The sequence below is a fragment of the Levilinea saccharolytica genome (assembly GCF_001306035.1).
GTDB classification, from domain to species: domain Bacteria; phylum Chloroflexota; class Anaerolineae; order Anaerolineales; family Anaerolineaceae; genus Levilinea; species Levilinea saccharolytica.
Genome location: NZ_LGCM01000002.1, coordinates 1 through 57,671 on the forward strand (window position 1 = coordinate 1; position 57,671 = coordinate 57,671).

Below are 57,671 nucleotides of genomic sequence, written 5' to 3' on the forward strand. Positions count from 1 at the left end.
AGCCCTGAAAGCAGCTTTGAAGCTCTTCATGTACTGTTTTAATCAACGCCAATTGCATAAGCAACGCTTTCCCAACTACCCTGCTCATGTTTACCAATTTATCTAAGCCCAACTTTTATCCACTCCCTTGAAGCGCAAACCGCGTGAACTGTCCGGCGGTCAGCGCCAGCGTGTGGCTGTGGGCCGCGCCATCGTTCGCGAGCCGAAAGTCTTCCTCTTTGATGAGCCCCTTTCTAACCTGGACGCCAAGCTGAGAGTGCAGACCCGTGCGGAAATCAGCAAACTGCACCAGCGCCTGCAGACCACCTTCATTTACGTGACCCACGATCAGACGGAAGCCATGACCATGGCCACCCGTATCGCGGTCATGAACAAAGGCGTTCTGCAGCAATTAGATACGCCCCAGCAGCTGTACGACCGCCCCAACAACCTGTTCGTGGCGGGCTTCATCGGCTCCCCGGCGATGAACTTCTTCCCGGCGCACATCCGCAAAGACGGCGCTGCGCTGTACGTGGACACCAATGAATTTGCGGTGAAGATCCCCGAAAATCGGGCGGAAGTGTACCAGCATCTGGTGGGCAAAGAAGTCATCTTCGGCCTGCGCCCCGAAGACATCCATACCCCGGAATACGCGCCGCCAGGCATTCACGCTGCGCCGGTGGAAGCCAAGGTGGATGTGACCGAGTTGATGGGTAATGAAATCTTCCTGTACCTGGTGAGCGGCAAGAACAACTTCACGGCTCGCGTGGATCCGCGCACCCGGGTGACGATTGGCTCGCAGACGCAGATGGTCTTCAATATGGACAACCTCCATATCTTCGATCCCAGCCAGGATCGGGACAACCCCACGGCTGTCCGCTAGACCAGATATTTTGTTCGCAGGTTGTAGCGCAAGAGTCTCTCTTGCGCTACAATTTTTAAGGATACCCAGCGCCTGCGGGCGCAGCCAGAAAGGACGGGTGATTCGCTGATGCAGATTGAACAATACGGCTTGAAGGAATGTGAAAAGATCCGCGGCGGGGCGGTGGTGGTGGACGTGATCCGCGCGTTCACCACGGCGGCTTATGCCTTTGCGGCTGGGGCGGAAAAGATTGTGCTGGCGGCCACGGTGGAAGAAGTGTTGGAGATCCAGCGCAGCCTGCCGGGGTCGTTGGCGATGGGAGAGGTGGGGGGCATGCCCGTGGAAGGTTTCGCCTTGTGGAATTCGCCGGTGCAGCTTCAACACATGGATTTGAGCGGCAAGACCCTGGTGCAGCGCACCAGCGCCGGAACCCAGGGGGCCGTGCGCACGCGCAACGCCACGCACATGGCGGTGGGCAGCTTTGTGGTGGCGGCTGCCACCGTCCGGCTGGTGCAGTCGTGGGGGGTGGACAGCCTGGGCTTTGTCATCACCGGCTCTGAGGCCAATTCGGGCGGGTATGAGGACGCCGCTTTTGCAGATTATGCCCAGGCGCTGCTGGAGGGGCAGACACCGGACGCGCAGACGTACCTGCAGCGGGGGCTGCGCTGGCGCGAATCGTATGCACATTTGCAGGATGAATGGACCGAACGGATGCTGGCGGACCTGGCGCTTTGCCTGGAAGCCGACCGTTTTGATTTTGCCATGCCGGTGCAGCGTGAGAACGGCCTGCTGGTGGTGCGGCGTACCCCGCCCGGATGGTGAGTTGAGATGAAAGCGGTGAGCCGATGAGCGAGGTGGTGGTGTATACGGATGGGTGCAGCCTGGGCAACCCTGGGCCGGGGGGGTATGGGGTGGTGATTCAGGCTGAGGGTCAGAAGCGTGAGCTGATGGGCGGCTTTCGGCGCACCACCAACAACCGCATGGAGCTGCGGGCGGTGGTGGAAGGTCTGCGCGCCTTGCCGGAGGGCAGCCGGGTGCGGCTGTATTCCGATTCGCGTTATGTGGTGGATGCGGTTAATTTAAACTGGCTGAAAAGCTGGCAGGCGCGTTCCTGGAAAAAGGCGGACGGCAAGCCGGTGCTGAACGCGGACTTGTGGAAGGCCCTGGTGCAGGAGATGCGGCGGCACGCTCAGGTGAGCTTTGTGTGGGTGGAAGGGCACGCGGGCAACCCCGGCAACGAGCGCTGCGACCGGCTTTCCAACGCAGCTGCGCGCGGAGACCATTTGCAGGTGGACACGGGTTATGAGGGCGCTGAAAAAGAACCGCCCCGGTTGTTCTAGGGGCGGCGGATCAACAGCAGAGCGGTTCTGGCGGGGGTCAGCGCAGTTTGCGCGCGAAAAAGGCCAGAAGCAGCGCGCCCAGCACGGTGAACAGCCCCATCGCAATGAAGGCATCCTGCCAGAAGCGCATGGGGAAGAGGCGGATGAGCGAATCGCTGTAGAGGAACAGCCAGGTGTCGCCGGTGAAAAACAGGCGGTGGAAGAGGGTGAAGAGGGCGTTGAAGGACAGAGCCACCGCCAGCAGGATGGCGCTGACCAGCCCCAGAGTCCAGATTCCCCCGCGGCTGAGGGCACGGCCGTAGCCAGCCAGACGGCGGGCACGCCAGGCCCACACCCCCACGCCCAACAGCACCCCGGTGAGAACCCAGCCGACGGTGAAGGCTTTTTGCACCAGAATTTTTACATCCAGCATGTGGCTCAACTCGCGGGCGTTATAGAGGGGCGTTCCGTCCGCCAGGGGGATTTCTTCCAAAAAGGTCAAATCGGAATCGTTCACCAGATACTCCAGCGAGAGGCTGCCGTAGTGCAGGCGGTCTTGCAGGGTGAAGCCGTAAGGGTCAGCAGGGAAGCCCGGCAGGCGGTATTCCACGTTGAGAAACGCGGGGGTAAACAGCAGGCGGATGGCGGTGAGGATGAGCCAGAAGGGCACAGCCAGGCTGAGCAGGGTTCGCAGGAGGGGGCGCAGAATTTTCATTGGACGGCTTCCGGATTGGCAAAGAGATAGCGGACGATCATATCGTTGGTGATCCACTCGATGGGGGCCAGGTCGTCGGTGAAGACCACGCCGGGTTCGGGGGCGGGCTGCAGGGCGGCCAGGGTCAGGCGGGCGGTTTCGGTGAGCAGGGGGTGGGCCTGGGCGCTGTCTTCCAGATAGACAATGTTGTTGATGAGATTGTCAGGCGTGGTAGGCTGCACCGTGGCGTAGAGGATAGAATTAAAGGTGTTGGGGATATCCATGACGTGGATGGAGGGGAAGATCTCGCCGATGGTGGCGGCCAGGGAGTTGATGAGGCGGCGGTCTTCGGGGGCGCGGCCCACGTTGATGACCAGCACGCCGTCGGCGCTGAGATGATCGTGGGCGGTCTGGAAAAATTCACGGGTGGTGAGGTGGGCGGGGATGTAGGGCGGGCGGTAAGCGTCCACAGAGATGATCTGATAAGTGTGCGGGCTGTGTTCCAGCGCCCAGCGCCCATCCTGCACGATGACGTTGAGGTTGGGCATGGTCATGCCGAAGTACTGCTGCCCGGCGCGCACGATCTCGGGGTCAATTTCGATGCCGTCAATCTGCACCGGCCCAAACACGGCGGTGGCCTGGCGGGCGGTGGTGCCCGCGGCCAGCCCCACGATGGCGATGCGCTTCACATTGGCGGGGTCGTAGGGGGCAGGGTTAAAGAAAGGCCCCACCAGCACCTGTTCCCAGGGGCCAAAGTAGCGCAGGGTGTCGGGGTGGTAAATGGAATGGACGCCCTGTCCTTCGTTGAGGCGCAGGAGGTGGTAGCCGTTTTCTTCCAGCACCTGAATGTAATTGTAAGCAGAATCTTTTTCGAAGATCAGGCCCTGGGTGGTTTTGTCGGTGCCGGGCAGACCGCGCACCAGCAAAAAGATCACCACAACCGGCGCCCACAAGTAAGGCAGCAGCTTGCGCCAGCCGGCCGCGAACCACAGGCCAAACAGAGCGAAGGCCATCAACAGGATGCTGAGCGCCAGGAAGGTGCGGTAGATGCCGATGAGGGGGACGAGCACCAGCACGGGCAGAAAGGTGCCCACGAAGGACCCCAGGGTGGAAACGGCGTAGATGCGCCCGGCCACGCCGCCCGCCTGGACGGTGCCTTGCAGCGCCAGACGCACGGCGAAGGGCGAGGCTGTGCCCAACAGGATGGTGGGCACGCTAAGCAGGATCATCACCGAGGCGAAGGAGCCGAAGAGGATGCCCAACTGGAGCTGGTCAAAGCCGTTGGCGGCCAGGCGCATGACCGGCCGGGCGATGAGGGGGATGACGGCGATGGCGATGGCCGCCCAGGTGAGGATCTGGTAAAAGGTGGTGTAGCGCGGCGAGCGGTCGGCCCAGGGGCCGCCCACAAAGTACCCAACGGCCAGGAAAATGAGGATGAGGCCGATGATGCTGGCCCATACGAGGTTGCTGGTGCCGAAGACATTGCCCATCAGGCGTGAGGCGGCCATTTCGAGCGCCAGAGAGGTGAGGCCGGAGATGAAAACCGTCAGGTAGAGATATTTGCGCATGAAGTCCTCATTTCAGAATAGTGGCTGAATTATACCGTAAGCGCAAGATGTGCACGGTTGCGCGCTATAATAGGGGGTACAGCAGACGGTCTGCAAAAATGCCTGAGGAGGATGGATGATGAAATTGGTGACGGTGGCCGAGATGCGGGCGATGGAAGCGGAGGCAAACGCGCGCGGGGTCAGCTATGAAACGATGATGGAACGAGCCGGTTTGGGGGTGGCGCGTTTTGTAAATGAAAATTTGTACGTGGGCGAGGATGAAAAGATCGCGGTGGGGCTGGTAGGCAGCGGCAACAACGGCGGCGACGCTTTGGTGACGCTGGCGGCCCTGGCGCGCATGGGCTGGACGGTGCGGGCGTATTTGACCAGCGCACCGGACCGCAGCCACCCGCTGATCAAGCGCCTGCTGGATTTTGACGCGGAATTGGTGGAGATGGCGCAGGACGCGGAATTTTCGCGTCTGGACGGCTGGCTGGAATCGGCGGCGGTGATTTTGGACGGGGTGCTGGGCACGGGCATTCATCTGCCGCTGCGCCCAGAGACGGCGCGCCTGTTGGGGCATGTGGCCGAATTTGACCCGCCGGGGACGGTGGTGGCGGTGGACTGCCCTTCGGGGGTGGACTGCGAGAGTGGGGAGATGGCCGAGGAAACTATCCCGGCGGATGTGACCCTGTGCATGGACGCGGTGAAAGTGGGGCTGATGCGCTTCCCGGCTTACGCGGCCATCGGCGATTTGCAGGTGATTGACCTGGAACTGCCGGAAGATTTGCCGACAGAGCAGGGCCTGCGGCGCAGTGTGGCGGATTACGACATGGTGGGCGAGCGCCTGCCGGTACGCGCGCTGGACGCGCACAAGGGCAGTTTTGGCACGGTGATGGCGGCGGTGGGCTCCATCCCCTACACGGGGGCGGCTTACCTGGCGGGCATGGCAGCTTACCGCGTGGGGGCGGGGCTGGTGCGCATGGCCGTGCCGGGGCCGCTGCACGCGGCGCTAGCTGGGAAATTCCCCGAGGCCACCTGGCTGCTGCTGCCGCATGAAATGGGCGTGATCGCCGCGGCGGGGGCCGAGCTGCTGCTGAAGAATCTGGATCGGGTGACGGCCCTGTTGGTGGGGCCGGGGTTGGGGTTGGAAGAGACCACCGGTGAATTTTTGGCCCATTTGCTGACGGGCAAATCCAGCAAGACCGCCCGCCATCCGCTGGGGTTCGGCAGTGCAGCCCAAAACCATGAAACTGCCGAGCATCTGGCGGCGCTGCCGCCGCTGGTGATGGATGCGGACGGGCTGCGGCTGCTGGCGAAGATGGAAAATTGGCCCGCACGGCTGCCGGAAGGCTGCATTTTGACCCCGCACGCGGGGGAGATGGCGGCGCTGACGGGTTTGAGCGTGGAAGAAATTCAGGCGGAGCGCATGGCTGTGGCCGAGAAATACGCCCGCGAATGGGGGCAGGTGGTGATTTTGAAGGGGGCCCTGACAGTTGTGGCCGCGCCGGACGGGCGGGTGACGGTGATCCCCATCGCCACGCCGGCCCTGGCGCGGGCGGGCACGGGGGACGTTTTGGCGGGGGCGGCGGCCGGTTTCCGCGCCCAGGGGCTGGAGGCTTTTGACGCGGCGGTGTGCGCGGCCTTCATCCACGGCGAGGCGGGCCTGGCGGCCAGCCGCACCAGCGCCGAGGCTTCGGTGGTGGCGGGCGATCTGTTGCCGCTGATTCCGGCGGTGATGAGCCTGTTTTAGGTGTAGACAATTGATCACAATTATGTATAATCATTTAAGAAGTGGGATAATAGGATCATGAATAACTCCTAAAATCAGACTTGATCCATAGTGGACAAGAAATTCACATTTTTGTAATTTGTTCGGGGGTTTCCTAAGTCAGTTGTTGTAATAAAGATACTCTACGGTTGCTTGCGGGGGTGATCATTTTGGCTATCTGTATCACGGTTTGGGGATTTAATAAATTAGAAACCGAGCTATTGCTTGCCAATTTCATATAGATTGCTGAAAAATTTTGAGGTTTCAATGGATGAATCTCTCAATCGATACTTGCAGCTTATGCAAGAACGTCCCGACCTATTTCGCAACCTGAATGAGCCAGGTGAAATCAGGATCATTCAAGACGCAGAGAGAATCCGTTTTGAACAAATGCGCCTACAGTCTGAAATGCAAGACAAAGGTCTACCAGAACACTATGTCGAAATCGGCGTCTTGTCTGAAGACCAGTGGTTTTGGGTGGTACGCGACCTGGTGGAATTTCCCGGCGGCAAGGTAGGCGGCTACATCCGTTTCATCAATCGCATGAGCCGCGGAGAAGGTGGTTTTAATGTGGTGATCATGTGTATCCATAATGATCAGGTGTTGATGATACGAAAATTTCGTCATGAAGAACGTGACTGGAGTTGGGAATTTCCGCGAGGTTTTGGAGAACCGGGTTTAAGCGCTGAAGAGAATGCCCAAAAAGAATTAGAAGAGGAGATCGGCGCGAAAGCCTTGCGCTTGACTTTGTTGACTCACGTGAATGAACAAAAAGGAGGGACTGCTGTTTTCCTTGCTGAACTTGATCCCGAACAGGAAATTATTCTAGACGCTGGCGAAGGACTAGCCAGCTACCGATGGGTTTCTCTGGCAGAACTGGAGGACCTGGTGAGACAAGGGAAACTCGCTGATTGGTTTTCGTTGTGGGCTTTTGCCTTGTTGGAATTAAGGATCAACGATAAACATCATTCTATCTAGTAATTTGTTAGGGAGGAAATTATGCCTGGACGGTACTTTGGTGGACAATATGATTCAGTAAAACAAGCAGCATATTTAGATTATGTAATTAATAATAACCCGGGAAAGCTACCTTACCTGGTCATTCTTGATCACTATACCGCAAGGTTACGGCTGGATATTCTTCTAGGAGGAAACATTATACTTACAGATGCGATGTTTTTTGATGGATCGTATTTTCAAACATTGTTTTTACACAATGAAAAACGTGAAGATTTCATGAATTTTATTCGTTTACTTTCAATCGGTGGTGGTGCTCCATTAATTGAAATCCGACAGAGGAAAAGAACGGTAGCCGATACTCTAAAGACAATGATTTATCGAGAAAATAGACCAAATGGATTCCTCTTTAGTTCTCTTAGCTCGGATTACCTTAAAACTAAAGTTGCAGAATCATTATCAAGCGCACAAAATAGCGGAAGGGATTTTGAAAGATGGGATGATTTTTTGCTAAATGCAGTAAATTATGCAGATGAAGAAATTGTTAAGGACGCCATAAAACAAAAAATCGATGTTCTAAGATATATGGAAAATCTACCCCCAAATATTTTCCGCGCTTGGGAAGGGGTTTTTAACTTCCAAGATGTTTTGAGTGATGCGATAAATAAACAAAGGTTTAGAATTATCCGTACCGGAGACCCGGTCTTTGATAGTGTAATCAGTTCGATAGAAAACGAAATTACAAAGCAATATCCTGATCGAAGTAAGTTGCAAAATGAAATCGCTCAAAAAACTAGAATTTTTGCACGAAGACCAACAACTCCTGCTGAGGAAAAACTGGAACTGTTATGGGGACAATTTTTACAAGTCTACAATAGAGCAATAGGAAAACAGCACTATTGTGATTCATTTGATATCGGAGAGATAGCAGTGAGAGGAGATAGAACCGGAACGATAATTGTCGAAGAACTATCACAAGCAACCTTGCAAGCTTTGGCAAAAGATAGTTGGTTTGATTTTGGAAGAAAATATAACAACCTTAGCAAGTACAGGGAAGCATGGATTCGTGAGGTTTGGGATCTGGAACTTGGAAGAAAATCATCTATTACAGATGCTCGGAGAGCACTGGACAATCTATTAACGCAAATTCTTCGAGAGTACAGGATCAGGCCTACTATCGAGGATGTCGTCAAGGTTGTTGGCGGTGGTGCTTCAATTGATTCTGACTTGATGGATCCGGATGGGTTTTCCTTAGCGGTATCGACAAAAATAATAAATATTCCTCTCCAGACTCTAGATTTGGTTAGAAGACAGTGGGTTTACTCTCGGGATAAAGCTAATCTAATTGAATATGGGCAAACATTTGAACAGGGTATTTAGGTAATAATAAAATGGCCTATAATGACACGTTCGATAACTATATTTCCATTTTGGAGCAAGTCCCCTATTTGGGGGAAAATTTCCAAGCACCGATAAAAATCATCAAAGATGAGGCCGCAATTCAAGTTTGGCAAGTCGAACAAAGAACAAAATTGACCCGTTCCGCTAAGGATCCAAAATGGGCGGATATCGGCATCATTTGTAATGACCCTTACGTGGTTATCCTTCGCGATTTAGTTGAATTTCCGGGTGGATTTCGCGGCGGGTATATCCGACTATATAATCGCGCTTATCTTGAGGGTGGAGCAGCAGGCGTGGTGACTCTGCCAGTGAAGGATAATCAAGTTCTATTAATGCACAATTTCCGCCATGCCACTCGCGGATGGCACTGGGAAATTCCACGCGGTTTTGGTGAACCAGGCGTAGCAGCAGAAACTCAGGCCAGTGTTGAAGTCCAGGAAGAAATCGGCGTTGAGGTGGATGAACTGGTCAATCTGGGCTTATATTTCAACAATACTGGCCTGGAAGGCAACCCAATTTGGCTGTTCTTAGCACGAGTTAACCAGGATCCTGTGGTGAATGAAGAGATTGGTGTTGATAAACTTCGCTGGGTGGCGGTTGAGGAATTGGAAAGCATGATCGCAAATGCAGAGATCACGGATGGGTTCACAATCGCTGCATACACACGGGCGAAACTTCGCAGGTTAATCTAGGCAGTAATAAATAGCGAAGGGGCTGTCTGTAAATTCCAGACAGCCCCGATTAATTGTAAGCTTGGAAAGGGGATTTAGGCGGCGGCTTCTTCGGCCGTGTCAGACGCGGCTTTCTTGGCAGCGCCGATGCGCGAGGTAATCTTGGCTTTCTGTTCCTCAAGAACCACAGAGCCCTTCTGGCTCAGTTCCGAGGCGCGGGTCTTCGTGGTCTCGGCCAGCTCTTCAAAGCGGGCGCGGGCTTCGGCGGCGGCGGCTTCGGCGCGGGCATAGGCCTCGTCCACGGTTTCGCCGGTCTTGTCGCGCAGGACAATAGCTTTCTCTTTGATGACCGCACGGGTCTCTTCACCCGACTGGGGGGCCATTAACAGGGCGGCTACGGCGCCGGTGAGGCCGCCGACCACAAAACCGACCAAAAACGCACCAAATTCATCATGATTAGACATCATTCTCTCCTTTTTCTGAGTACTGATCGAAAGTCCGTTGGTTAGCGGCCAGGCCGGAGCAGGTCAAACAGTTTGCGCAGCGCTGCCAGATATTCATTAAGTTTGATCACCGGTTCGGTCAGGTTGTTGCTTAAAAATGCGATCGTGCCGCGCAGGGTGCTCACGGTCTCCTGGGTGGAATCGAGGATCGGTTTGATCTCGGTTTGCAGCAAATTGATGAGGATGGCCAGCTGGATGACCAAAATGACCAGGGCGGCGCCGATGACCAGGGCCTCGAGGGCCATGAAGATGATGAAGATATCGCGCACCTGGCTGGTGACCTGGGGGCCGGAATTGACCAGGGCGACCGTCCCGGCGATGAGGGCGGCCAGGATCAGCACGGCCACCACCCCAATGGTGATCATGCGGCGGCGGTCTTCCGGCGTGATGCTTTCGCTGGGAGGGGGCAGGGGGGTGGGTTCGGTTTCGGTCATTTCAGTCATAATTAACCTCAATTATATCATTTTTAAACATCCGTTTGATTGGAATTATATAAGAATTGTACCCGAGCAGCGATCATTGGTTGGCGTCAATGCAGGCCTGAATTTCGGCGTCGGAGGGGGTGCCGCTGCCGATGCCAAAACAGGTCAGCCAACAGCGCGAGGTGTGCATCAGCGGGCTGCGCAGGGTTTCCACCGTCATGCCCTGGCACACATGGCTGGATTCGGGCGGGGTAGTGGGGTTGTCGGCAGGCGGCGGCTCGGTGGAAAACTCCTCGGGGGGCGGGTAATCGTCCACCACCGGCGGGGGCAGCAGGCTGCCCAGGAAGGTGATCTGCAGGGTGATGTTGGCGGTCTGGTTGGGGTCGCGCAAGCTGGAACGGCTGTTGAAGGGGATCAGCAGCAGTTGGCTGAGGCCGCTGCCGGAGCCGTCGGGGCCGAAATCTTCAATGAACATTTGCGAGCCGGTTTGGCTGGCGGGGTCGCGCGAGGAAAGATAGGCGAAGGGCGCTCCGGCCAGGGGGTAATATAGGCCGGAGGAACTCTCCAGCCCGTAGACCAGCACCCCGGCGTCTGCGGGGGCGTCCACGGCGATGATCACCTGGCTGGGTTGGGTGAAGGCCTCCAGGGTGTCGTCTTTTTCGGAGAAAGATAGGGACAGGGCCGCGGCCGAAAGTCCGCCCAGGCTGAAGCTGGCCTGCAGGGAGGCGGGTTCGCCCGCCAGAAGGGTGCCGGAGGCGGTGGAGGCGGCGGCGTTCAGCTTTTGATTGGGGGTGAAGCTGACGGTGTAGTCGCTGCCGTCAGCGGTGCGGGCGGCCTGGATGGCGGCTGCATGCGAGATGGGCGGACCGCCGAAGTCGGCGGAAAGGATGTAGGGGGTGGTGAAGAAGGTTTCCAAGAAGGGCACCCATTCCAGGCCGGGCGAGGAACCTTGCTGGTCGAGGGCGTTGTAGAGGGCTTCGTTGGCCGTGCCGGAGGGGGTTCCGGCGCGGAGCTGGTTGTAGATCTCCGCTACCCAGCGCTCGCCGTAGCGGGCGGCCAGGGCGCGCAGGAAGAAGCTGGCCCCGTAGCCGTGATTTTGGGCCTGATCCAGCGGGGCACCGAACAAGGGGTTTTCAAAGAAGCGGACGTTCTGCTGGGCGTTGGGGCTGATGTAGTCGGGGTTGCCCACGGCGGCGGCCTCAAACCAGGTGGCGGCGGCCTCATCCAGCCACAGGGTGGGCAGGGGGGAGACGGCTTTGGTGGCGGCCCAGCGCGGGTCGGCGGTGAATTGGGCCAGGTGAAGGAGTTCATGGCCGACGGTGGCCTGCAGCTCGGTGTACTGGTCGGTGAAAAAGCCTTCGTCGTAGAAGAAGCGGTTGGCCAACTGCAGGGTGCAGCTGGATGCGCCCAGGCGGCTGGGGACGAACAGCCCGGCTTTATCTTTGAGGGGCTGCAGGGTGACTTCAGTGACGGTGACGCCAGTAAAAGTGAAGTTGTAGTCTTCGATGAGCTGGCGCTGCTCTTCCAGCAGTTCCACGCCGCGGCGCACCATTTCGGCGTTGACCACGCGGCCGCGGTAGCTGACGCGGAAGTGATCGGAGACGAAGCCGTCGAACACCCAGCCGTTCTCGGCGCGGATGGTGACGGCGGTGGGGGCGGCGGCCTGGGCGGCGGGGCGGCGGGCTTGGGCGGCGAGCACACCCGCGCCGGAGGACATGCCCACGGGGCCGGTGCCAGAGTTCTCCAGCACGGCCAGCAGTTGACCGGCTTCGGCATCCACCTGGGTGGGCAGCACGCGCACGTTGACGGCGGGGCCGCCGCTGGGGGAGAGCACCTCTTCTTCCAGGATCAGGTAAGTGTCGCCGGAGGAGAGGTATTCATCCGGCACGCTCAGGCCAATTTGCAGGGGGCCTTGCAGGCTCTCCAGCGGGCCGGAGAGGATCACCCCGCGGGAGCGGTAATCGGAGCCTTCCACCTCGGCGGGGTCAGAATCCTCGCGGAAGAGCTCCAGTTCCAGGCTTTCGGGGGCGCGCGGCGGCGGGGTTCCAGACCCCATCCTGGGGGGAGATTTGCCCCTGGGCAGCCAGGGACTGCAGCTCGGCCCAGGTGTGCGGGCCGCTCTTGCCTTGCGGTCGGTTGAGGTACCAGCTAGGGTCGTTGGCCATGCGCGCCTCCTGGGGTTGGGTGCGGTGGGGATAGCATGATTATAGCCCCGCGGGCCAGCGCGCGGGGGGATTTTTAAAGGGGAAAGGGCGCGTGGCTACGGAACCCGGAAGACTTTCATGACCTCATCGCCGAGATGGTTGATGACCTTGACGGCGATACGCCCGGAGGCGGGTTTATCAAAGGGGCGCGAGAGGTCGCTGTTGAGGGTGGCCCAGGCTTCCTCATTGATCTCAGCTTTCAGCGAGGTCTTGAGGGCGGAATAGGGGTCGTTGGCCCCCAGGAAGTAGGCCTGGCGCACGAAGAAACTTTCTTCGTTGTAGTCGGTATCAATGAACCAGCAGGCGATGCCCTCGGCGCTGTCGCTGCGCACTGCACCCGTGGAGGGGTCGAACACGTCTACCCCGTTGACTTTGACCTGAATCTGCCCGCTTTCGAGGGTGCGGATATCTATATCCGGTTCGCCGAAGATGACAAACAGGTTGCCTTTGCCGGTGTTCTTGAGATCCTGAGCCATGTGCAAGTCGGCGTTCATGCGCGCTTTGAGCACGGGGATGGCGCCCAGGCGGCTAAAATCGGTGGAGCGGGCGTCATAATTGAAGGCGCAAGCCACCAGTACGTCAAAACCGGCGTCGCCCGCCTCGCGCGCCGCGGCTACCAGATCGGGACGGCTGACGGTGCCGAATTCGGGGCCGATGAAGATGCCTGCCCGCCGCTCGCGCCCGCTGTCTTTGCCGCCTTCAAAGTAACGGCCTTCGGCGCAGATGTAGGTGCCGGGCCAGGGGGTGAGGGAGAAGAAGGTGATGCGGTCTTCTTTGTGGGCCTGCTGCACCCCGGCGGTTTTAAGATTTTCCAGGATCATCTGCTCGAAGCTCTGCCCCGGGGCATAGCCGGCTTTGCCCTCGGCGACGAAATCAATCAGTTCGTCGTTTTCGTCCACGCCCAGCACGCGGTGGGGGGAGAGGCTTTCGACGGTGAAGGGGCCGGCCACGCGCACTTTGCTCTTATCTTCATAGGGCTTGTCGTAGAGATATTCGTATTCGGCTTTGGCGGCGATGGAGGCGTCAATTTCTTTTTGGCGGGCGATGCGCAGACGCCACCATTCGGCCAGCAGGGCCTGGCCACCCTCACCCTGGCCGCCTTCAGCCTGGCCGCCCTCACCCTGGCGACCCTCACCCTTGCCCTCTCCCTCCCAGGGAGAGGGAGGCTGGGAGCGGGGGATTTCCCATTCCTGCCAGTTTTGCTGAAAGTGGGCGTTGATTTGGGCGCGAACTGGCTCCATCTGTTCCTGGTAGGTGTCGTAGATGACGTCAATTTCGGCGTTGTTGGCGATGGTGCTGAGCATGATGTGGGGGACGCGCTCGTAGACGAAGCCCTGGCGGATGTTGCCGTAGGTGGGGTCATTGGACGGGAGGGTGCGGGTGAGCTCGGCTTCTTTTTGCTGGCCGTCGCGGCTGTCTTTGAGCAGGTAAAAGGGGTAGCGCGCACCCATCACCCGCGCCCGCGCCAGGGCCAGGGCCACGCGCGAGGTGTCGATGGTGATCCAGCGGCGGCCCCACTGCTCGGCCACATAGGCGGTCGTGCCAGAGCCGCAGGTGGGATCCAAAACTAAATCCCCTGGATCCGTGGTCATTAATATACATCTCTTTATTGCTTCAGGGTTTGTTTGAACAACATATACCTTAGGTTCATGAAAACTACCTGTAATAGTATCAGTCCAAATGTTATTGGTTATTGAGATTGGAAAATCATCAATGAAACTGCGGAATTGAATCGATGAACGAGTGGATTGAATTCGAGATGCTTTAGCTACTCTTTGCATCCCGTTTAATGTGACTTTCCAATGGCTATTAGCGGGAGGGTAATATATACCACCTTCGAAGATGAATGGCTGTTTTTCTGCGGCCGCACCTTGTGAAATTAAACTTACAAGTCGATATTGATGAAATGAAGTGTCGGTGATCCCATTCTCAATTTCGTCATGGGTTAAATTTATTCTAGTTCTGCCGTCTTCTGACAACGCTTGACGGTATAAATTGAAAGTCTTAATTTCAGATTTTGCTTTATATAAGGGGCGATACTTGACCTGTTCGGACTTAGAATACCAGAGGATATTATCTATTACCGATGCTAAGTAATTAGATGTCTCGTAAGGGGCTGTCTGAAAATTTATGACAGCAATAAACCTGTCTTCTCCAAATATTTCATCCAATAAGGTTCGTACCAAATGGGTGTTTTCATCGCCCATCTGAACGAAAATTGATCCTGTGGGAGAAAGAAGATCACGCGCGGAAATTAAGCGATCACGCAAATACGATAAATATGAATGAATTCCTTCTCGCCACGTATCTCGAAAAGCCTTAACCTGCTCCGGTTCCCTTGTGATTTGATCATAGCTTCCGTCCTTCACATCCCGGCTGGTAGTTGACCATTGGAAATTGGAATTAAATTTAATCCCATAGGGCGGGTCAATGTAAATCATCTGCACCTTGCCGCGCAGGCCCTCGCGCTCGGCCAGCGAGGCCATCACCTGCAGGCTGTCGCCCAGGATCATGCGGTTGGTCCAGTTGGCGTCGTGCTGGTAAAACTCGGTTCGGGCATCGGGGCTTTGGGGCAGGCCGTTGAAGTCGGAGAAGAAGTCCAACTGCTGCGGCTCCAGTTCTTTCTTGCGGGCTTCGGTCTGGCGGCGCAGATCATCCACCAGCACCTTGGGGTGGATTTTTTCCTGGATGTAGATGGGCGGGGCCAGCACCACCAGGTCGGAATCGTCCAGCAGGTCTTTGCCGCGCCAGATGAGCTGGGGGTCGAGGTCGGGGTTGCGGCGCTGGTAGGCCACCTGCACGGGGGTGAGCTGGTCTTCGCTGAGGACGGATTGCAGCTCGGCGGTGGGGATGTGGCGGCGGGAAGCGCTGGTGTGGCGGATGGTTTCGATTGTTTTTTTCTTGTCAGCCATGAGAAAAGTCCTTAGCTAAAGGTAGAACAGAGAAGGCATAGGAACACAGAAGCTCACAGAGGGGCACAGAGACACACAGAGATTTTAAAGAATTTCGTTCACTCATTTTCCCTCTGTGCATCTCGGTGGTTCTCCGTGTATCTCTGTGAAATCGATGTGTAAAAGAGGAACACAGAGGCACACAGAGGGGCACAGAGATTCACAGAGAAACCCATAGGTTTTAGCATATCAGTTTTTTCTCTGTGCATCTCGGTGGTTCTCCGTGTATCTCTGTGAAATCGATGTGTAAAAGAGGAACACAGAGGCTCACAGAGGGGCACAGAGATTCACAGAGAAACCCATAGGTTTTAGCATATCAGTTTTTTCTCTGTGCATCTCGGTGGTTCTCCGTGTATCTCTGTGAAATCGATGTGTAAAAGAGGAACACAGAGGCTCACAGAGGGGCACAGAGACACACAGAGATTTTAAAGAATTTCGTTCACTCATTTTCCCTCTGTGCATCTCGGTGGTTCTCCGTGTATCTCCGTGTAGCTTTGGTGAGGGAGCAGGACACAGAGAACGCAGAGGGGCACGGAGATTCACAGAGAAAAGCGAAGGTATTAGCATATCAGTTCTTCCTCTGTGCATCTCGGTGGTTCTCCGTGTATCTCTGTGAAATCGATGTGTAAAAGAGGAACACAGAGGCACGCAGAGGGGTACAGAGATTCACAGAGAAAAGCGAAGGTATTAGCATATCAGTTCTTCCTCTGTGTATCTCCGTGAAACTACTCTCGAATTAATCACCGCACATACCGGCGAATGCCGTGCTTTAGAATTTTCATATTGAAATTGATCAGCAGGCCAATCTTTCGATCTGCTAATTTCAGATAGGTAAGTATTTGAGCCTCGTGCACCCCGGTCAACTGCTCCACGACTTTGAGTTCAACTAAAACCTGGTTTTCCACCAACAGATCTATGCGGTAGGCAGTCTCAACCGTCAGGTCTTTGTATACGAGGGGCAGCAGCAGTTGTTCGTCCACATGCAGGCCTAAAGACCGTAACTCGTAGGCCAGGCAGCGCTCATAAGCCGTTTCCAGCAAGCCAGGACCCAAATGGCGATGAACCTCAATCGCAGCTCCAATGATTTTTCCGGTGAGTTCGTCCGGTGGGGGCGGAGGCCATGCATTCACCATCATGGAAGAGCTCCTTTCTCACAAGGCAGAGCATTGGCCACTACGCGCGTTTCGATGGCTGCGGCGAATTCATCCTGGATCTGGAATACGTCAGTCAGCTCGATGAAATCCCAGCGCCCGTAGGTTCCCAGGTGGTTCACGCCGGGGATCCACCGGGTTTCCATGGTGGCCTTCTTTTCTTTGGCGTCCTCGCCGCGGAAGCCCTTGATCTCTACAATGAGATTCAGCGGATCCGGGCGCCCATCCTGCACCTGAACGATAAAATCGGGGATGTAGATGCGCTGGGTGGAACCGAACAGGTAGGGGACTTCCAGGCCGAGGCCCTGGTTTTTGACATAAGCGCGCACGCGCGGGTGATCTTCGACCACGCGGCAGAATTCGCCCTCCCAGTCGCTGTCGAGGATGGCCCAGTTGATCTGACATTTGCGCGAATCGGTCTGCCAGCGGCTGGGTTTGGAGGAAAAGAAATTCACAAACAGGCTGGAGCCGGTGGGGTTGTAGGGGTCGAGCACGGCGCGGATGGGGCGGGTGTCTTGAAAATGGCGGCTGATGGCGGTGTGGATGCGGGCGCAGGCCATATCTGCCAGCTCCTGGTAAAGCAGCTGCGCCGGGTAAGTGCCGCCCTTGCAAATCAGGTATTGGTCCAGCCACTGGCGGGTGATGCGTTTGAGCTGCCCAAACAGATGCATTTCCGGTTCTTGATTGGGGTCGCGGAAGTAAGTGTAGAGCAGGCGGCTGGTGAGGTGAAAGAGCAGGGTGGGCTGGCGCACATCGCCCAGGTGTTTTAAGTTCAGGTTGACGGCTTCGCCGATGATGCCTGAATTTTGGGTGATGGAAGGCCCCACCAGGTTGGGGGTGAGCATCAGGGTGGAATCGGGGGTGAAGCGCGCTTCCAGGCGTTCATTGGGCAGCTCAACGCGGTAGCCCATCACCCGCGGGAATTGAATTTCGAGGGAGTCCCGTTCGGGGCGTACGGCGTGGACGTGCACGCTTTCACGCGGGGGCTGCGGCTGTGAAATGACCGGTTTGGCGGTGAAATCGAAGGGGATGCCGAGGACGTCGGCATATTCCACATCGAAAAGACCTTCTTCGTTGAGGTCATAGGATTGACGGCGCAGGGCGCGCCCTACCACCTGCTCACACAGCAGCTGGGTGCCAAAGGCGCGGATGCCCAAAATGTGGGTGACGGTGTTGGCGTCCCAGCCCTCGGTGAGCATGGAGACGGACACCACACAGCGGATGGATTCGCCCATGCGGCCGGCTTTGCCCACGGTGTTCATCACCTCGCGCAGCAAGTCCTGGTCGGTGATGATCTCCGCCGCGCGCTGGTCACCGGTGCGCTGGAGGATATCACGGCGGAAGCGTTCGATTTCATCCGCAGCGAAGGCACGGAAGTTTTTATCCAGGGCTTCCCCCGATTCCAACTGCTGGCTGTCAATTAACAGGGTGTTGGGCCGCGGCAGAGGGCGGCCGAATTCATCAAAATTGCTGAATAAAGGCAAACGGCCGGGCACCACATCGCTGGAGCCGTCTTCTCTTTCACGTTGGAAACCGGAAATGAAGTCGTACACCAGTTTGGAAATGGCCGTGTTTTGGCAGACAATAATGAAACAGGGAGGCGTGCTGATGCCAGCCTGCTGCCAGAGATGAAAGGTCTTTTCGTAATGGCCGTACAGCGCGTCTAAGGCGGTTTGCAGCTCCACCGGCAGGCTGAGCGGATCGAGGTTTCCGGCATTTCCGCGGCCTTTGCGGGGCATTCTGCCGCCCACATGCTCCCAAATGTTGCGGAATTTGGGCGTGTCGCCGCCGGGGATATTATCGGCCACGGGGACGCGGGGCAGCTTGACAATGCCGCATTCGATGGCGTCCATCAGCGAGAAGTCGCTCATCGTCCAGGGGAAAATGGTTCCCTCGACATAGCCGGAACCTTTGAGAAAAAAGGGCGTGGCGGACAGGTCAATCACCTGTTCCAGGCCCAGGTTTCGGGCCACCATCTCCAGGCCGCTGATCCACAGGCGGGCGGCTTCGTTGTTGGCTTCGGCTTCTTCGCGGTCTTCTCCGCTCCAATCCTCACCGTTGTCCTCCTCTGGCTTTTGTCGGTAACAGTGATGGCCTTCGTCGTTGATGGCGAGGATATTTTTAATGCCCATCAGTTCCGGCATGACCCGCTGAAGCATTTGGCCTTCGGTTTCCAGGGTGTTCAGGGCCTCGCCGCGTCCTTGCAGCAGGGCGCGCCCACCTTTAGAAAGCTCCATGCGCTCGCGCAGCTTGAAAGCGTGGTAGTTGGTGATGATGATTTTGGCCTTGCCCAGCTCTGGCAGCAAGTCGTTGGGCACCAGTTCGCGGCTGGCGTAATAGCTATCCGGGTCGTTGGGCAGCAGCACGCGCAGGCGGTCTTTGATGGTGATGCCGGGGGTCACCACCAGAAAGCCGCGGGCGAAGCGTTTGCTGGTGGGGTAGCGCAGGGCGTTGATCGTCTGCCAGGCGATGATCATGGCCATCACCGTGGTTTTTCCCGAGCCGGTCGCCATTTTCAGCGCAATACGGGAAAGCCCAGGGTTGGCCTCCTGGCTGACCTGTTCCAGGCGTTCGAGCAGTTCTTTTTCTCGTTTTCCGCCTTTGGGGGCCACTTCCGTCAGCCAGATGAGGGTCTCGACGGCCTCGACCTGACAGAAGAAAGGCCGGATGCTGGCATAAGGATGGCTGCGCCAGTGCTGCAGCAGGCGGGCGGTTTCGGGAGTCACTTTCCAATCGCTGGGGTCGGCAATTTTGCGCCACTGATCCACATAGGAGCGGACGAGGTTAATCGTTCCAGTTAAATCGTACTGCTGTTGGGGGGTGGAAAGCCCTTTGCCTTCGTCCAGCGCTAAAAGGGCCTGTGTGTAGGGGTCTGGTTTCTTGGATTTTTGTTTCTTGGGCTTGGGGATGGGGGTGATAAATTCGGCAGGACGCCGGCGCTCAAAGATTCGCTGGGTGGGCTGCCCGTCCTTGTCCAGTTCCCAATGGCGGGAAGGGTATTCGTAGGGGGAATTGAGGATCGGGTGGGTAAAGAACTGGTTATCCATGTTTACGCGCCTTTGACGAAATTCAGAATGTCCGTATGGATAGCAAACATCCATGTGCGTTTCAAGAGAAGTGACGGGCCGTCGAATATCAGCAATTTCGGGTTATGCTGCTGCCATTCCCCACCTGGTTGTTGAATCAAGACAAAAGCCACCTCAGTGGAAGCTTACCGTTAATCCTAGGTGAGGAAGGCAAAAATGTCAATACGGCGTTTCCCCCGCAGCTACTTCTTTTCGTGCGCCTTGCGGATGATGGTTTCAAACAGGGCGACTGCTTTATCAATTTCCTCGGTGGGTACCTTTTCCTGCCGCCAGAGGATCTCCAATTGGGTCTCCAGCTCACCCAGCTTCCAGACGGGCACGGCGGGGTCTTCCACCGTGAGTAGGTCATCCTCCCCGGCCCACACTACCACCGGCTGAACCCATCTGACGAGCACGTTGTGATTTTGCAGATAGGTCTGAACCGTCTGGGCGGTTCTGCGCGCCTGCTTTCCAGGGTGTTTGCTGGTGTTGCGCCAGCCGAAGCGCGATTTATACTGCCAGCGGTCGCCGATGTTGCGGGTGCGCGTGCTGTAATTTTTGACTTCCAGGCACCAGATACCCCCTGGCCCAACCAGGATAATATCGGCGTCTCCCCACTTGCGGTTCGGCCATTCCAGGTTATGCACCAGCACCCACGGGCTGGCGAGATAGGCGCGCAGCAGGTCCAGCACGCGGCGTTCCCCCCGGCGGCCGGTTTTGTAATTGACCATTTCATTTGTCGCCCGGTCAGCCAGCCGAAGTAAGATGAATGCAATGACAAAAGCAGCCAGGTTAAGAGGTGTCACCCATCCATTATCTGTCCAATTGAAAAACGAGCTTCCGATCCACAATACCATAGTTAGGATTGCTAAGGCTACCACAAACCCGAGGTAAATACCGGTATTTACACTCGCGACCCGCTCTCGGTATTCCAAATTTTCCCGGCCTTCCAACGCTTTGAGGGGTTTGGGTGGGGCTTTCAAGTCCCCCTGGTGCAGCTGGGTCAGCAAGATGGTGCGGGCAGCTTGCTTAATGAGCCCGTCCTGGACGTTGTCTGCTGCCCATATCAGATCTTGCATGGTGATTTTCTTTTCATCGAGGAGCACCCCGATGGGTGCATTCAGTTTTTTGAAAGGCCAATACACCGACCTGGCCTGCGCTTCCGTCATGCCGGTCAGGCGCAGCAGCTCGAACTGCGGGGCGCGCAGGTCTTTCCCGGCGAATTTCTGTGCCACGCTGGTCACTGCTCGTTGGGCAATCTCGTTGTCTGGTGCGATGATGAAGGCCAATTCTGCGGCGGCGATGGCCTCGCGCGGCTGGTCGGAGGCGCGCGCTAACCACAGTAAGGCGTCAATCATGTCCTCTTTTTCGTGCAGGTAGGAGAGGATCAGTTGGCGGCTCGCTTCGGTTTGGCCTTCCTTCTGCAAACGAATGGCTTCGAGGATTTCAGGGCGGTAGGTTTTCATAGGAGCAGAGGTTCCCATACAAGATGACGGCTGCGGCGGGTGGTGTGCTGCGTTTCCCCGGGCTAGAAGCGATTTATTGAAGTATACATGGATTCATTCAAGGACAGAGCTTGAGGACGCGGGTGATGCGTTCCCAGGAGACCCACCCATCACCCCTCATCGGGGGCGTAGACCGCCAGGGACTGGCGGGCGAAATCCGCCAGACTGCAGCGCAGGGCGAAGGGTGCCAACACTTCCACGGCCCCGCCGTAACCTAAAAGCTGGGTTCGCGCCGTCTCAAAGGAGTCGAAAGTGATGGTCAGCTCTTGCCAGGCGGCGCGCGGGGTGGGGGCGGCGGGAAGGGGCAGGTGCGGGGGCTGCCCGAGGGTTAAGCTATGAACCAGTTCGGGGGCGGCCGCCACCCGCGCCGCAAAGTGGGCGCGCCCGGCCTGCTCATAGGCCGCGCTCCATGCGCTCCAAAAGGCCTGCAGGTCAAAATCTGCGGGGCGCTCAAAACAGCCTGCGCTCATTTCGGCAGTGAGGATGCGCATCACGGGCAGGGCGCGCAGGCGGCCTTCGCTGGCAAACACCAAATACCAGCGGCTGGCTTTGGCCACCAGCCCGTACGGATCTACAAGTTGTTCGATTTGCGCCCCAAATTCCCCACGGATCACCATCCGTACCGGACGGTCCTGCCAGATGGCCTGCTGAAGGCATTCCAGGCAGGGGGTGGGCTCTTCTTGATGAAACCACCCGCGCGCGTCCAGATGAATGCGCTGGCGGAGGCGCTCTTGCTGGCCGCGGGCCGCGGCGGGAACGGCGGCGGACAGCTTGAGCAGGGCAGTTTTCAAGGCGTCACCCACCCCCAGACGAGCGAGTGGCTCTGGGATGGACAGGAGGGAAAGCGCCTGGGCTTCCTCAGGCCGCAGCCCGGTGAGATCGGTGCGGTAGTCTTCCAGCAGGGTGATGCCCCCGCCCGGGCCGCCTTCGGTGTACACGGGGATGCCGGCGGTGGATAGGGCGGTCACATCGCGGTAGATGGTACGTTCAGACACTTCCAACTGGCTGGCAAGCTGGCGGGCGGTGCAGCGCCCGTGGGTTTGCAGGAGCATGAGCATGGAGAGCAGGCGGTCGGCGCGCATGGGTAAGGTTCCTGAGTGTAGGCACATTATAACCTGAATCCCTGACAAGAGATGTCAGGGATGGATGCTAGACTTAAGCTGCACGTGCACAATCCCTCACACTTATGGAGTCAACCTATGAGCAACCTGCAAGTTCGTATTGAAACCCTGCCGAAGATGCGCATGATCAGCGCCTACGGGTTTGGCGCAGCGCCGGAGGAAATAGCCATGAAGAAAATGGCTGCATTTATGGAGGAAAAGGGTTTGCTGGAAGGGTACGGAACCACCTACCCGCACTACGGCTTTAACAACCCCAGTCCGTCGGCGGGCAGCCCCAACTACGGCTATGAAATCTGGGTGGCTGTGCCCGCGGGGGTTCAGCCCTGCGGCGATCTGAAAGAGGTACAGTTTGGCGGGGGCCTATATGCAGTGACGCGGTTTGAGAACCTGGAAGCCATCGGGTCTGTCTGGCAGGCGCTGGTGCAGTGGCGCGAGGCCAGCCCCTACCAGGCCGCCCACCATCAGTGGCTGGAACGGCTGTTCAACCCTCTGGAGCCGGACCTTTCGAAAAGCGTTTTTGAGCTGTACTTGCCCATTCGGGAGTAGGGGAATCGGTTGAAAACGGGGTGGAGGGTCTTGTGCGCTCCTGCCGGACTCTTCACCCCAGCGGGCGGCATTTTGGCTGGGGGAGAATCAGCTTTACCGCATGCGCGGACGCACAAGTTTCTAAGATGGTACTTCCCTTCTGCCAATTAAAATACAGGTTGACTTTACATATTATTTGATATATTATAAATAGGAGTTTACAAAAAGGAGATTTCGGATGCCGGTTTTATTTCAGCGTGATGCCCTGACGGAAATGACCCCCTTCCTGTTCACCGAGGATGTCATCGTCATTCACGGCGCCCGGCAGGTGGGCAAGACCTCCATCCTGATGGTTCTGCAAGAGCAATTGCGTTCTCAAGGCCAGTCGGTGGCTTACCTGGATCTGGAAGACAGCCGCCTTACGAGTGTTCTGAATCGGGGGGTGGACGAATTCTTGATGCTGCTCCGTGAAGACGGCTACGATACCCAGTCCCTTGCGCAAAGCGGGAATAAGCTGTTTGTGATGATTGATGAAATTCAATATCTGGAGAATCCATCCTCTTTTCTGAAGCTGGTGGCCGATCACCACCGTTCCATCAAGTTAATCGTTTCGGGATCCTCCAGCTTTGAAATGAAAAGCAAATTCAAAGACTCGCTGGTGGGGCGAACGGTGAATTTTGAAATTTTCCCGCTTTCCTTTGCCGAATTCCTCGAGTTCAAAGGGATTGCTTTTGCCCCTGCCCCGCATTATACCGAAAAGAAAATTGCCGAGCTGCAGGCCGCCTATCTGGAATTTGCCTTATACGGCGGTTACCCCAAGATCGTGCTCGCCAGCGACCTCGCGGTCAAGGAAAAATACCTGCAGCAGATCATCGACACGTACATTCGAAAAGACATTCGGGATTTGGCTGACATCAAGGATGTGAACAAGTTCAATCAGTTGATTGAAATCCTGGCATCACAGAGCGGCAGCCTGCTGAACATGGCAGAGCTAGCCAATACCTGTAATCTGGCGCGGCAGACCGTGGAGCGGTACCTGCTGATCCTGGAACAAACCTATATTATTCGTCTGGTGCGCCCCTTTAGCCGGAATTTGCGCACCGAACTGACCAAAACGCCCAAGATCTTTTTCTACGACACCGGGTTGATGCAAATGCTGTGGCTCAAGCGGCTGCAGAAAGAAGTGTTAGGGTCGGTTTTTGAAACCAGTGTGTTCGGCGAATTGGTAAAGCGTTTTGGGCGCGATGCGGTGTATTACTGGCGAACCACGGATAAAAAGGAAATTGATTTTATTTTGCGCACACCAGAGAAGCTGTGCCCGATTGAAACAAAACTTCACTTTCCGCGCGGTATCCCGGCGGCGCTGGAAAACTTTGGCGAAAACTACTCCGGGCTGGCCTCGGCAGGCAGGGTGATTGCCTTGCAAGGGACGCCGAATCATCCGCAGATGGTCTATCCATGGCAGGTGTAGAAAAACGAGTTGTGACTGTCTGCACACGCAGCCTAGCCCAGCCGACTCTTCACCCGCGGGGCGGCCCGGCGCATTCGTGGTAAACTAGCAGAGACACCCGAACGCAAGGAGCCGCCATGCCCACCTGTACCGCCGCTGCACATCCCAACATCGCCTTCATCAAATATTGGGGAAACCGCCACGAGGGGCTGCGCCTGCCCGTGAACGGTTCTATCTCTATGAACCTGGCCGGGCTGGAGGCGCGCACCACGGTGCGTTTTGAGGCCGGGCTGCCGCAGGACGCTTTCACCCTCAACGGGGCGGCGCAAAGCGGGGCGGCCTTGGAGCGGGTGAGCCGCTTTTTGGATGTGGTGCGCGGGCTGGCGCACAGCGATCAGCGCGCGGCGGTGGAGAGCCAGAATAACTTCCCCACGGGCGCGGGCATCGCCTCCTCCGCGGCGGCTTTCGCGGCCCTGGCGCTGGCAGCCTCGACGGCCGCGGGGTTGGAGCTGGACGAGGCGGCCCTGTCGCGGTTGGCGCGGCGCGGGTCAGGCTCGGCCTGCCGCTCGGTTCCGGCGGGGTTTGTGGAATGGCACCTGGGCACGGGGGACGGCGACAGCGGGGCGGTTTCGATTGCGCCGCCGGAGCATTGGGCCCTGGCCGACTGCGTGGCCGTGGTGGCGGCGGGGGAAAAGCCGGTGGGTTCCACCGCCGGGCACGCCCTGGCGGGCAGCAGTCCGCTGCAAGGGGCGCGCGTGGCGGATGCGGCGCGGCGGCTGGACTTGTGCCGGCGGGCGGTGTTGGGGCGGGATTTCGCGGCGCTGGCTGAGGTGGTGGAGCTGGACAGCAACATGATGCACGCGGTGATGATGACCTCGCAGCCGGCCCTGTTCTACTGGCAGCCGGCCTCGCTGACGGTGATGCAGGCGGTGGGGGAATGGCGGCGGGCGGGGCTGGGGGTGTGTTACACCCTGGACGCGGGCCCCAACGTGCACGTGCTGTGCGCGGCGGCCGAGGCCCCAGCGGTGAGCGCGCGGCTGGCCGAGCTGCCGGGGGTGCGTCAGGTGCTGACGGCCGGGGTGGGCGGCGCGGCGCGGCGGGTGGCTTAGCCTTTTGCAAAGGGTTTGAAATACGCGCGTGAACCGGATATAATCCAGTCAGGCACAGCTTGTGCCGCCTATTGACTGGATTTGAAGGATTGAGGAATGGACACTCTGATTACCATCGCTGGTTTCGTCCTGTTTTTCGGCTTACTGGTGTTTCTGCACGAATTGGGACACTTCATCATGGCCCGCCTGGCCAAAATTGAGGTGGAAGAATTTGGGTTCGGCTTTCCGCCGCGCCTGGTGAAGCTGTTCACCTGGCGGGGCACGGAATTCACGCTGAACTGGATCCCTTTCGGGGCCTTTGTGCGCCCGCGGGGGGAGAACGATAACGAAGTGGAGGGGGGCATGGCCTCCGCCAGCCCCTGGGCGCGCCTGGGGGTGCTTTTGGGCGGGCCGGTGATGAACCTGCTGACTGGCGTGCTGCTCTTCAGCCTGGTGTTTGTGCAGATCGGCGCGCCGGACACCAGCGTGGTGAAAATTATCGAAATCGCCCCCGATTCGCCCGCCAGCCAGGCGGGTTTGATGGTGGACGATGTGATTGTGCAGGTCAACGAAGTGAAGACCGACAGCATGGACGCGCTTTCGGGCGCCATCCGCTCCAATTTGGGGCAGGAGATCACCCTGCGCTATCAGCGCGGTGAGACGGTGGGCGAGGTGCGCGCGGTGCCGCGGGTGAACCCGCCGGAGGGGCAGGGGGCGCTGGGGATTGTGATGGGCAACCCGGTGCTGCCCATTTCCTGGCTGGATTCGCTGCCCTATGCGCTGCGCACCACGGGCGAGCAAATTCGCCAGCTGATCGCCCTGCCGGGCCGGCTGATCGCCGGGCAGGTGGCCCCCAGCGAGGCGCGCGTGGTGGGGCCGGTGGGCATTTATTCCATCTACGCCCAGGCGCGCGAGGCCGATCAGGTGACGCAGGCACAGCCGGTGACGCAACAGCCGCGCGGGGTGAACACCCTGGCGCTGATGGCCACCCTCTCGGTGGCGTTGGGCTTCACCAATCTGCTGCCCATCCCCGCCCTGGACGGCGGTCGCATCATCTTTGTGCTGCCTGAGCTGCTCTTCCGGCGGCGTATCCCGCAGCGCTACGAAAATGTGGTGCACATGGTGGGCTTTTTGGCTCTGCTGGCGCTGATGGTGATCATCACCGCGCAGGATATTTTTAACCCGATCGTGATCCCCTAGCGTCTGGGGAGAAAGGTGGTTTTGAGGATGGTGGAACAGAATCAACCAACGTTTGAGATGGTGGTAGAGGCGCTGCTGGATGCATCTCAGCCTTTTCCGCCGCGCTTGCTGCACCGCCTTTCTGACCTGACCCCCGACGAACTGGCGCGCCTGCGTGAGATTTGGCCGCAGGTGGGCACAGAGCGGCGCGTCAGCTTGATGGAAGACCTGGAAGACCTGACAGACGTGGATACCCTGGTGTTCTTTGACGATATCGCCCGTTTTGCCCTGGAAGATGAGGAACCGCGCGTGCGCGCCAGCGCCATCCGCCTGCTGTTCACCGCTGACGATCCCAAGCTGGCTCTCAGCTTTGTGCGCATGATGCGCAAAGACCCCGATGTGCACGTGCGTGCGGCGGCGGCCAACGCCCTGGGAAATTTCGTGTATTACGGCGAGCTGGAAGAAATTCCCGCGGAAACGTTGGAAGTGGTGGAGAACGCCCTGATCGCGGTGATGGGCATGGAAGAGGACTCCCAGGTGAAGCGCTGGGCGCTGGAATCGCTGGGTTATTCCAGCCGTCCTGAGGTCCCCCCGCTGATCCGGCTGGCGTTTGCCCGCGCGGATTTGGAATGGAAAGCCAGCGCGCTGTGCGCCATGGGGCGTTCGGCGGATAAGGTCTGGGCCGAGACGGTTTTGGCGCATGTGGACAGCAGCCTGCCTGAACTGCAATTTGAGGCGGTGCGGGCGGCAGGTCAGTTGGAATTGGCCGGGGCGCGCCGGCCGCTGCTGGATTTATTGGAGGAGCCGCTGGAACTGGATGAGGATGTGTATTTGGCGGCGGTGTGGTCCCTTTCGCAGATCGGCGGCCAGGGCGTGCGCGAACGGCTGGATGATCTGTTGGAAGACAGCGATGATGAAGAAGTCAGCCAGCTGATTCAAGACGCGCTGGACAATCTGGAATTCACCGAGGGCCTGTCCCTGTTTGATATGATGGATGTGGAGCCTGAGGAAGAGGAAGAATTGAGCCGGGTGATTGACCTGGAGGAAGATGGCGCGGATCTTGCAGGGGAAGATGAAGGGTTTGACGAGGCTGAGGATGACGAAGAGCCGCGCAAACCGACACCGCGTAAACGACACCGACACCAATAGGCTGCTATGACTTGGATGGGACGTTGGGTGCTGCTGGTCAGTTGGCTGGGGGGATGGCTGCTTTCCGCTCCGGTGGGGGATGTGCGCCCCGCGCCGGTGATTGAGAATCCCAGCGTCAGCTTTCAATTTGGAGAACAGGCTGTGTTTGAGGCCGAAATCCGCCCTGCGGAAGGGTTGGATTCGGTCTTTTTGTTTATCCAGCCCGAAGGGTCGGCGGCGCGCAGCGAACGCGTTCCCGTGGTCAAGGGGGCGGCGCGGATGGAGTACGATCTGCGCGAACATCCTCTGCGGCCCTTTGTGCGCATCACCTACTGGTTTGAGGGGCAGAGCGCGGACGGCGCACGAGTGGAAAGCCCGCGCAAGGTGTTTGATTACGTAGATAACCGCTTCACCTGGCAGTCGCGTTCGCAGGGGGTGTTTGAGGCCCTGTGGATCGAAGGGGACGTGGACTACGGGCAGACCATTCTGGATGTGGCCGCCGCGGGCGAAGAAGCCCTGCGCACGCGCATCCCCGGGGTCAGCCTGCCGGCGCCCGTGCGCATTTTTGTGTACACGGAGGCCAGCGAGCTGCAAAACGCGCTGCGCCTGAGCCAGCAGTCCTGGGTGGCGGGGCACGCCAGCGCGGATCTGGGCGTGATCCTGATCTCCTCGCCCAGCGGGCCGCAGCAGCGCCTGGAGCTGGAACGCCAGATTCCGCATGAGCTGGCGCATATTCTGGAATATGCCCGCCTGGGCGATGCCTATAACCGCACGCCGGTGTGGCTGCTGGAGGGCATCGCCTCGGTGGCCGAGACCTATCCCAACGCGGAATATGCGCGCGTGCTGGAAGACGCCGCCCGCAGCGGAAAACTGCTGCCGCTGCGCGGGCTGTGCAGCGCCTTCCCGCGCGAGGCTTCGCGGGCCTTTTTGGCCTATGCCCAGTCGGAATCCTTCACGCGCTACCTGTATCAGAAATACGGCGTGACGCGCGTCAACGGCCTGTTGGGGGCCTATCGCGACGGCGTGGGCTGTGAGGAAGGCTTTTTGAGCACGATGGGCGTGACCCTGCAGCAGGCCGAGGCGCGCTGGCAGGAAGAAAGCCTGGGGGTCAACGCCGGGCGGGTGGCGCTGCGCAATTTGTCCCCCTATCTGCTGGTGCTGGCCTTCATTTTGGTGCCTCCGGCGGCGGTGGGGCTGAGCGCACTGCGAAAGTCGAGGAAACGCGCATGAACGCCGACCGGAGCGCGCTGCATTGCACCGTGGATGGGCATGTGCAGGGGGTGGGGTTCCGCATGTTCGTATCCCAAAGCGCCGAACGGCTGGGGCTGGTGGGCTGGGTGCGCAACACCTGGGACGGTCAGGTGGAGGTGTGGGCCGAGGGGCCGCGCGCTGATTTGGAAGAGCTGCTGACGGCGCTGCGGCGCGGGCCGCGCTCGGCCTTTGTGACCGAGGTGAAGACGGGCTGGGAGGATGCCAAAGGCAGCTACACCCGTTTTTCGATCGCGCCCACCGTCTAGGGGCAAAAAAAGGCGCCCACCCCAAAGCGGATGGACGCCGTGTGTTTTAAATCCCCATTCTCATCATTCTTTGAGTTTTACCGAAATGACCGAGTTGCCGTCAGCGGTCTTCAGTTCGCGCACGGTAAAGATCTTGGGGTAAGCGCGGATGAGCGAAGACAGCTGCTTGTAGCCGTAGGTGCGCGAATCGAAGCCGGGGTCCAGCTGGCGCACATGGTGGCCGAGGGTGCCCAGGAAAGCCCAGCCATCATCCGAAGCGGCGATGTCGAAGGCATTGCGCAGCAGCGGCAGCGGGTCGGGGGCGGCGGCTTCGGGCGGCTCGACGGGTTCGGGGGCCTGGTTGTTGTTGGCAGCCGCGGCCGAGGTGGTTTTAGGTTTGGAGGGCGCGGGCTTGGGTGGTTCCTGGGGGACCAGATTCTGCGTGTAGACGAACACATCGCAGGCGTTAACGAAGGCGCGCGGGGTGGTCTTCTTGCCGATTCCCATCACGAAAAAGCCCTTTTCGCGGATGCGGGTGGCCAGGCGGGTGTAATCGCTGTCGGAGGACACCAGGCAAAAAGCGTCGACTCCGCCGCCGTAGAGAATATCCATGGCGTCAATGATCATGGCTGAGTCGGTGGCGTTTTTGCCGATGGTGTAGCGGAACTGCTGGATGGGCTGGATGGCGTAGGTTTGCAGCATTTCTTTCCAGCCGCCCATATTCGAGGCGGTCCAATCGCCGTAGATGCGGCGGATGGTGATGAGGCCGTATTTGCTGGTTTCGGCCAGCATTTTTTCAATGAGCGAGGGTTGGGCGTTGTCGCCGTCAATCAGCATGGCCATGCGGCGGTTGCCTGGGGTCCCAATGGGTGTCATAGGCATCATAAGTTCAAAATCTCCAAAAAAAGAGTGAAAACAAGGGCGCTCAGTGGACGGGCGCCGGTTGAGACGAAGATGGCTGATTACTTTCGATTATAGCAGAAAGCACATCCAAAAGCCGCTGGGGCCAATCCCCATTCAAGCCTGCCAGGGGCATCCAATAGGCGTTTTTACCAGCGCGCGCCTGGGGGCCGATGAAGGGCAGGCTGCGCGTGCCCACGGATTCGGGCAGGGGCGGGTAACGCAGCACAATTTGTCCGCTTTCCACCGTCACCGAAGCCAGACCAGCGGCTTCGGCGCGCAGCTTAATGCGCATTTGGGTGAGTAGATTGAGCACATCTTCGGGCGGCGGGCCAAAACGGTCTGCCAATTCATCCTGCATGGCCTGCACTTGCTCTTCGGTGTCCAGGCTGGCCAGGCGGCGGTAGAGGCGTAGGCGCAGGTTTTGATCGGTGACGTAATCGCCGGGGATGCCCACGGACATGGGCAGATCCACGCTGACCGGCAGGCGCACCGCCCGGAAAGCCCCGTTGGGGCCTTCGCCCAGGGCTGATTCGGGGGCGGGCAGTCCGCCAATGCGGCGCATTTCGCGCACGGCCTCGGCCAGCAGGCGGGTGTAAAGATGGAAGCCGACGGTGGCGATGTAGCCGGATTGGCGCGTACCCAGCAGTTCGCCCGCGCCGCGCATTTCCAGGTCGCGCATGGCGATGGTGTAGCCTGCGCCCAACTGGGTGTTCTCGGCGATGACCTCCAGGCGTTCCAGCCCTTCGGGGGTGGGCGGTTTCTTGCGGTGGCGGAAGAAATAGGCGTAGGCGCGCACGGCTCCGCGGCCCACCCGTCCGCGCAGTTGGTAGAGCTGGGCCAGGCCGAATGTGTCGCCGCGATCCACGATGAGGGTGTTGGCGTTGGGGATGTCCAGGCCGGATTCGATGATGGAGGTGCACAGCAGCACGTCAATCTCGCCGCGGGTGAACTGGTTCATCACCGCCGAAAGCTCGCCCTCGTGCATTTGCCCGTGCCCCACGCCCACACGCGCCTCCGGCACGAGCTTGTTCAGGTGGCGTTCCATGGCGCGAATGGTCTGCACGCGGTTGTGGACGAAGAACACCTGCCCGCCGCGTTCGATTTCACGCAGGACGGCCTGACGCACCAGCCGGGGGGAATAGGGGCCGATGTGGGTGATGATGGGCAGGCGCTCTTCCGGCGGGGTGTTGATGGTGGAAATGTCGCGCACGCCGGTGAGGGCCATATAGAGAGTGCGGGGGATGGGGGTGGCTGTGAGGGTGAGCACATCCACCTCGGTGCGCAGCTTTTTGAGGAACTCTTTGTGGGTCACCCCGAAGCGCTGCTCTTCGTCAATGATCACCAGGCCGAGATCCTTAAAGCGCACATCGCCCTGTACCAGGCGGTGGGTGCCGATGACGATATCCACCGAGCCGTTGGCCAGCTTGCGCAGGATGGCGTTTTGTTCGCGGGCGGTGCGGAAGCGCGAGAGCATCTCCACTTCCACCGGGAAGGCGGCCAGGCGCTGGCGGAAGGTTTCGTAATGCTGCTGGGCCAGAACGGTGGTGGGCACGAGCACGCCCACCTGCTTGCCGTCCATAACGGCCTTAAAGGCGGCGCGCAAAGCTACTTCGGTTTTTCCGTAGCCCACATCCCCACACAAGAGGCGGTCCATGGGGCGGGGGCTGTGCATATCGTGCTTGACCTCGGCGATGGCGCGCAGCTGGTCTTCGGTTTCCACGTAGGGGAAGCTGGCTTCCAGTTCGCGCTGCCAGGGGGTGTCATTGCGGAAGGCGTAGCCTTTGGCCACCTGCCGCTGGGCGTAAAGTTCCAGCAGCTCCTGGGCCACTTCCACCACGGCTTCACGCACGCGTTGCTTGGCGTTGGCCCATTCGGCGGTGCCCAGCCGCGTGGGGGTGGGAGCATCCGAGTCGGGACCGATGTAGCGGCTGAGGCGGTCGGCCTGATGCACGGGGACGTAAAGCTGGTCGCCGCCGTCGTATTCCACCAGGAGGAAATCGCGCTCGGCGGAGTCGATTGTGCGGCGCACGAGGCCAGCGTAGCGCCCGATGCCGTAATCCACATGCACCACCCAATCCCCGGGGCGCAGATCGGCATACAGAGATTCGGGGGCTTCGGCCTGCGGGCGGCGGCGCTGACGGGGTTTGGGACGCTCCCAGCCGAAAATTTCGCTGTCGGTGAGCAGGTGAAAATGATGACCGCTGGGCAGGTTGAGCACCCAGCCTTCGGTGAGGGAACTTTCCATGAAGGTGGGCGGCTGGGCCGTCAGGTTTGCGTCGCCGCGCTCGGCCCACAGCTCCTGCAGGCGGGTGGACTGGCGCGAGACGATGATGAGGGCTTCGTCGCGGGCGGCCAGAGGCGCCAGCTCATCCATCATCACTTTGAGCCGCCCGCCAAAACGCGGCCCCGGCTGGAAATGCTGGGCGAGGGGCGGAAGGTCTTCGGCGGTGGAACGGCCCAGTTCGACCCAGGCGTGAGCGGAGAGGGCGTCCTGCAGCTCCGACCAGGACAGGTAGGGAACGGGGTAATCCTCCGGCAGGGTGCCTTCCTGGATGCTGTCGCGGCGCATCTTGACGGCGGCCTCTTCGATCTCGCTGGCCACCACCTGAATCTGGTCGAGGTCGTCCACCAGCACCACAGCCTCACGGGGGAGATAATCCAGCAGGCTGGCGGGGGCGGGGTGCACCAGGGGCAGGTAATATTCGTCCACTTCCTCCATTTCGGGCAGATGCAGCCCGGCGGCCTTGCCCGGCAGCACCTCGCGGGCGGGGGTGATGAAGACCTGCTCTACCTGACGGGTAGTGCGCTGGGTGGCGGGGTCGAAGCTGCGGATGGTTTCGATCTCATCCCCAAAGAAATCCAGGCGCAGGGGGCTTTCCTCGGCGGGTGGCCAAACGTCCAGCAGGCCGCCGCGGCGGGAAAACTGCCCGGGTTCTATGACGATTTCATTGGCTTTGTAGCCGATCTCCACCCAGGCGCGCTGCAGGGCTTCGGGCTGAATCTGTTGGCCGCGCTTGATCCAGCGGGAGGCTTTGAGGAAATCGCGGCGCGGCAGGGTGCGGGCCATGAGGGCGCGCACGGGGGCGATCACGAAGGGCGGCTGGGCGGGACGGGGCGCACCGGGCATGTGATAGACGGCCAGGTTGGTGACGGCGTGCAGCCGGTCGCGGCGGGTGAGCGTGCCCCAGGCGGCCGGCTCGTAAAACATGGGATTGGGCTCGGGGAAAAGCAGGCGTAGGGCGTCAGAGGCCCAAAAGCCCAACTCATCCAAGGCGGTCAGGGCGTGGTCGGCGCGGCCGGTGAGATAGAGCACAGGCCGGTTCAGCTGCCGGTAGAGAGCGGCGGCCACCGGCAGGCGGGCAGCCGAGATCAGCCCAGCCCCGGGCTGGGTTTGACCCGCCGCCAGGCGTTCGCGAAGCAGTTGGTAGGCTTCGAGGGTTTCAATATGAGACAGAAGGGTATCAATCAACGGAAAGGTTTCCATTAAACTGATTCATAGCGGTTTGCAGGCCCGCGCGCACGTAGGTGAGGGCGGCCTGGACGGCGCGCTCCAGAATGAACTGAAGAGTATCCTGCTCCGCCGGGCTGAAACCGCGCAGGACATAATCAGCGGCGGTCTTTTGGCCGGGGGGGCGGCCCACACCCATGCGCAGGCGGGGAAAATCCTGGCTGCCGAGCTGGGCGATGATGGAAGCGATCCCTTTTTGCCCGGCGCTGCCCCCGCCAGGGCGCATGCGCAGCGTGCCGAAGGGTAGATCGATGTCGTCGTGGGCGACGAGCAGATCCGCGTTTTCGATGCGGTAAAAGCGCATGAGGGCGGCCACCGACTGGCCGGACAGGTTCATATAGGTCTGCGGCTTGGCCAGGATGATCTTATGCGGCCCATAGGGAACCTGCACGATCAAGGCTTTGGATTGGACGCGGGTCATGCGCACATCCAGTTGTCGGCAGAGGGCGTCCACGACCATGAAGCCGATATTGTGGCGGGTGTCGCGGTATTCGCGCCCGGGGTTGCCCAGGCCCGCCAACAAAACTGTGCGCGGGGAGGGTTGGGCGGGGGAGGGGGCTGCGGGTTGAGAGAGGATGGGTTCTTCCACGGGACGGCTAAACCTCAGAGGGGCTAAGAAGGTTAACGGCGGCGCAGAGCGGTGATGAAGGCATACACCCCCAAAGCGGCCAGGGCCAGCACGGCCAGCGCAGCGCCTTGCAGGGCGCTGAAGGTCAGCGCACCGCTGGTAACTTCGGCCGGGTTGGCGGGCAGCGGGCTGGGGGTGGGGGGCTGCACCCGCCCAGGGGTGGGCGAGGCAGTGGGCTGCCCAGAGTCAGCTAGGGTGGGGCGGGCGGCAGGCTGGGTTTCGATGGGGGTGTAATTGCGCACGCGCAGGCCGTCCACCTGGGTCTCCACGCGGCTGCCGTCCTGCAAAGTGACCTGAAGACGCAACGTATATAGCCCGTCGGTGATGGTGGTGGTGTCCCATTGAGCCAGGGGGCCTTCGCGCACCGCTTCTTGACTGCGCTGGATGGGAAACCAGTTGGGACTGCCCTCCTGGTCGTAGGCAAAGGACACTTCGGCGGATTTAAAATTTTCCACCTGGGTGCTGCCGGTGATGGTGACCACGCCCTGGAGGGCGTCCCCAGGCTGCGGGGAGGTGATGCGCGGCTGACCCGCCAGGAGCGGGCCAGGGTGGAGAATCGAAAAAGCCAGCCAAAGGCTGAACCAGAGTCGCATCATAACAGCTTAGTTTAACACAGGCGGGGCAATCTTGCAAATTTTCAAGCTGCCGCGCCGCGAAAGTGCCCGGCGTGGAAAGGCCCTTTTTGAGAATATTTGTATAATTAATGGAAGCGGCTGCTGGCTGATACGTTTTTGGGAGCCCTCACGGGTGAGGAAGCGCCGAGCAGTCGGGCAGCCGTTGCGACGGCCCAACCGAAACAGCCGTCCGACAGAGTCATGCGGGCGCACACAGGAGCGAAGGGATGAAGACGATCTTAATCACAGGGGTGGGCGGGCCAGCCGGGGCGAATTTGGCCGCGATGCTGGTGGAACGCGGCTGCCATGTGGTGGGGGTGGATTTGCGCGAAGTGCCGTTCACGGAAGGACTGTTCCTTCAGGCCCCGCCGGTGTTGGAACCGCAGTATCTGCCCTTCCTGCAGGAGATCGTACGGCGCGAGGGCGTGGATCTGGTCATCCCCACGCTGACCGAGGAACTGCCCTTGATGGCCGGGGCGTGGAGCCAGTTAGAAGATACGCCGGTGGTAATCTCCTCTGAACAGGCGGTGGCGGTCGCCCAGGATAAATACTGGACGGCCAAAGAGCTGGCGCGGCGTGAGGTTCCGGTTCCCAAATTCGGCCTGCCCTCCGATTTTGCGGATGCCCAGGTGGTGGCCGAGCGTTTGGGTTGGCCGTGCGTGGTGAAGCCGCGGCGCGGGCGGGGCGGGCGCGGTGTGCGGCTCTTGCAGGCGGGGGAATGGGAGCAGAACGCCTGGCCGGATGAGGATTGGATTGTGCAGGAGTTTGTGCCGGGGATTGATTACGCGCCTAATGTGTTTGTGGGCGAGGCCGAATCCTTTGCGGTGGTGCTGGAAAAAACCGTGCTGCGCGAAGGGATCACCGGCAATGCGCTGAGCGTGGAACGGGTGGAGGCGGCAGACGTGGCCCGCACGGCGATTTTGGCGGCGCAGGCGGTGGGGCTGACCGGCCCCCTGGATGTGGACATCCGGCGGCGAGCCAACGGCCAGCCAGTGGTGCTGGAAATTAATGCGCGCTTCGGGGCCAATATCCGCTGCGCCCCTGAGGTGTTAGACGCGATGCTGAAAGTGTATTTCCCGCGCTGAGCGGGCAGGAGGCTGACATGAAAGTTTTGTTCATCGGCGGGACGGGGATCATCAGTTCGGGCTGTGCGCCGCTGGCTGTAGAACGCGGCATGGAGCTGTATTTAATGAACCGCGGGCAGTCCTTCCGCCCTCCGGCGGCAGGGACGCACCTGTTGGTTGGAGACATCCGCGAGCGTGAATCGGCCCTGCGCGCGCTGGGGGATCATACTTTCGATGCGGTGGTGAACTGGGTGGCCTACCTGCCGGAACAGGTGGAGATGGATTTGGAATTGTTCCGCGGACGCACGGATCAATATGTGTTCATCAGTTCGGCTTCAGCGTACCAAACTCCGCCGCGGCGGCTGCCGGTGACGGAAGCGACCGTGCTGGACAACCCATTCTGGCAGTACTCGCGCAACAAAATTGCCTGCGAAGAGCGCCTGCTGCGGGCTTACCGCGAAGAAAAATTCCCTGTGACCGTGGTGCGCCCGTCGCACACCTATGCCCCTTCGTATTTACCGGTGGAGGGCGGTTATTCCGTGCTGGACCGCATGCTGCGGGGAGAGCCGGTAATCGTGCACGGGGACGGCACTTCTCTGTGGACGCTGACCCACCATACCGATTTCGCGCGCGGGTTCCTGGGTCTGCTGGGCAACAGCCACGCGCTGGGCGAGACCTACCATATCACCTCAGACGAGTGGCTGACCTGGGATCAGATTCATGCGATGATCGCGCAGGCGGCGGGGACGCGGGCGAAGATTGTGCATGTGCCTTCGGAGGTCATTGCGGCCTTTGACGCGGAATGGGGGGCCAGTCTGCTGGGGGATAAGGCCCACAGTCGGGTGTTTGACAACCAAAAAATCAAACGGGCCGTGCCGGATTTTCGTGCAGTGATCCCGTTTTCACAGGGGGTGAAGGAGATCGTCGCCTGGCACCAGGCGCACCCGCAGGACTGCAAAGTGGATGCGGCATATAACCGCACCACAGAACGCATCCTGGCGGCCATGCGCGGGGTGCGGCCTGGGGAGAGCTGAAAGCCGCGGGGGAGAAGCAGCAGGGGCCTGATGAGACCCTACAATATTGCAAGCTGCCATTTTTTGTCGGACGAATTGGGCGGTTATCTTGTATATTTAAGATGCCAATCAAATCGCACGATGTCGAATTGGCTGCGTTTCAACACTTAATCAATCACCTTTGAGTTTGGTGTGGATGTAGGTCTGACGGCTCCTATCCTTAAGTCTTTGTAGAATTATTGCTCTTTGCAGGTGAGACCGTGGGTATTTTTCAATTTGGCCTGTTAACCCTGATGGTTGTGCGCATCATTGCAGTTGTGGTCACGCTGGATCTGGCAGCGCGATTGAAGGATATCCGCTATCGGTGGATTTCTCTGGGCTGGGGCATTTACGTGCTGTCGGCAGTGGCGGGATTTTTATCACCGTACGGACTGGTATGGGAATTCCTGTATCCATTCTTAGCGGCGGCGGCGCTGCTGGTGGCGGTGATGGGCACCCTGGGTCTGTTCTATGAAGTGAAGCCGATCGCGATGTTGGCATGCGTTGGGGGGGCCTTGGCTGTGGGCGGGGTTATCCGTCTGTTCGTGTCCATGCAGGCTGCGGCAATTTTCTTTATGGCCGTGCAATTTTTAACTCTGTTCTGCGGCGCGGTGGTTTTGTTCCGTTCCTATCAGGTTTTTCGAAAAATTGCGGGCAGCAGCCTGAAATGGTTGATGCTTGTTTTCTTATTAGGCGCGTCGCAGGTTTTGGTGACATTTTGGCACGTTAACCCGGTGCAGTCCCCGGTTTCGATGATCGGCACGATTGCCATCTCAATAGCGATGCTGATTTTCTTCATCTATTTAGAACAGACTCTTCTGCAGGCCCGCTTTCAGCACGGAGAAGAACGCTACCGGCGCATTGTGCAGAATGCGCAGGAGGGCATTTGGGAGACAGACAGCGAAGGGCGCACGGTGTTTACCAACGAAGCCCTGCAAAAACTGCTGGGATATTCTGCTGAGGAACTGCGCAACCATCCGGTGGAAGATTTTGTGTACGCTTACGATCAGGAGATGGTGCAGGAGGCCCGCGCCCAACTGCGTCAGGGGGAGCGTATTCAATATGAAGTGCGGCTGCTGCGGCGGGACGGCGATCTGATCACCGCCCTGGTCAGCTCCAGCCCAATTCAGAACGCAGAAAAGGTGTATCAGGGGGCGGTGGATACCGTTCTGGACATGAGTGAGCAGTATCAGCGCCAGCAGGAACTGACGGTGATCGCAAACGTGTCTTCGGCGCTGCGCCTGGCCCCTACCCGCAAAGAGATGGGCCCCATTTTGGTGGATCAGGCGGCGCAGCTGCTGCATGCGGCCGCAGCAGCTCTGGTGATTCGCATGGGGGAATACGATGAGGTGTTCGTGGAGGAGGCGGGGGGAGCCTGGGCGTCGCTGCGCGGGCTGCGCTGCAAGAGCGTGGAATTGACGGAGCGGCTGTCGGAAGTGACCCCGGATTACTATGTGGCCTGCGGGATTGTGGCGGCGCGGGAACAGCAGATTGGCGCGGTGTGGGTGGGGCGGGAACGGGTGTTTGAGGTGGGCGAACAGCATTTGCTGTATTCGATCAGCGACATCACCGCCAACGCCATTCAGCGAGCCGCTCTGCACGAAGCCACCGAGCACCGTGCCCGCCAACTGGCGATTGCTAACCGCATGGGGCAGGAACTGGTCGGCAGCCGGGATCTGTATAGTGTGTATCAAACGGCTTGCAAATATGTGCGCCAGTTGATCAACGCCGATAACTTTGGCATTTCGCTGTATGACGCCGAAAAGAGCGAGCTCACCGCGGCGTTTATGATGAACGGATCGGAAGAAATTGATCCCAGCGAGTTCCCGCCGCTGCACTACACGCCTGCAGATGCCAATTACGGGCGGGCGAAGGCCATCTACAGCGCCCGGCCGGTGGTGTGCGATGAATTGGGCGCGCGTGCACGGGCCGGGAGAGGCCATTTTATGGGGCAGGGGGAACTGCCGGAAACCGGTATGTACGTGCCCTTATTGGTCGAAGGACGTGTGATTGGCCTGATGGAGCTGCAAAGCTATCAGGTCAATATCTACAATCAAAATGAAGCCGATTTTCTCAGCATGCTCGCCAACCAGGTCGGTCTGGCCATCATGAACGCGCGCCTGTTTGATGAAACTCAGCGGCAGCTGCGCCAATTGACCTCGCTGCGGGCGATTGACCAGACCATCATTCACAATATGGATCTGTCATCCACGCTAAAGGCCATCTGCGAGCAGGCTGCTGTGCAGCTCAATGTGGAAGGGGTGGCGGTGCATCTGGCGCGCGGCAAATCGGGCATATTGGCCTTGATGGCTTGCTGCAGCCCCAATGGAAAATTGGAATTTCGCAATAAGGTGGGTCACGCGCTGGCGGCCTGGGTGGCGGAGAAGCGCACCATCCTGATGATTGACGACCTTGCCAACCCGCCGGAAGAATTCTGGGGGGATGAATCTATTCAGGCGGTGCATGAAGCCGGAATCCAGAAGTATGTGGGCATACCGCTGGAATCCAAGAACACGTTTGAAGGCGTGCTGGAAGTATACGGCAGCGACGCCGGGCGCATGGATGAGGAATGGCTGGAATTTCTGATCACGATTGCTGGCCAGCTTTCCATTGCTGTGGAAAATGCAATTCTGTTCAGCGATTTGCAGCAAAGCAACCGCGAACTGGCTGAGGCCTACGACGCCACCATTGAGGGGTGGTCGCGGGCTTTGGATTTACGCGATAAAGAAACCGAAGGCCACACGCGCCGGGTAACGGAAATGACCCTGAGGTTGGCTGAGGCGATGGGCGTTTCGGGGGAGGAACGGGTGTATTACCGGCGGGGGGCGCTGCTGCACGACATCGGCAAGATGGGCATCCCCGACAGCATCCTCTTGAAACCTGGTTCGCTGACCACCGAAGAATGGGCCATCATGCGGCGGCATCCTTCCTATGCCCAGGCCATGCTTTCCCCGATTCCCTATTTGTGGCAGTCGCTGGACATCCCCTACAGCCACCATGAACGCTGGGACGGCAGCGGCTACCCACGCGGGCTGAAAGGGGAGCTGATCCCCTTGGCGGCGCGCATTTTTGCGGTGGTGGATGTTTGGGACGCGCTGACCTCGAACCGGCCTTACCGCCCGGCCTGGGGCGAAGAGGAAGCCCTGGCCTACATCCGCGACCAGGCGGGGAAACATTTTGACCCGGCGGTGGTGAATATCTTTTTAGAGAATTATCCGGAATGGACCAAGACCTAGAAAAACCGAGATGAACACCCGCCAGCCGCACGGAACACCACCGGGCGGCTGTTTTTTTGGCGGTTGTGGCTGGACTTTGCCATACAAAGCGGGTGATTTTCATCCTTTTTAGGGGAGGACTGCCTGAGAGTGGCGCAAGATGCAGTATAATCAAATGAAGCGATACAAATATACTGTATTTCTCAGGAGATGATTATGCGTTCACTCACTCAAATGCGCCCGTGGATGGCGCTGATGTTGGCCTTTGCTTTGGTTTTGGCGGCGTGCACCCCCGCGGCGCCCGCAGCCCCGACGGCTGTTCCAGCCCCAGTGGATGTTCCAGCCCCAACGGATGTTCCGGCGGAACCCGCGGCCCCCACCGCAGAAGCCCCGGCGGCCCCTGCTGCACCGGCGGTCACGGAACTGATTCTGGCGACCACCACCAGCACGCGTGATTCGGGCCTGTTAGACGTGCTGCTGCCCGTATTTCAGGAGAAAAGCGGCTACCAGGTGAAGATGGTGGCGGTGGGCAGCGGTCAGGCTTTGAAAATGGGCGAAGAAGGCAACGCGGATGTGCTGCTGGTGCATGCGCCCGCCGCGGAAAAAGAGCTGATGGACCAGGGCTTTGGCAAGGAGCGCTTGCTGGTGATGCACAACGACTTCATCTTTGTCGGGCCCAAGGAAGATCCGGCGGGGGTGAAGGGTGTGAAAGCTCCGGCGGACGTGCTCAAGAAAATTGCGGAAAGCAAGGCGGTGTTTGTTTCCCGCGGCGACGATTCGGGCACGCACAAGATGGAGCTTAATTTGTGGAAGGCTGCCGGGATCACCCCTGAGGGCGATTGGTATTTGCAGTCGGGGCAGGGCATGGGCGAAACCCTGCGCATCGCTTCGGAAAAGGCCGGGTACACCCTGACCGATCGGGCGACCTACCTGGCGCAGAAAGATACGCTGGAATTGGAAATTCTGGTGGAAGGCGACGCTTCGCTGCTGAACATCTACCATGTGATCACCGTGAACCCGGAGAAATGGCCCAAGGTGAATGTGGAAGGGGCCAAGGCTTTCGCTGATTTCTTGGTGGCGGCGGACACGCAGAAAATGATTTCTGAATTTGGCGTGGAAAAATACGGCCAGCCACTGTTCTTTGCAGACGCGGGTAAAGCTGAAGACGCCGTCGGGAAGTAAACCGGGCGGTTAAGCAAGCGTGCGGGCTGGGCAAACTCATTTTGCTCAGCCCGTTTTATTATGTCTGGGGTGGGTCCGCGAGGTGAATCTGACCGGTTTCCTGGTTTTCATAGCCGGGGAAACGGGAGATGAAATCTTTGCCAGCGGGGGAAGCCAGCCAGTCAGCCAGGGCGTTCAGAGGCGGCTGGGCCAGGGCCTCGGCGGGCGCGACCAGATCGTAGCGTTCGCGGGTGAGGAAGATGAAATCCAGGCCGTAGGCCAGGGCCGCGGATTCGAGGCCCAGACCGGTGGAAGCGGCGCCTTCGGCCACTGCGCGAGCCACGTCGGAATGGGTCAGGCGCTCGTCGCTGTAGCCCTGGATGTTTTGGGGGGCTATGCCCGCCTGTTCCAACATGGCATCCAGCCAGACGCGGGTTCCCGAGCCGGGCTGGCGGTTGACAAAGCGAACGCGCGGCTGAGCCAGATCCAAAAGGCCGCTTAGTTTCAGCGGGTTGCCGGGGGGGATGATGAGACCCAGGCGGCGGTGAGCCAGGGTGAGCAGGGCCATTTTTCGGCCGGGGAGGGCCTTTTGCACGGCGGTGCGGTTGTAGCCGCCGCTGTGCGGGTCCCACAGATGGCAGCCCGCCAGATCGGCGCGGCCTTCGGCCAGAGCCTGCAAGCCGCCCTGACTGCCGGCGTAGGCAATTTGCAGGGCGCAGCCGGGCACAATCTCGCTGAATTGGGCCGCCAGGGCGTTGAGCAGGGGGTCATGGCTGCCTACAAAGCGCAGGACGCGCCGCAGGGGGATGTGCTGCTGGTGTTCCAGAGTGCGCCAGCGGTCCATGGCTAACTGCAAAGCGGACTGCACCTCTTCCAGGGTGTGGCCGGCGGTCAGCGTTTCCAGCAGGAAAGCTTCGGCGCGGTGCACCAGGCTGGCCTGACGGATGACGGTCTGGGTCTGAGCCTGGGCGGGGGGGATGGCCTCGCCCACCTGGGTTCCCTGTCCAGCGCGGCTGACCAGCAGCCCCTGGCGGGAAAGCTCGTTGTAGGCGCGCTGCACCGTACCGGGGGTGCAGTTCCAACGGGCGCACATCTGGCGCACAGCGGGCAGACGGTCCCCCGGCTGCAGGCGGCCGCTGAGGATCTCCTGGCGGATGGATTCGGCGATCTGTTGATACAAATAGGTTTCGTCCATGTGCGCACCTTCATCGTAGCGGCTGCGGGTGAACCCCTTGTGTTGAGTATATCGTTTGCGGGTGAAAATGACAACGGTAGGGCATGCGCTGAAGACTGCTCCCCTGGGAAGATTGACAAGCGGGGTAGGAACGATTAGACTTAGCAACGGATAATTGTATAGATACAAATATACTTTATTCGCCCTTTCGTTTTTGAAGACCCAAACATCTATTTCTGAGGAGAAACCCATGCGTAAACACACTTTGCTTGCGTTCATTCTGGCGCTGAGCCTGATCTTAGCGGGCTGCCAACCCGCGGCTGCGCCCGAACCGACGGCTGCGCCCACCGCTGTGCCCACGGCGGCCGAGGTGCTGGCCCCTGAGCTGCCCGCGTTGACCGTTTTGAGCGGGGAGAAGAGCCTTGAATTGACCCTGGAAGAAGTTCTCAAGATGCCGGCGGTGGAAGGCTATGCAGGTATCAAATCGAGCACGGGGAAAATCACCCCGCCGGCCCTGTTCAAGGGCGTTTTGATCACCGATTTGCTGAAGGATATGGGCGGCCTGACCCCTGAGTTGGGCGTTCAGCTTGAAGCTGAAGACGGCTACGCCATCACCTATTCGGCGGACCAGATCACAGAGGGCGATTTCATCACCTATGACCCGGTGACCGGAGATGAAATCGAGGTTTCAGGACCGCTGCAGGTGATCCTGGCGTATGAGATGGACGGCCAACCTTTGGATGCCAAACGGGACGGCCAACTGCGCGTGGCGGTGATCAGCGCGGAGAAAAACCAGGTGGTGGACGGCCACTGGGCGGTAAAGTGGGTGAGCAAACTCACCGTAAAGGATATGGGCGAGGAATGGACGCTGGTTCTGGACGGCGCCATCACCCAAGAAATTGACCGCGGGACGTTTGAATCGGGCGCGGCGGAAAACTGCCATAAGGCCACCTGGACGGACGATAAAGCCCAGGAGTGGACGGGGATTCCCCTGTGGCTGCTGGTGGGCTATGTGGATGATGAGATCAAGCACAACGGCCCGGCCTTCAACGACGCTCTGGCGGACGCGGGCTACACCGTGGAAGTGGTGGCCAAGGACGGCTATTCGGTGACGTTCGACAGTGCGAAGGTAAAACGCAACGACAACATGATCGTGGCCTACCTGATGAACGGCAATCCGCTGACCGAGAAGGACTTCCCGCTGCATCTGGTGGGCAGTGACGCGACCAAGAAAGACAGCATTGGCTCCATCGCCCAGATCATTGTGCATCTGGACGCCAAGCCTGCCGCTGAATCCGCCTCCACCGAAGAAGTCAAGCCGACCGAAGCGGCCCCTGCGCCGGCGGCCGAGGTGAGCGGCGATTTCGTCATCACGGGTATGGTGGAAACGCCCACCGGCTGGACGATGGACGATCTGAAGAAATTGGAAGTGGTCAAATTGAATGTGGAACACCCCAAGAAGGGCAAGATGGATGTGGAGGGTGTGCTCCTGAAGACTTTGTTCGACGTGGTTAAGGTGAAGGTGGAAGCTGCCACGCTGGTGCTGACGGCCTCGGATGGGTACACCGCGGAAGCCAAGATGGCGGATGTGCTGGCCTGCAAAGACTGCCTGGTGCAGTTCACCGAGGACGGCAAGCTGAACGCGGTCATGCCCGGGCTGGAAAGCAGCACCTGGGTGAAAGAGATCGTCAAGTTCGAAATCAAGTAAATCCGATTTCAGACCGGGCTGACCTGCACAAGGCCAGCCCGGATTCTTTATTGTGAGTGTGCCATGACAAAATGCCTGCGGTGGCTGCTGACGGCAGCGATGATTCTAATTACGGCGGCGGGCTGCGCCTCAACCCCGAAAGAAAAAACGCCCCTGGTGGTTTTTGCGGCGGGCAGCCTGATTCAGCCTTTTGACGCGCTGGAAGCGGCCTTTGAAAAAGCCCATCCGGATGTGGATGTGCTGAACGAATATCACGGCAGCATTCAGGTGATGCGCCACGCCACGGAGCTGCACGAAGAGATTGACGTGGTGGCGACCGCCGATGATGCCCTGATTCCCCTGCTGATGTACGACCGCAGCGATCCGGCCACCGGTAAGCCCTACGCCGCCTGGGCTTTGCGCTTTGCCACCAACCGCCTGGGGATCGCCTACACCGAGCGCAGCCGGTACGCGGATGAGGTCACCTCTGAGAACATCTGGGAAATTTTGACTCGCCCGGATGTGCGCGTAGGTATTGCTGATCCGCGCTTTGACGCTTCGGGCTACCGGGCGATGATGGTCTTTACGCTGGCGCAGGGCAAACAGGCCCCCGCGGATCTTTTTGACCAGATGTTCATGGGCCAGTTCCGCTATCCGGTCATGCTGGTGGGGGACGGCAGCGGCGGGACGCTGATTCACATCCCTGAGATTTTGGAGACGAAGAAGGACGCGCATGTGGTCATTCGCGGGGCCAGCATTCAGCTCATCGCCTTGCTGGAATCAGGCGATCTGGATTACGCTTTTGAATATGAGAGTGTGATCGAGCAGCACGGACTTAAGCTGGCCGCCCTGCCGCCGGAGCTGAACCTGGGAGAAGCCGGTATGGACGATGTGTACGGCCAGGCCACGGTGAAGCTGGATTTTCAACGTTTTGCCAGCGTTAAGCCCGAATTTCGCGGGGAACAGATTGGGTACGGTATCACCGTTCCGGCCAATGCCCCGCATCCAGAAGCCGCTGTGGAGTTTATCGCCTTTTTATTGGGGCCGGAGGGACGCCAGATTATGGAATCTTACTCCCATCCCATCTTTGAACAGGTGACCGCGGACCACTGGGATCAGGTTCCCGCCAAACTTCAGCCTCTGGTGACGGCCGCACCGTGAAGTTTTCGCCTTTCTGGGTGTTCTCCTGGATGGCGGGCGGGCTGGTTTTGCTGTTCATTGGCCTGCCGCTGGCCAACACGCTGCTCAGCACCCCGCTGGAAAATTTGGCGGCGACTCTGAGCGATGCAGAAGTGGGGCGCTCTATGCTGTACACCTTTGGCGGGGCGGGCCTGGCCACCCTGCTGGCGGTGGTAGGCGGGGTTCCGCTGGCCTATCTGCTGGCGCGCACCGAATTTCCCGGCAAGCGCGTGGTGGAAGCTGTGGTAGATCTGCCGGTGGTCATCCCGCACACGGCGGCGGGCGTGGCGCTGCTGCTGGTGTTTGGGCGGCAGGGAACCTTGGGGAAGCTGTTTCAGCCCCTGGGCATCCATTTCACGGACGACCTGAACGGCATTGTGGTGGCGATGATGTTTGTGAGCATCCCCTATCTGGTGAACGCCAGCCGCGAATCTTTTCGGATGGTGGACGCCGAGATGGAACGCGTGGCCATGATTGACGGGGCTTCACCCTGGCAGGCCTTTTGGCTGGTGACTCTTCCGCAGGCCTGGCGCGGGGTGTTGGGGGGTATGCTGATGATGTGGGCGCGCGGAATCAGTGAATTTGGGGCGGTGGTGATTTTGGCCTACCATCCTAAAGTGGTTCCGGTGCTGATTTTCGAACGTTTTCAGGGATATGGGCTTGACTCAGCCCAGCCAGTAGCGGTAATCTTAATCGTAGTGGTCCTGGTGGTGTTCAGCCTGCTGCGCACGGTGCTGCTGCGGCCTGAAAAGCCATAAGACTTTTTCAGATAACCCCAAAGGAGGACGGTATGAAAATCAGTGCGCGCAATGTGTTAAAAGGTAAGGTAAAGCAGATCACCCCCGGTGCGGTGAATTCGGAGGTGGTGATTGAACTGCCCGGCGGGACCGAGGTGGTTTCGGTGATCACCAAAAGCTCGGTAGAAACCTTGAAGCTGGAAGTTGGCAAAGAGGTGTACGCGGTGATTAAGGCCTCCAACGTGCTGGTGGCCATCGAGTAGACGTGCGGTGAGTCTATGTCAGGCGGTGGGGGCGGTATGTTTGCGAACGAATTGCAGGCACAGCTCCGCTGCCGCGGGAAAATCCGGGTCGAGCAGAATGCAGTGCCCGGATTGATCCATCCAATGCAGGCTCTTGTCCTGGGAGGCGATGCCTTCCAGGACTTTTTCTGCGCTGACGGGATCAATGGTCTGGTCGTGGTGGCTTTGGAAGATGACCGCGGGCTGGGTGATCTGCGGCAGCAGGGCGCGCACCACACCTTGAAAGCGGTAGAGCTGGGCAGCGGCGCGCAGGGGTTTGGCGGCGTACCCCTGCCAGGGGGTGACCTCATCCAATGGGCTGGGGCGGGTGTGGCGCATGAAGGGGGCCAGCCATTCCGCCATCCACAAATTGGGAGATTGGAGGGCGGGAGCAAACAGCATCAGCCCGCGGATATGAGGCGTGCGGGCGGCCAGGTACAGGCTGATTAAACCGCCCATTGATTCCCCGCCCACAAACACCTGTTCGCAGGTGTGCAGAAGCTGGTGCAGCTGGTCTTCAGCTGCATTGGTCCAGTTCTGCCATTTTTTGGCGTTGAGATCGTCCAGGGTGGTGAAATGACCCGGAAGCAGCGGGGCGGCGACGGTGTAGCCGTGATCGCGGAAGAATTCACCCAGCGGGCGCACCTCCACGGTGGTGGCGGTGAAGCCGTGGATCAGCAGAATGCCCACCGGGCCTCCGGGGAAGAAGAAGGACGATCCGTCCATGTGGGGGTTGATGAACAGTTTTTCCATAGGATCCTCCGGTGCGTTTGCGGATTAGGAATGGGATTTGTGCGGTACGCGGGCGCGGGTGAGGTGCACGGGCAGCCCGCCGTTGACGAAGGGGATGCCTTTTTCGTAAGCCAGACGCGTCTGGTGGACGAGAGTTTCGCTGTTACACAGGATGGCGGCCTGCCAGCCGGGACACTGCTCGCGCAGGACCTGCCCAAAGCGGGCGTATAGGTTGCGCAGATCAGCAGAAGAAGATATGCGCTGCCCGTAGGGCGGATTGGTGACCACCCAGCCGGGGCCGGCGGGGGCGTTGAGGGCGGAAACGGCCAGGCAGCTCAACTGCAGGTCTTCGGCCACACCGGCGCGCTCGGCGTTGGCCTGGGCGCTTTGGACGGCGCCTGCGTCGCGGTCGGAGCCTTGCAGCAGGGCTGGGCAGGGGATTTCCTGGGCGTTGGCCTCATCCAACAGGCTTTTCCACAGGCGCGCATCATCATTAACCCAGTTTTGAAAGGCAAAACGGCGGTGCTTGCCAGGGGCCATGCGGCGGGCCAGCAGGGCGGCCTCGATGAGGATGGTTCCGGAGCCGCAGAAGGGATCCAGCAAGGGAGAGCGGCCGTCCCAGCCGGAGGCCAAAAGCACGGCGGCGGCCAGGGTTTCGCGCAGGGGGGCCTTGGCGGTGGCCAGGCGGTATCCGCGGCGGTGCAGGTGCGCACCGGAGGAATCCAGGCTGAGGGTGACTTGATCGTTGACCAGACGGGCGATGATCAGCTGGGGCGGCTCGGGGGCGTCTTCATCGGCGCGCGCCCAGAGGGACGGGCGACCTAAAGCATCTGAGATTGCCCCGGCCACACGTTCTGCCACGGCGTCGGAATGGTACAGGCGGGAATGGTGACAGGTGGCGCGCACAGCCAGGGGCACGCCAGGGCGCAGGAATTGGCCCCAAGGCAGGCGGCTGGCTTTCTTGCGCAGCTCGGAAAAGGCGGTGGCGTGAAATTCACCCATGCGCACCAAAACGCGGCTGGCGGTGCGCAGGTGCAAATTGGCGCGGTAGATGGCGGCTAAATCACCCAGCAGGGTAATGCCGCCCGTTTCTTCGCCCCCTTGCGCGGCGGGTTGGGCAGAGCCGGGCTGTACCGCCAGTCCGCAGGCGGCCAACTCCTGAGCGGTGAATGCCTCTACCCCTGGGGCGGTGACGATAAACAAGCGCAAGGGATCCATCCATACCTCTTTCACAGCAAGATGATTCGATTATACGCTTGAACAATGGACTTGATGTGGAAAAAAGTGATCTATAAGCGGTTGATCTCTCGAGAGGAGCTTTTTGGAAGTTTCAGATGGGGGCTGAACTGGACGCGGATCCTGGGCAGACAGTAGGCCCAGGTACGGTGATTATTTACGACCGGAACCCCTAGCCGCTGACGGCTTGCGGGCAGGCGGAAGGGGCGCTTTTTCAAGCACTATCTGTTTCTGGCGCTCCTTCCGCTGCGGATCTTTTTCCACAAACAGCGGCTGGCGGGTGAAGGGATCCATCTCGGTGTAATACATCAGGCTGGCGTAGGTGGAGGGGGTGGGGGTGAAGATTTGCACCTGCTCCGGATGGGTTTGCAACTGCTGGCTGGTGAACTGGCGCAGGGCGAGCATATCGGCTTCGCTGCAGCCGGGGTAGGCGGCGATGAGATAGTAGGTGAGATACTGCTCTTTTTTCACCTCACGGCTGAGAGCATCAAACTGGGCTTTGAAATCCAGCAGGCTCTGGGGGCCGGGTTTGCCCATTTTTTGCAGGACATGAGCCTGGGTGTGTTCGGGGGCCACCTTCATTTGGCCGGAGACGTGGTGTTCGACGATCTCTTTTAAGTAAGCACGGCCGAATTGGCGGTCTTTGAGGATCAGATCATAGCGGATGCCGGAGGCCACAAACACCTTGCGGACGCCGGGAAGCTCGCGTAGCCGCCGCAGCAGGCGGGTTTGCTTGCTGTGGTTGGGGCGCAGGGCCGAACACACCACCGGGTAAAGGCAGCGGCGGTCGGGACAGGGGCCTTTGGTGACCTTCTTATCACATTCAAAGCCGTACATGTTGGCGGTGGGGCCGCCGACATCCTGCAGGATGCCTTTGAAACCCGGCAGGGCGGTGAGGGCAGCGGCTTCGGCCAGGATGGAATCTTCACTGCGCCAGTGCACGGTGCGGCCCTCGTGGACGGCAATGGCGCAGAAATTACATTCGCCGTAGCATCCGCGGTGGGTGGAGATGGAAAAGCGGATGGTTTCCAGGGCGCGAACGGGGCCTTGGGCCTGGTAATGGGGGTGCTGGCCGCGCTGGAAGGGCAAAGCAAACACCGCATCCATCTGCGGCTGCGTCAGGTAAGGCGCGGGGGGGTTGTGCACCAGCCAACGGTTGCCGTGGCGCTGGGCCAGGCGGCGGGCGGTGATGGGGTCGTTGTTTTGATAAAAGCTGTGGAACATTTCGATGAAGGCCAGCTTATCCGTGCTGACCTGTTCGAAAGAGGGCAGTTCCAGGGCGCCTTCAGGCTTTTGGGCGGCGATGTAGCACAGCCCGCGCACTGCGCTGGGATCCGCACCGGAGCGCAGATGGGCGGCCAGCTCCAGCACAGAGCTTTCGGCCAGACCGTAGAGCAGATAATCGGCTTTGGCGTCAAATAGCAGCGAGCGGCGCAAAGTGTTGTCCCAATAATCGTAATGGGCCACACGGCGCAGGCTGGCTTCGATGCCGCCCAGGACGATGGGACGGGTGTTCTTGAAGGCACGCCGAATCCAGTTGGCATACACGATGGAGGCACGGTCGGGACGGCGGTTGTTTTGGCCACCGGGGGTGTAATCATCGTCGCGGCGTTTCTTTTTGTTGGCGGTGTAATTGGCCACCAGCGAATCCACGCTGCCGGCGGTGACCCCCCAGAACAGGGCTGGCTCGCCCAGGCGGGCGATATCCTGCGGGTTAGCGGGGTCGGGCTGAGCCACAATGCCCACGCGGTACCCGGCCGCCTCCAGCACGCGGCCGATGACGGCAGCGCCGATGAAGGGGCTGTCGATGTAGCTGTCGCCGGTGACCAGGATGACATCCAACTGATCCCAGCCGCGCGCGGTCAGCTCATGGGGGGTGGTGGGCAGGTAGGCGGTTTCAGACATGGTTCAACGTATTGTATCATCATCGCTTATAATAAACGACCGGGAAACAAGCATGGCTCTGATTGAACTGGATCATGTGACCTATCGCTATGAAAGCGCCAGCGGGGCGGTGGTGACCGCGCTGGACGATCTTTCGCTGCGGATTGAGGAGGGGGAATTTGTGGCGTTGGTGGGGGCCAACGGCTCCGGCAAAACCACCCTGGCGCGGCATTTAAACGCTTTGTTCATCCCCTCCAGCGGCACGGTGCGCGTGGCGGGTATGGATACGCGCGAGGTCCAGCAGCACGCGGCCATCCGCGCGATGGTGGGCATGGTCTTTCAAAATCCAGAAGATCAACTGGTGGCGGGGGTGGTGGAAGAGGACGTAGCTTTTGGCATGGAAAACCTGGGCCGCCCCGCGGAGGAAATTCGCCAGCGGGTAAGCGAGATGCTGGTGGAATTTGACTTGTGGGAAGCGCGCCAACGGCCTCCGCACCTGCTTTCTGCTGGACAGATGCAGCGGTTGGCGCTGGCGGGGGTGTTGGTGATGCGCCCGCGGGTGCTGGTTTTTGACGAAACCACGGCCATGTTAGACCCGGCGGGGCGGCGCAAGGTGATGGAGATCGTTCGGCAGCTGCACGCCGAAGGGGTAACGGTGGTGTATGTGACCCATTTGATGCGCGAGGCGGTGCAGGCCCAGCGTATGGTGGTGCTTTCTCATGGGCGGGTAGCCGCGGACGGCACCCCGGAAGAAATCTTCGCGCGGCGGGGAGAGCTGCGTGCCTGGGGGCTGCGGCCTCCGCTGGCGGCCTTGCTGGCTGAGCGACTGCGGAAACGACTGCCGGAGCTGCCGGAAGGCATTTTGACCGGCGGGCGTCTGATGGATGCGCTGCCTGTGTATGGGGGGATAATGGCTCTGCCCGCGGGTGAAGACGAGCCTTTTTTTCCAGCGGCGCGCGAGGCAGCCGTGCGGGTGGAAGAGCTGGGGCACATTTACCTGCGCGGAACCCCCCTGGCGCACCGCGCGCTGAGCGGGGTGAGCCTGGAAATTGGCGAAGGGCAGTCCTACGGCCTGGCAGGCGGCACCGGTTCGGGCAAATCTACCCTGCTGCAGCACATGAACGGTCTGCTGCGCCCGCAGGAGGGGCGGGTGTGGGTGGGGCCGCACGCCTTGCACGGCAGCCAGCCCGATCTGCAAGCGGTCCGGCGGCGGGCGGGGCTGGTGTTTCAAAGCCCGGAGTACCAGTTGTTTGAAACCTATGTGGGGGATGAAATCGCCTTCGGGCCGCGCCAACTGGGCTGGGATCGCGCCCGGGTGCGCGAAAGCGTGGCCTGGGCGATGGAGATGGTGGGACTGAGCTTCGCGGCTTATAAAGACCGGCTGACATTTGGACTGAGTGGGGGCGAGCGCAAGAAGGTGACTCTGGCCTCTCTGCTGGCCATGCGCCCAGCCGTGCTGCTGCTGGATGAACCGGTGGCCGGGTTAGACCCTTTGGCGCGGGCGGACCTTTTGGGGCGGCTGCGCCAGCTGCGCGGCGAGGGAGTGACCCTGGTGATGACCTCGCACCAGATGGAAGACCTGGGCGAACTGGTGGAAGGGCTGAGCGTGCTGAAAAAGGGGCGCGACGCCCTGCGCGGCCCGGCGCGCTGGGTGTTGGCGCAGGATGCCGACCTGCGGGAGGCGGGGTTGGAAGCCCCGCTGCCCTGTCAGGTGGCGGCGCGGCTGCGGGAACGCGGCTGGCCGTTGGGCGAGGGGCTGATGAGCGAGGATGAATTGGTGGCGGCGGTGGATGCAGCCCTGGCAGGTGGGGTATGAGCGAATTTGAGTTCCTGCGCAACCTGCCGCTGGGGCAATCCGTCCCCGGTGATTCTTTTCTGCACCGGCTGGATCCGCGTGTGCGCATTGTGATGCTGTTGGGGCTGCTGGCAGGGTTGGTGTTCAGCCGCAGCCTGGCCGGGCTGGGGGTGGGGTTGGGCCTGGTGCTGGTGGGGCTGGTGGTGGGGCGCTTTTCGGTGAGGTTCGCCCTGCGCGGGCTGATCACCCCGCTGCCTTTTTTACTGATTCTGGCCGTATTGCAAGTATTCTTGAACGCGGTTCCAGATGAGGGCCGGGCGTTGTTCACTGTGCTGGGGGAACGCGTGACCTGGGGGGATGTGTGGGTGGGGGGGATGCTGCTGCTGCGCTTTGCCGGACTGGTGTTGGGGTTGAGCCTGGCGACTCTGAGCCTGACGACCTCAGAATTGACTCATGGGCTGGAAAAGCTGCTGCAGCCGCTGGCGGCGCTGCGGCTGCCGGTGCGCGATTGGGTGGTGGTGGTGCAGGTGACGCTGCGCTTTTTGCCCTTTTTGGCGCAGGCGGCGGAGCGGATTGCCAAGGCGCAGGCTTCGCGCGGGGCAGGGATTGGCGGCGGGGGCAGCCTGTGGCGCCGGGCACGTCAGGCGCTGCCGCTGGTGATCCCTTTGTTTCTGACCAGTTTGCGGCGCGCGGAAAACATGGCTTTGGCGATGGAGGCGCGCGGATACAGCAGCGGACAAGCGCACACCAGCATGACCGAATTTAACATGCACCCCCGGGATGCGGGAGTGCTGGGGTTGGTTTTGTTGGTGGAAAGCGCGATGTTCTGGCTTTAACCCGTGAGGGGGTTACAGGTCGGCGCCCTGCTTGCGCCCGACAGGAATTTGACGCCAGGCGGCGACCACCGCCAGCACAATCACCGCTGAGATGAGCACTTCGGGCAGGCCGTTAGACACCAGCACGCCGCCGATGACCGGCCAGGGGTAGGCCCCGGTGAGGCCGATCATGCCCAGAACCAGCACGGTGTTGGTGAGGCTGCCCACCGCGCCTGCGGCCAACAGCCCCGGAACCGGCCAACGCTTCAGCCCGGTCCACACCAGCCAGGCCAGAGGGCCGATGAACAGGCGGGGGAGGACGGAGATGAGGGGGTTGGTGAAGATCACATCGCCAGGGCCGTTGGGGGCCACACCTGCCTGAATCATGCTGAACAGGCCGAAAATCAGACCTATTCCCAGCCCCACCACGGGGCCTTCCAGAACCGCGCCGATGATGACCGGCACGTGCATGATGGTGAGCGAGACGCCCCCAAACCAGGGGATGAACCCCCAGCGGGTGATGCCCAACATGACGGCCACGGCGGCCAGAACGCCCGTCATGACAATTTTACGAGTGCGGGAAGCAGGCATGGATTTCGATTCCTCCTGAATTGAAGATGATCAGGCCGATGGGTAAGAATCGCCCAGGCAGGTGCCCACACGGCGGGCGCTGTCGAGGCGGGGGTCATCCAGGGGGACGGTTTTGCAGCCGCCCGCCACCTTTTCCAAGGGGACGGGGGTGGCCACACCCTGGCGGATGCCCACCATGAGACCAAAGCAGTTTTCGTGCACCAGGGCCGCACAGGCGGTTCCCAGGCGGGTGGCTAGAATGCGGTCGGTGGCCGAGGGGGTGCCGCCGCGCAGCAAGTAGCCCAGGATGGTGGTGCGCGTTTCGAGCTGGGTGAAGGATTCCAGGCGGTTGGCCAGCAGCAGGGTGTTGCCGCGGGTGGCCTGACGCTCAATTTCGTGCAGTTGGGCGGCCACGCGGTCGCGGTCGTCACCCTGGCGTAAGGATTGGTTGGCTTTGCGGGAGCGTTCAAAGAATTGGATCTGCTCGTAAGGCATGGCGCCTTCGGCTACGGCGATAATGCTGAAGCGTTTTCCGGCCTGGCGGCGTTCCAAAATGGCGTCAGCCACTTTGCGAATGTGGTAAGGGACTTCCGGAATGAGAATGACATCCGCGCCGCCTGCCAGACCTGCGCCCAGGGTGAGCCAGCCGGAATACTGCCCAACGATTTCCACAATGAGGATGCGGTGGTGCGAGGATGCGGTGGAATGTACGCGGTCAATGGCCTCCACGGCAGCTCCCAGGGCGGTATCGCAGCCGATGGACAGATCCGTTTCGGGCAGGTCGTTGTCAATGCCGCGCGGCAGGGTGAGGATGTTCAGCCCCTGGCGGGCCAGAAAGAGGGCGCTGGCCTGGGTTTCGCGCCCGCCCAGGCAGATGAGGGCGTCCAGCTGGCGGCGGCGGTAGGTTTCCAGGATGGAGGCGGTCAGTTCAGGGTGGCTGCCTTCCAGGGGGTGGTCGGGGCTGGTTCCCAAGAGGGTGCCGCCCTGGGTGAGGATGCCGGAGAGCAGGTCGCCTTCCAGGGGGATGGCGCGGTCTTCGGCCATGCCCTGAAAGCCGTCTTGAAAGCCGATCAGGTGCATGCCAAATTCCGAGCGGGCGGTTTTGCCAAAGGCGCGGATGGCGGCGTTGAGACCGGGACTGTCGTTTCCAGCGGTGAGAATGCCAATTTGTGAGCTCATGCGGAGCCTCCTGGTGGGCGTGATGTGTGCGTCAGGGGATGAACGTACTCGGTAACAGGTTGGTTGGCGAGCAGGTGTTCATAGAAGATGCGCTCAGCGGCGGCGAGATCGACGCGGTGATACCAGACGCGGTCCGGATGGACGATGAGGGTGGGCCCGTTGACGCAGATATTCAGACATCCGGCCAGTTTGCATTTCAGGGAAGTGGGGCTTTCAAAGTCGTTGAGATGGTGCTCTTCGGTCAGCTGCACCAGGCGGTCGTAGACCGATTGGGCCAATTCACGGCTGGCGCAGTTGCCGTTGAAGCAGATGTAAACCCGGCGGTCGTGCGTGGGTGAGGTCATGGCGGCGCTTTCCTGAACGCGGTGAATTTTATCCATTATACCCGCACTCGCCCGGGATGGAACCGCAAACCTTCGGGCGGGAGGGGTTTGGGAGTATAATCGCAGCAGTCCAAGGATTGACCATCTGGATTGGGGGCCAAGGCCAGCCGCTGGACATCTGATTTCATCTTGGCGTGTCTGGGAGGGTTGGATGACAGAGCGAACGGTGGAGCAGGCGGCGAAGCGCCCCGCGGATGAGGGCCTGCGCAGTTTACCGCGCAACGTTTGGGCAGTTAGCGCAACCAGTTTTTTCATGGACATCTCCAGCGAGATGGTGATCAACATCCTGCCGTTGTTTTTGAGCAACGCGCTGGGGGTCAAGACCAATCTGATCGGTTTAATTGAAGGTGTGGCCGAGTCGACTTCCAGCCTGCTGAAACTGTTCTCCGGCTGGCTTTCGGACCGGCTGGGGGGGCGCAAGTGGATCGCGGTGGCGGGCTACAGCATTTCGATGCTGGCCAAGCCCTTTTTCTATTTTGCCAATACCTGGGGCATGGTGGCAGGGGTGCGCTGGGCGGACCGGGTGGGCAAAGGCATCCGCACGGCCCCGCGCGACGCCCTGGTGGCGGATTCGGTGGAAGAGTCCAGGCGAGGGGCGGCCTTTGGTTTTCAGCGCGCGGCCGACACAGCGGGGGCCATGCTGGGCCTGCTGATTGCTCTGCTGGTGGTGTGGATGGCACAGTCGAACAGTGTGTCTTTGGGGGCGTCCACCTTCCGCACGGTGGTGCTGATCTCCATCATTCCGGCAGTGTTGGCGGTGGCCGCCTTGGCCTTTGGCGCCAGGGATGTGCCGCGCCAGGGACAGCGGGCCATGCCCAAGTTCGCGTTCCGGGCTTTGGGCAAGCGCTTTATGGTCTTTATGCTGATCGTGAGCATTTTTGACCTGGGCAACTCCTCTGACGCGTTTTTGGTGCTGCGCGCCCAGGAACGCGGGCTGAGCGTGACGGGCATTCTGGCCATGCTGGTGGTGTTTAACCTGATCTACACCCTGGTATCCGCACCGGCGGGCAAATTATCCGACCGGATCGGGCGGCGGCGGCTGATCATTTACGGGTGGGTGGTGTATGCCCTGATTTATCTGGGCTTTTCGGCGGCGCAAAGCGGCTGGCAGATTTTTGGTCTGTATGTGATGTACGGGCTGTATTACGGCCTGGCCTACGGCTCCAGCAAGGCGATTGTGGCCGATTTGGTTCCGGCGGAACTGCGCGGCACGGCCTACGGCACCTACAACGCCGTGCTGGGCATCCTGGACCTTCCGGCTTCGCTGATCGCGGGGATTTTGTGGCAGGGATTGGGCAGCTGGGCGGGGTTTGGCCCGTCAGCCCCATTCTTGTTTGGGGGCGTCTTGGCGCTGGTCGCCGCGGTGATGATGGCCGTGTGGAAGCCGGAGGCTCAAAAGAGCCTGTCCGCCTGAGCGGCACGGTGGCTTGTCTATGGGTGGCTGTTTGGGAAACCAGACAGCCACTTTTTTTGGCAGGCGCGGGTTGCATTTTTTTGTGCGGCCGGTATAATCAGGGACGAGCAATTGGGACTGATCTTATCTGGTTTGGAGGCGCGCATGACAGCAAAACCCTGGCTGAAGCAGTACGATGCAGGCGTACCGGCGGCAATGAACTACCCGGCTGTGCCTGTGACGGCTTTTCTGGAGGAGGCAGCGCGCACCTACGGCGAACGCGATGCGCTGGTGTACCGCGACCAGGCGGTGATCTTTCACACCCTGGAGCAGTTGACTGAACGCCTGGCATGCGGGTTGGTGCGCTGGGGACTGCGCAAAGGGGATGTGGTGGGACTGCTGATGCCCAACTGGCCGCAGTTTGTGATCTCTTTTTTTGCGGTGCTGCGTGCGGGTGGGGTGGCGGCAGCCATTAACCCAGCCTACAAGGCGCGCGAGCTGGAATTTCAGCTCAAAGACAGCGGGGCGGTGATGGTGATTGCCCAAATGGAAGCCTACGAGCTGCTGCAAAGCGTGCGTGACAAAACCCAAGTGCGCACGATCGCCCTGACCGGCGGGGAGGACGGCGTGCGGCTGGGAGAATGGCTGCGCGGAAGAGCGCAGCCCCCCGCGGAACTGCCCGCTTTGCAGACGGGGGATGTGTGGTTGGGGGCGTGGGCGGCGGAAGGGGTGCCGGTGTCTTTACCCGCCGTGGGGCCAGAGGACGCGGCCATTTTTCAATACAGCGGCGGAACCACGGGCGTGCCCAAGGCGGCTATCGGGCTGCACCGCAATTTGGCAGCCAACACGCTGCAGTTCCGCGCCTGGCTTTCGGGCTTGAAGGATGGGCAAGAGACAGCCCTGCTGGCGATTCCGCTGTACCACGTGTACGGCATGGTGGTGGGCATGTGCGTGAGCCTGCGGCTGGGGGCGCGCATGGTGCTTCAGCCCGACCCGCGCGATTTAAACGAGATTCTGCGCCTGATCCAGACCTACCAACCGGCGTTTTACCCCGGCGTTCCGGCTATGTACGCGGCTTTGAACCAGCACCCGGATGTCATATCGGGGAAGGTGGGGCTGCGTTCCATCCGTGCCTGCATTTCTGGCTCGGCGCCGCTGCTGCGCGAGGTGCAGGAGCGCTTTGAGGCGCTGAGCGGGGCCAAGCTGATGGAGGGCTATGGGCTTTCAGAAGCGCCGACGGCCACGCATTGCAACCCCATGTTTGGCGAAAAACGCCCCGGCTCCATCGGCCTGCCGCTGCCGGATGTGGACTGCCGCCTGGTGAGCCTGGAGGACAGCACGCGCGAGGTGGGGGCGGGTGAAATCGGCGAACTGACCCTGCGCGGCCCGCAGGTGATGGCGGGATACCACGGCATGGCAGAAGAGACCGCTTTGGTTCTGCGGGATGGGTGGCTGTTCACAGGTGATATCGCCCGCATGGATGGGGACGGTT

At 60.0% G+C, this 57,671-nt stretch carries 48 protein-coding genes (1 of these 48 running past the window's edge); 26 read left to right on the top strand and 22 right to left on the bottom strand.

From position 1 onward, the window contains the following. The first annotated feature begins 127 nt into the window (after positions 1-127). The 3 genes from ADN01_RS20245 (at position 128) to rnhA (ending at position 2,181) form a co-directional block, all read left to right on the top strand. Positions 128-862, top strand: a complete 735-nt coding sequence (locus ADN01_RS20245; RefSeq protein ID WP_082142727.1) for an ABC transporter ATP-binding protein — start codon at positions 128-130, stop codon at positions 860-862. A 108-nt stretch (positions 863-970) separates the two neighbouring features. Further along, complete coding sequence (locus ADN01_RS00075) at positions 971-1,663, top strand: 2-phosphosulfolactate phosphatase (RefSeq protein WP_062417939.1); 693 nt, start codon at positions 971-973, stop codon at positions 1,661-1,663. A gap of 23 nt (positions 1,664-1,686) precedes the next feature. Beyond that, positions 1,687-2,181 (top strand): ribonuclease HI, encoded by a 495-nt coding sequence (gene rnhA / locus ADN01_RS00080; protein ID WP_062417940.1) that lies wholly within the window; start codon positions 1,687-1,689, stop codon positions 2,179-2,181. A gap of 37 nt (positions 2,182-2,218) precedes the next feature. On the opposite strand, the gene ADN01_RS00085 is transcribed toward rnhA, so the two are convergent. Together ADN01_RS00085 and ADN01_RS00090 are read right to left on the bottom strand one after the other, a co-directional pair. After that, on the bottom strand, positions 2,219-2,875 hold the full coding sequence (locus tag ADN01_RS00085) for a TIGR01906 family membrane protein (protein ID WP_062417941.1): 657 nt from the start codon (positions 2,873-2,875) through the stop codon (positions 2,219-2,221). Beyond that, positions 2,872-4,422 carry a spermidine synthase gene (locus tag ADN01_RS00090; protein WP_062417942.1) on the bottom strand — a complete coding sequence of 517 codons (1,551 nt, stop codon included), beginning with the start codon at positions 4,420-4,422 and terminating at the stop codon, positions 2,872-2,874. Before ADN01_RS00090 ends, ADN01_RS00085 begins: the two co-directional genes overlap by 4 nt. Positions 4,423-4,537: 115 nt before the next feature. Between ADN01_RS00090 and ADN01_RS00095 the strand changes: the two genes are divergently transcribed. The 4 genes from ADN01_RS00095 (at position 4,538) to ADN01_RS00105 (ending at position 9,222) form a co-directional block, all read left to right on the top strand. Next, positions 4,538-6,154, top strand: coding sequence for a bifunctional ADP-dependent NAD(P)H-hydrate dehydratase/NAD(P)H-hydrate epimerase (locus ADN01_RS00095; protein ID WP_062417943.1), 1,617 nt, complete (start codon positions 4,538-4,540; stop codon positions 6,152-6,154). A gap of 285 nt (positions 6,155-6,439) precedes the next feature. Continuing rightward, positions 6,440-7,150, top strand: coding sequence for an NUDIX hydrolase (locus ADN01_RS00100; protein ID WP_062417944.1), 711 nt, complete (start codon positions 6,440-6,442; stop codon positions 7,148-7,150). 21 nt (positions 7,151-7,171) lie between these two features. After that, on the top strand, positions 7,172-8,509 hold the full coding sequence (locus ADN01_RS18965) for a hypothetical protein (RefSeq protein ID WP_147239020.1): 1,338 nt from the start codon (positions 7,172-7,174) through the stop codon (positions 8,507-8,509). 11 nt (positions 8,510-8,520) lie between these two features. After that, complete coding sequence (locus tag ADN01_RS00105) at positions 8,521-9,222, top strand: NUDIX hydrolase (protein WP_062417945.1); 702 nt, start codon at positions 8,521-8,523, stop codon at positions 9,220-9,222. A gap of 74 nt (positions 9,223-9,296) precedes the next feature. Here the strand turns inward: ADN01_RS00105 and ADN01_RS00110 are convergent, their stop codons facing one another. The 9 genes from ADN01_RS00110 to ADN01_RS00150 all read right to left on the bottom strand — a co-directional run bounded on the left by ADN01_RS00110 (position 9,297) and on the right by ADN01_RS00150 (position 22,084). Continuing rightward, positions 9,297-9,665, bottom strand: a complete 369-nt coding sequence (locus ADN01_RS00110) for a YtxH domain-containing protein (RefSeq protein ID WP_062417946.1) — start codon at positions 9,663-9,665, stop codon at positions 9,297-9,299. Between the two features lie 41 nt (positions 9,666-9,706). Next, a complete protein-coding gene (locus ADN01_RS00115) occupies positions 9,707-10,147 on the bottom strand; it encodes a hypothetical protein (RefSeq protein WP_062417947.1) in 441 nt (146 codons plus the stop codon). 73 nt (positions 10,148-10,220) lie between these two features. Continuing rightward, the gene (locus ADN01_RS00120) at positions 10,221-12,182 is read right to left on the bottom strand and encodes a hypothetical protein (protein ID WP_082389692.1); all 1,962 of its coding nucleotides are present in this window, start codon (positions 12,180-12,182) and stop codon (positions 10,221-10,223) included. Continuing rightward, entirely contained in the window at positions 12,112-12,291 is a 180-nt protein-coding gene (locus ADN01_RS18970; protein ID WP_075070819.1) for a GYF domain-containing protein, read from the bottom strand. The genes ADN01_RS00120 and ADN01_RS18970 overlap by 71 nt, the downstream gene beginning before the upstream one ends. Positions 12,292-12,386: 95 nt before the next feature. Further along, positions 12,387-15,242 carry a site-specific DNA-methyltransferase gene (locus tag ADN01_RS00130; RefSeq protein ID WP_075070820.1) on the bottom strand — a complete coding sequence of 952 codons (2,856 nt, stop codon included), beginning with the start codon at positions 15,240-15,242 and terminating at the stop codon, positions 12,387-12,389. Positions 15,243-16,021: 779 nt separating this feature from the next. Continuing rightward, positions 16,022-16,417 carry a GxxExxY protein gene (locus ADN01_RS00135; RefSeq protein ID WP_236690943.1) on the bottom strand — a complete coding sequence of 132 codons (396 nt, stop codon included), beginning with the start codon at positions 16,415-16,417 and terminating at the stop codon, positions 16,022-16,024. Continuing rightward, a complete protein-coding gene (locus ADN01_RS00140) occupies positions 16,414-19,479 on the bottom strand; it encodes a BPTD_3080 family restriction endonuclease (RefSeq protein WP_062417949.1) in 3,066 nt (1,021 codons plus the stop codon). The genes ADN01_RS00135 and ADN01_RS00140 overlap by 4 nt, the downstream gene beginning before the upstream one ends. A gap of 221 nt (positions 19,480-19,700) precedes the next feature. After that, positions 19,701-20,963 (bottom strand): nuclease-related domain-containing protein, encoded by a 1,263-nt coding sequence (locus tag ADN01_RS00145; protein ID WP_062417950.1) that lies wholly within the window; start codon positions 20,961-20,963, stop codon positions 19,701-19,703. 149 nt (positions 20,964-21,112) lie between these two features. Beyond that, positions 21,113-22,084, bottom strand: a complete 972-nt coding sequence (locus tag ADN01_RS00150; protein ID WP_075070821.1) for a helix-turn-helix transcriptional regulator — start codon at positions 22,082-22,084, stop codon at positions 21,113-21,115. A 117-nt stretch (positions 22,085-22,201) separates the two neighbouring features. Here ADN01_RS00150 and ADN01_RS00155 point away from each other — a divergent pair, with 117 nt between their 5' ends. From ADN01_RS00155 to ADN01_RS00185, 7 genes are all read left to right on the top strand, one after another. Then, a complete protein-coding gene (locus tag ADN01_RS00155) occupies positions 22,202-22,669 on the top strand; it encodes a GyrI-like domain-containing protein (RefSeq protein WP_062417953.1) in 468 nt (155 codons plus the stop codon). 328 nt (positions 22,670-22,997) lie between these two features. Beyond that, a complete protein-coding gene (locus ADN01_RS00160; RefSeq protein WP_236690947.1) occupies positions 22,998-24,119 on the top strand; it encodes an ATP-binding protein in 1,122 nt (373 codons plus the stop codon). Between the two features lie 116 nt (positions 24,120-24,235). After that, positions 24,236-25,207: a diphosphomevalonate decarboxylase gene (mvaD, locus tag ADN01_RS00165; protein WP_075070822.1), complete on the top strand. Its 972-nt coding sequence runs from the start codon at positions 24,236-24,238 to the stop codon at positions 25,205-25,207. A gap of 96 nt (positions 25,208-25,303) precedes the next feature. Next, the gene (locus ADN01_RS00170; RefSeq protein ID WP_062417956.1) at positions 25,304-26,386 is read left to right on the top strand and encodes a M50 family metallopeptidase; all 1,083 of its coding nucleotides are present in this window, start codon (positions 25,304-25,306) and stop codon (positions 26,384-26,386) included. 27 nt (positions 26,387-26,413) lie between these two features. Next, positions 26,414-27,514, top strand: a complete 1,101-nt coding sequence (locus ADN01_RS00175) for a HEAT repeat domain-containing protein (RefSeq protein WP_062417957.1) — start codon at positions 26,414-26,416, stop codon at positions 27,512-27,514. A 6-nt stretch (positions 27,515-27,520) separates the two neighbouring features. Then, complete coding sequence (locus ADN01_RS00180; protein ID WP_082142731.1) at positions 27,521-28,723, top strand: peptidase MA family metallohydrolase; 1,203 nt, start codon at positions 27,521-27,523, stop codon at positions 28,721-28,723. Further along, positions 28,720-29,010 (top strand): acylphosphatase, encoded by a 291-nt coding sequence (locus tag ADN01_RS00185; RefSeq protein WP_062417959.1) that lies wholly within the window; start codon positions 28,720-28,722, stop codon positions 29,008-29,010. The genes ADN01_RS00180 and ADN01_RS00185 overlap by 4 nt, the downstream gene beginning before the upstream one ends. A gap of 63 nt (positions 29,011-29,073) precedes the next feature. Here the strand turns inward: ADN01_RS00185 and ADN01_RS00190 are convergent, their stop codons facing one another. The 4 genes from ADN01_RS00190 to ADN01_RS00205 are packed head-to-tail and all read right to left on the bottom strand — an operon-like array spanning position 29,074 to position 34,624. Continuing rightward, positions 29,074-29,865: an NYN domain-containing protein gene (locus tag ADN01_RS00190; protein WP_062417962.1), complete on the bottom strand. Its 792-nt coding sequence runs from the start codon at positions 29,863-29,865 to the stop codon at positions 29,074-29,076. Positions 29,866-29,914: 49 nt separating this feature from the next. Beyond that, entirely contained in the window at positions 29,915-33,376 is a 3,462-nt protein-coding gene (mfd, locus tag ADN01_RS00195; RefSeq protein WP_062417960.1) for a transcription-repair coupling factor, read from the bottom strand. Beyond that, complete coding sequence (pth, locus tag ADN01_RS00200) at positions 33,354-33,989, bottom strand: aminoacyl-tRNA hydrolase (protein WP_236690944.1); 636 nt, start codon at positions 33,987-33,989, stop codon at positions 33,354-33,356. The genes mfd and pth overlap by 23 nt, the downstream gene beginning before the upstream one ends. 32 nt (positions 33,990-34,021) lie before the next feature. Continuing rightward, positions 34,022-34,624 (bottom strand): hypothetical protein, encoded by a 603-nt coding sequence (locus ADN01_RS00205; RefSeq protein WP_075070823.1) that lies wholly within the window; start codon positions 34,622-34,624, stop codon positions 34,022-34,024. Between the two features lie 245 nt (positions 34,625-34,869). Between ADN01_RS00205 and ADN01_RS00210 the strand changes: the two genes are divergently transcribed. The 4 genes from ADN01_RS00210 to ADN01_RS00225 all read left to right on the top strand — a co-directional run bounded on the left by ADN01_RS00210 (position 34,870) and on the right by ADN01_RS00225 (position 41,155). Further along, a complete protein-coding gene (locus tag ADN01_RS00210; RefSeq protein ID WP_062417963.1) occupies positions 34,870-35,727 on the top strand; it encodes an ATP-grasp domain-containing protein in 858 nt (285 codons plus the stop codon). 17 nt (positions 35,728-35,744) lie between these two features. Then, entirely contained in the window at positions 35,745-36,740 is a 996-nt protein-coding gene (locus ADN01_RS00215) for an SDR family oxidoreductase (protein WP_062417964.1), read from the top strand. Positions 36,741-36,979: 239 nt separating this feature from the next. Continuing rightward, complete coding sequence (locus tag ADN01_RS00220) at positions 36,980-39,994, top strand: HD domain-containing phosphohydrolase (protein WP_075070824.1); 3,015 nt, start codon at positions 36,980-36,982, stop codon at positions 39,992-39,994. Positions 39,995-40,189: 195 nt separating this feature from the next. Next, on the top strand, positions 40,190-41,155 hold the full coding sequence (locus ADN01_RS00225) for a substrate-binding domain-containing protein (protein ID WP_113918851.1): 966 nt from the start codon (positions 40,190-40,192) through the stop codon (positions 41,153-41,155). 58 nt (positions 41,156-41,213) lie between these two features. Here ADN01_RS00225 and ADN01_RS00230 read toward each other — a convergent pair whose 3' ends face one another. Beyond that, on the bottom strand, positions 41,214-42,329 hold the full coding sequence (locus tag ADN01_RS00230) for a substrate-binding domain-containing protein (protein ID WP_062417966.1): 1,116 nt from the start codon (positions 42,327-42,329) through the stop codon (positions 41,214-41,216). 229 nt (positions 42,330-42,558) lie between these two features. On the opposite strand from ADN01_RS00230, the gene ADN01_RS00235 reads away from it, so the two are divergent. The 4 genes from ADN01_RS00235 to ADN01_RS00250 all read left to right on the top strand — a co-directional run bounded on the left by ADN01_RS00235 (position 42,559) and on the right by ADN01_RS00250 (position 46,174). Next, positions 42,559-44,016 (top strand): molybdopterin-dependent oxidoreductase, encoded by a 1,458-nt coding sequence (locus tag ADN01_RS00235; protein ID WP_062417967.1) that lies wholly within the window; start codon positions 42,559-42,561, stop codon positions 44,014-44,016. A gap of 63 nt (positions 44,017-44,079) precedes the next feature. After that, a complete protein-coding gene (gene wtpA / locus ADN01_RS00240) occupies positions 44,080-45,156 on the top strand; it encodes a tungstate ABC transporter substrate-binding protein WtpA (RefSeq protein ID WP_062417968.1) in 1,077 nt (358 codons plus the stop codon). Then, the gene (locus ADN01_RS00245) at positions 45,153-45,932 is read left to right on the top strand and encodes an ABC transporter permease (protein WP_201778600.1); all 780 of its coding nucleotides are present in this window, start codon (positions 45,153-45,155) and stop codon (positions 45,930-45,932) included. The genes wtpA and ADN01_RS00245 overlap by 4 nt, the downstream gene beginning before the upstream one ends. A gap of 32 nt (positions 45,933-45,964) precedes the next feature. After that, complete coding sequence (locus ADN01_RS00250; protein WP_062417969.1) at positions 45,965-46,174, top strand: TOBE domain-containing protein; 210 nt, start codon at positions 45,965-45,967, stop codon at positions 46,172-46,174. An 18-nt stretch (positions 46,175-46,192) separates the two neighbouring features. Here ADN01_RS00250 and ADN01_RS00255 read toward each other — a convergent pair whose 3' ends face one another. The 3 genes from ADN01_RS00255 to ADN01_RS00265 all read right to left on the bottom strand — a co-directional run bounded on the left by ADN01_RS00255 (position 46,193) and on the right by ADN01_RS00265 (position 50,065). Next, positions 46,193-46,945: an alpha/beta hydrolase gene (locus ADN01_RS00255; RefSeq protein WP_062417970.1), complete on the bottom strand. Its 753-nt coding sequence runs from the start codon at positions 46,943-46,945 to the stop codon at positions 46,193-46,195. A gap of 24 nt (positions 46,946-46,969) precedes the next feature. Beyond that, entirely contained in the window at positions 46,970-48,142 is a 1,173-nt protein-coding gene (locus tag ADN01_RS00260; RefSeq protein ID WP_062417971.1) for a THUMP domain-containing class I SAM-dependent RNA methyltransferase, read from the bottom strand. Positions 48,143-48,313: 171 nt separating this feature from the next. Further along, positions 48,314-50,065, bottom strand: coding sequence for a YgiQ family radical SAM protein (locus tag ADN01_RS00265; RefSeq protein ID WP_062417972.1), 1,752 nt, complete (start codon positions 50,063-50,065; stop codon positions 48,314-48,316). A 52-nt stretch (positions 50,066-50,117) separates the two neighbouring features. Here ADN01_RS00265 and ADN01_RS00270 point away from each other — a divergent pair, with 52 nt between their 5' ends. Then, positions 50,118-51,860, top strand: coding sequence for an energy-coupling factor transporter ATPase (locus ADN01_RS00270; protein ID WP_062417973.1), 1,743 nt, complete (start codon positions 50,118-50,120; stop codon positions 51,858-51,860). Then, complete coding sequence (locus ADN01_RS00275; protein ID WP_075070826.1) at positions 51,857-52,675, top strand: energy-coupling factor transporter transmembrane component T family protein; 819 nt, start codon at positions 51,857-51,859, stop codon at positions 52,673-52,675. Before ADN01_RS00270 ends, ADN01_RS00275 begins: the two co-directional genes overlap by 4 nt. Positions 52,676-52,687: 12 nt before the next feature. On the opposite strand, the gene ADN01_RS00280 is transcribed toward ADN01_RS00275, so the two are convergent. From ADN01_RS00280 to ADN01_RS00290, 3 genes are read right to left on the bottom strand one after another with little or no spacing between them, the layout of a single operon-like run. Further along, entirely contained in the window at positions 52,688-53,245 is a 558-nt protein-coding gene (locus tag ADN01_RS00280) for an ECF transporter S component (protein WP_062417977.1), read from the bottom strand. Positions 53,246-53,275: 30 nt separating this feature from the next. Beyond that, the gene (locus ADN01_RS00285; protein ID WP_062417978.1) at positions 53,276-54,403 is read right to left on the bottom strand and encodes a 6-phosphofructokinase; all 1,128 of its coding nucleotides are present in this window, start codon (positions 54,401-54,403) and stop codon (positions 53,276-53,278) included. Next, positions 54,400-54,783 (bottom strand): (2Fe-2S) ferredoxin domain-containing protein, encoded by a 384-nt coding sequence (locus tag ADN01_RS00290; RefSeq protein WP_062417979.1) that lies wholly within the window; start codon positions 54,781-54,783, stop codon positions 54,400-54,402. The genes ADN01_RS00285 and ADN01_RS00290 overlap by 4 nt, the downstream gene beginning before the upstream one ends. A 154-nt stretch (positions 54,784-54,937) precedes the next feature. On the opposite strand from ADN01_RS00290, the gene ADN01_RS00295 reads away from it, so the two are divergent. Both ADN01_RS00295 and ADN01_RS00300 read left to right on the top strand, forming a co-directional pair. Continuing rightward, the gene (locus ADN01_RS00295; RefSeq protein WP_062417980.1) at positions 54,938-56,200 is read left to right on the top strand and encodes an MFS transporter; all 1,263 of its coding nucleotides are present in this window, start codon (positions 54,938-54,940) and stop codon (positions 56,198-56,200) included. Between the two features lie 144 nt (positions 56,201-56,344). Continuing rightward, positions 56,345-57,671, top strand: partial view of a long-chain-fatty-acid--CoA ligase gene (locus ADN01_RS00300; RefSeq protein ID WP_062417981.1) — the 5' portion only. 350 nt of this gene lie beyond the right edge of the window; the window shows 1,327 of its 1,677 coding nt (coding positions 1-1,327); the start codon lies at positions 56,345-56,347; its stop codon lies beyond the right edge, outside the window.

Coding starts and splice junctions, on each gene's coding strand:
- ADN01_RS00075 (WP_062417939.1), top strand. CDS start 971: ATGCAGATTGAACAATACGGCTTGAAGGAATGTGAAAAGATCCGCGGC.
- rnhA (WP_062417940.1), top strand. CDS start 1,687: ATGAGCGAGGTGGTGGTGTATACGGATGGGTGCAGCCTGGGCAACCCT.
- ADN01_RS00085 (WP_062417941.1), bottom strand. CDS start 2,875: ATGAAAATTCTGCGCCCCCTCCTGCGAACCCTGCTCAGCCTGGCTGTG.
- ADN01_RS00090 (WP_062417942.1), bottom strand. CDS start 4,422: ATGCGCAAATATCTCTACCTGACGGTTTTCATCTCCGGCCTCACCTCT.
- ADN01_RS00095 (WP_062417943.1), top strand. CDS start 4,538: ATGATGAAATTGGTGACGGTGGCCGAGATGCGGGCGATGGAAGCGGAG.
- ADN01_RS00100 (WP_062417944.1), top strand. CDS start 6,440: ATGGATGAATCTCTCAATCGATACTTGCAGCTTATGCAAGAACGTCCC.
- ADN01_RS18965 (WP_147239020.1), top strand. CDS start 7,172: ATGCCTGGACGGTACTTTGGTGGACAATATGATTCAGTAAAACAAGCA.
- ADN01_RS00105 (WP_062417945.1), top strand. CDS start 8,521: ATGGCCTATAATGACACGTTCGATAACTATATTTCCATTTTGGAGCAA.
- ADN01_RS00110 (WP_062417946.1), bottom strand. CDS start 9,665: ATGTCTAATCATGATGAATTTGGTGCGTTTTTGGTCGGTTTTGTGGTC.
- ADN01_RS00115 (WP_062417947.1), bottom strand. CDS start 10,147: ATGACTGAAATGACCGAAACCGAACCCACCCCCCTGCCCCCTCCCAGC.
- ADN01_RS00120 (WP_082389692.1), bottom strand. CDS start 12,182: ATGGGGTCTGGAACCCCGCCGCCGCGCGCCCCCGAAAGCCTGGAACTG.
- ADN01_RS18970 (WP_075070819.1), bottom strand. CDS start 12,291: ATGGCCAACGACCCTAGCTGGTACCTCAACCGACCGCAAGGCAAGAGC.
- ADN01_RS00130 (WP_075070820.1), bottom strand. CDS start 15,242: ATGGCTGACAAGAAAAAAACAATCGAAACCATCCGCCACACCAGCGCT.
- ADN01_RS00135 (WP_236690943.1), bottom strand. CDS start 16,417: ATGATGGTGAATGCATGGCCTCCGCCCCCACCGGACGAACTCACCGGA.
- ADN01_RS00140 (WP_062417949.1), bottom strand. CDS start 19,479: ATGGATAACCAGTTCTTTACCCACCCGATCCTCAATTCCCCCTACGAA.
- ADN01_RS00145 (WP_062417950.1), bottom strand. CDS start 20,963: ATGAAAACCTACCGCCCTGAAATCCTCGAAGCCATTCGTTTGCAGAAG.
- ADN01_RS00150 (WP_075070821.1), bottom strand. CDS start 22,084: ATGCGCGCCGACCGCCTGCTCTCCATGCTCATGCTCCTGCAAACCCAC.
- ADN01_RS00155 (WP_062417953.1), top strand. CDS start 22,202: ATGAGCAACCTGCAAGTTCGTATTGAAACCCTGCCGAAGATGCGCATG.
- ADN01_RS00160 (WP_236690947.1), top strand. CDS start 22,998: ATGGTTCTGCAAGAGCAATTGCGTTCTCAAGGCCAGTCGGTGGCTTAC.
- mvaD (WP_075070822.1), top strand. CDS start 24,236: ATGCCCACCTGTACCGCCGCTGCACATCCCAACATCGCCTTCATCAAA.
- ADN01_RS00170 (WP_062417956.1), top strand. CDS start 25,304: ATGGACACTCTGATTACCATCGCTGGTTTCGTCCTGTTTTTCGGCTTA.
- ADN01_RS00175 (WP_062417957.1), top strand. CDS start 26,414: ATGGTGGAACAGAATCAACCAACGTTTGAGATGGTGGTAGAGGCGCTG.
- ADN01_RS00180 (WP_082142731.1), top strand. CDS start 27,521: ATGACTTGGATGGGACGTTGGGTGCTGCTGGTCAGTTGGCTGGGGGGA.
- ADN01_RS00185 (WP_062417959.1), top strand. CDS start 28,720: ATGAACGCCGACCGGAGCGCGCTGCATTGCACCGTGGATGGGCATGTG.
- ADN01_RS00190 (WP_062417962.1), bottom strand. CDS start 29,865: ATGACACCCATTGGGACCCCAGGCAACCGCCGCATGGCCATGCTGATT.
- mfd (WP_062417960.1), bottom strand. CDS start 33,376: ATGGAAACCTTTCCGTTGATTGATACCCTTCTGTCTCATATTGAAACC.
- ADN01_RS00205 (WP_075070823.1), bottom strand. CDS start 34,624: ATGATGCGACTCTGGTTCAGCCTTTGGCTGGCTTTTTCGATTCTCCAC.
- ADN01_RS00210 (WP_062417963.1), top strand. CDS start 34,870: ATGAAGACGATCTTAATCACAGGGGTGGGCGGGCCAGCCGGGGCGAAT.
- ADN01_RS00215 (WP_062417964.1), top strand. CDS start 35,745: ATGAAAGTTTTGTTCATCGGCGGGACGGGGATCATCAGTTCGGGCTGT.
- ADN01_RS00225 (WP_113918851.1), top strand. CDS start 40,190: ATGCGTTCACTCACTCAAATGCGCCCGTGGATGGCGCTGATGTTGGCC.
- ADN01_RS00230 (WP_062417966.1), bottom strand. CDS start 42,329: ATGGACGAAACCTATTTGTATCAACAGATCGCCGAATCCATCCGCCAG.
- ADN01_RS00235 (WP_062417967.1), top strand. CDS start 42,559: ATGCGTAAACACACTTTGCTTGCGTTCATTCTGGCGCTGAGCCTGATC.
- wtpA (WP_062417968.1), top strand. CDS start 44,080: ATGACAAAATGCCTGCGGTGGCTGCTGACGGCAGCGATGATTCTAATT.
- ADN01_RS00250 (WP_062417969.1), top strand. CDS start 45,965: ATGAAAATCAGTGCGCGCAATGTGTTAAAAGGTAAGGTAAAGCAGATC.
- ADN01_RS00255 (WP_062417970.1), bottom strand. CDS start 46,945: ATGGAAAAACTGTTCATCAACCCCCACATGGACGGATCGTCCTTCTTC.
- ADN01_RS00260 (WP_062417971.1), bottom strand. CDS start 48,142: ATGGATCCCTTGCGCTTGTTTATCGTCACCGCCCCAGGGGTAGAGGCA.
- ADN01_RS00265 (WP_062417972.1), bottom strand. CDS start 50,065: ATGTCTGAAACCGCCTACCTGCCCACCACCCCCCATGAGCTGACCGCG.
- ADN01_RS00270 (WP_062417973.1), top strand. CDS start 50,118: ATGGCTCTGATTGAACTGGATCATGTGACCTATCGCTATGAAAGCGCC.
- ADN01_RS00275 (WP_075070826.1), top strand. CDS start 51,857: ATGAGCGAATTTGAGTTCCTGCGCAACCTGCCGCTGGGGCAATCCGTC.
- ADN01_RS00280 (WP_062417977.1), bottom strand. CDS start 53,245: ATGCCTGCTTCCCGCACTCGTAAAATTGTCATGACGGGCGTTCTGGCC.
- ADN01_RS00285 (WP_062417978.1), bottom strand. CDS start 54,403: ATGAGCTCACAAATTGGCATTCTCACCGCTGGAAACGACAGTCCCGGT.
- ADN01_RS00290 (WP_062417979.1), bottom strand. CDS start 54,783: ATGGATAAAATTCACCGCGTTCAGGAAAGCGCCGCCATGACCTCACCC.
- ADN01_RS00295 (WP_062417980.1), top strand. CDS start 54,938: ATGACAGAGCGAACGGTGGAGCAGGCGGCGAAGCGCCCCGCGGATGAG.